The sequence below is a fragment of the Planktosalinus lacus genome, from assembly GCF_014640155.1.
Classification (GTDB): Bacteria; Bacteroidota; Bacteroidia; order Flavobacteriales; family Flavobacteriaceae; genus Planktosalinus; species Planktosalinus lacus.
The window spans coordinates 115,343-173,013 of record NZ_BMGK01000007.1 but is presented as its reverse complement, the minus strand read 5'-3'; the positions used below and the strand labels follow the sequence as shown (position 1 = coordinate 173,013).

The following is a 57,671-nucleotide window of genomic DNA, read 5'->3' as shown; positions in this document are numbered from 1 at the left end:
AAAATTGTTATGACAAACAGCGATTGTCATATCACCCTGGCGGCCCCACAAAATAAAACACAAGATTATTTTTATAAAAATACAGATGCAGACGAGCTGTTTTTTGTGCATAAAGGCTCAGGAAAACTTCGAACCTTTTTAGGAAACCTGGACTTCAAATACGGCGATTATCTTTTAATTCCGCGTGGAATAATCTACAAAATAGATTTTGACACAGACGATAACCGTTTGTTTATAGTGGAGTCCAGAAGACCCATTTACACACCCAAAAGATACAGAAACTGGTTTGGTCAATTACTGGAACATTCTCCTTTCTGTGAAAGAGACCTCAGGAAGCCGGAAGAGCTTGAAAATTATGACGAAAAAGGAGCATTTTTAATTAAGGTTAAAAAAAGAGACGAGCTATTTGAGATGGTCTATGCTACACACCCTTTTGATGTGGTGGGTTATGATGGTTATAATTTTCCATATGCCTTTTCCATTCACGATTTTGAACCGATAACAGGGCGTATCCATCAACCACCACCGGTGCATCAAACATTTGAAACCGACGCTTTTGTGGTTTGCTCTTTTGTTCCAAGACTCTATGATTACCACCCTCAATCAATTCCGGCCCCATACAATCACAGCAATATAGACAGCGATGAGGTCTTGTATTATGTTGATGGTGATTTTATGAGCAGAACAGGAGTAAAACCGGGTAATATTTCATTGCACCCTGCAGGAATACCACACGGCCCACATCCGGGAACTTATGAAGGAAGTATCGGTAAAAAAGAAACTAAAGAACTCGCTGTAATGGTTGACACCTTTAAACCTTTGATGCTTACCGATGAAGCCATGAAAATTGCAGACGAAACCTATTACCAATCCTGGTTGGAAAAATAAAAAACTTAAAATAAAACAATACAAACCATGAGTAAAGAAATAAAATCAGTAGACTACGGTCTCGAAAAGATATTTGAAGGAGCACAAGATTTTTTACCCTTACTGGGAACAGATTATGTGGAATTTTATGTGGGCAATGCGAAACAATCAGCACATTACTATAAAACAGCTTTCGGATTTCAATCCTTTGCCTATTCAGGTCTGGAAACCGGAAACAGAGAGCGTGCTTCCTATGTGTTAAAACAAGATAAAATCAGATTGGTTCTTTCAACTCCATTATCCAGCGATTCTCCCATCAATAACCATTTAGCAAAACATGGAGATGGCGTTAAAGTAATCGCCCTCTGGGTAGAAGATGCAACTTCAGCCTTTGAAGAAACCACCAAGCGAGGTGCAAAACCATTTATGCAACCCACAATAGAAAAAGATGAGCACGGTGAAGTGGTGCGCTCAGGTATTTATACTTATGGAGAAACAGTTCACATCTTTGTGGAGCGAAAAAACTACAACGGTGTCTTTTTACCAGGTTATGTTGAATGGAAATCTGATTACAATCCTGAACCTGTTGGCTTAAAGTTCATTGACCATATGGTAGGAAATGTTGGTTGGGGCGAAATGAACCAATGGGTAAAATGGTATGAAGATGTAATGGGATTTGTGAATTTTCTGTCATTTGACGACAAACAAATACATACCGAATACTCAGCATTGATGAGCAAGGTAATGAGCAACGGAAACGGAAGAATTAAATTCCCAATAAACGAACCCGCAAAAGCTGCCAAAAAATCTCAAATCGAAGAGTATATTGACTTCTATGAAGGTGCAGGTGTACAGCATATAGCAGTAGCCACAGACGATATTATCAAAACAGTGGCGCAATTGAGAGCGCGGGGTGTTGAGTTTTTACCACCACCACCGCAAGCTTATTATGATGACATACCAAGAAGATTGGGCTCACACATGGAATTTATGAAAGAAGACATTAGTGAGTTGCAAAAGCTTTCCATTTTAGTAGATGCTGATGAGGAAGGCTATCTTCTGCAAATTTTTACAAAACCGGTCGAAGACAGACCGACCTTATTTTTTGAAATCATTCAGCGAATGGGTGCAAAAGGGTTTGGAGCCGGAAATTTCAAAGCACTTTTTGAATCTATCGAAAGAGAGCAAGCACTAAGAGGCACTTTATAAATAAATCACAAAAGGAACAATGTTATTTTAGTTTGGAATAACAATTGCATTGGACATTTAAACACTAAAAACTGCCCTATGAAATTACTGTTTAAAATAACATTGTTTCTTATTTCTATTAACCTAAGTGCTCAAAATAAAGCTTTTCAAGATGGCGAATGGTTTAAATTCAAAGTTTCCTATTCTGGTTTTTTAAGTGCCGGCTATGCAACCCTCAAAGTTGACAATGCCATTTTAAACGGCCAGGAAGTTTACCATGTAAAAGGATATGGTAAAAATACCGGTTTGTCAAGAATCTTTTTTAAAGTTGAAGATTTTTATGAAACTTATATGGATAAGAAAAAAGACATTCCATACAGGTTTGTAAGAGATATTAATGAAGGGGGACATACTCGGGACATCGTGGTCGACTTTGATCATAAAAACAACCTGGCGCTGGTGCACGACAGAAAAAAGAACACCAAAAACACTTTCTCATTTCCTGATGGAGTTCAGGATATGCTTTCAACATTTTATTATTTAAGAAACAATGTGAACACCCAAAATATTAAACCGGGTGAATATACCGATGTGAATATGTTTTATGGGGATGAAAGTTTCAAGTTTAGGTTAAAATTTTTGCGAAGAGAAGTAATAAAAACTAAATTTGGCAAAATTCAAACTTTGGTCTTTAGACCCTACGTTGAATCAGGTCGTGTTTTTAAAGAAAAAGAGAGTTTAACCGTTTGGATTTCAGATGACAACAATAAAATTCCTTTAAAAATTGTTGCTGACCTTGCCGTAGGTTCAATAGTAGCAGAACTAGACGAATATAAAGGCTTAAAACATTGGTTTAAAATTTTAGCAAATTAATAGATGAATCAGTCTCCCAAAACAAATGAACTAATTGAACAATTAGAAGATAAATTTTCCCGGATAGGTCAAGATTTAAATGTTCATTTGGAAGGTCTACTTCACGGAAAACCAATAACCTATTGGGATTACATTCAAACAGACGCCCTTTTAAATCTTCAAATACAACGCACTACACTTCCCGATGAAATGGTGTTCATTATGTACCACCAGATAAACGAGTTACTATTTAAAATGATCTTATGGGAAATTGAGCAAGTAGCTTATAATGAACGTCTGTCTGCCGATTTTTTCTCCTCAAAGTTAATGCGAATCAGTCGGTATTTTGACATGCTTACCTCATCATTCAATATAATGAGAGAAGGCATGGAGGCTGAACAGTATATGAAGTTTAGAACGACGCTTACTCCTGCCAGCGGATTTCAGAGTGCACAATACAGAAAAATTGAATTTGCATCTACAGAATTGATTAATTTAATAGACAATCGTTTCAGAAAAACCATTGACCGAAACACACCTTATATCCATGCTTTAGATCATTTATACTGGCAAGCTGCCGGAAAAGATTACAAAACCGGAAAAAAGTCTCAATTACTCAAAGCATTTGAAGAAAAATATAAAGTAGAATTTGTAGCCTTTACTGAAGAGTATAACAAAATAAACCTATACTCCAAATTTAAATCCCTCCCCGAAGAAGTTCAAAAAGACTCTAAGCTCATTAAAGCGATGCGTCATTATGATTATACCGTAAATATCACTTGGGTTATGGCTCATTATGATGCTGCAAACTATTACTTATCTGGCGGGGACCCAGAAAAGAAAGTTGAAGCAACCGGAGGAAGTGACTGGACAAAATACATGCATCCCAAATACCAAAAGAGAATTTTTTTCCCAAGTTTGTGGAGCAGTGAAGAAATTGAAACCTGGGGAACAAACCTTTAAATTTAACCAAATTGAAAAAAATTGCCTACCTGTTTTTAGTCTCACTTTTATTTATAAACTGTAAAAACGACACTATTGATGATGTTGAAATCAAAGAAATTGAAGAACCAAAAATTTACGAAGAATTTGGTTTTATATTAAATGATTACAATGTTGTGAAAGACACCATCAAAAAAGGGGAAACATTCGGATTTATTATGGATCGCCACGGAGTTTCACCCGCTCAGGTGTATGCAATTGTAAATACTGTTAAAGATACTATTGATGTAGCACTTTTAAGAGCTGGCAGGCCTTATACAATACTTAAATCAAAAGATTCACTTAGCAAAGCCGAAGTGTTTATTTATCAACCCACACGCATTGATTATACCGTAATCAAACTCAGTGACAGTATCATTACATATAATGAAAAATTACCAATTACTACCAAAAGAAAAACGGCTTCAGGAGTAATAACTTCATCTTTATCTCAAGCAATGTCTGACGAAGGATTGAGTCAGGCCCTGGTTCACGAACTCTCAAGTGTTTACCAATGGACAGTTGATTTCTTTAAACTCCAAAAAGGTGATAATTTTAAAATAATTTACAACGAAAATTATATTAATGACACTGTTTATGCCGGAATAGAAAGTGTTGAAGCCACTTTACTCAATCACAATGAACGCCCCTACTATGGATTCAAATACCTCACAGACAGCATTAGTGGATTGGCAGACTATTATGACGAAAAAGCAAATACGCTTAGAAGTTTCTTTTTAAGAGCCCCGTTAAACTATTCCAGAATCTCTTCCAGATTTACTAAACGACGCTTTCACCCTGTCCAAAAAAGATGGAAAGCACACTTAGGAACAGATTATGCTGCGCCTCACGGAACCCCTATTATGGCAACCGCAAACGGTGTAGTTGAACGCTCTGCTTACACTTCTGCAAATGGTAACTACGTGAAAGTTAAACACAACAATACCTACTCAACTCAGTATCTACACATGTCCAAAAGAGCAGTAAAAGCAGGGCAACGTGTAAAACAAGGAGAGATCATTGGTTATGTTGGAAGTACCGGGCTAGCTACCGGACCACACGTTTGCTATAGATTTTGGTACCATGGAAAACAAGTAGACCCCTATGCAATTAAACTCCCGGCAGCTGAACCAATCAAAGAAGAGCATAAGGATGCTTACTTCAAATTCATCAAAGACCTTAAAATTGAAATAGATTCCATTCCCAAAAAATCAATTTAGTTTTAATTTAAATTCTGCATTTATCTTATCATTTATGTTAAAAAACAACTTATTTATGTTCATAAATCTGTTGAAAACCTTTATACCTCTTTATATCAGCACATTATATTTAACCATATCTTTAACAAGCGTAATGGAAAAGCATGAAGTATTCTTAACATTTCGGTAAGGTACATTTTCACCATTATGCTTTTATTTGCAATAATTTTTAACTAACAAATTTCATTATGAAAAAACAACTACTATTTTTATTTCTAATCGTGAGCTCATTGGGATTTTCTCAAGGAGTCGTGACCGGTACAGTAATGGCCGGAGACATTGATGAGCCTTTAGCAGGTGCAAACATTGTTGAAAAAGGCACCACTAATGGTGCAATTGCTGATTTTGATGGAAATTTCACATTGAATGTGAGTTCAAATTCAGGAGTGATTGAAATTTCTTATTTAGGTTTTTTAAAAACCACAAAACTATTTAGCTTAAGTAATGGTACAGCAAATCTAGGTACTATCACTCTAGCATCTGATGCTGATGCACTAGATGAAGTTGTTATTGTTGGTAGAGGTATTATTGACCTCGCGGCTGACAGAGCAACTCCCATTGCAGTATCTTCAATTACAGCAGCTGAAATTCAGTCAAAAGCCGTGGGTAATGTTGAGTTTCCCGAAGTAATGAAAAACACCCCCAGTGTATATGTTTCTAACCAAGCAGGTGGTTTTGGTGACTCACAAATGTTTTTACGTGGTTTTGACCAAACAAACACCGCCTTCCTTTTAAATGGTCAACCTATTAACGGAATGGAAGATGGTAGAATGTACTGGTCAAACTGGTCTGGAATGTCAGACGTTGCAAATGCAGTTCAAGTACAAAGAGGTTTAGGTTCTTCAAAGCTTGCCATATCATCTGTTGGTGGAACTGTAAACATCATTTCAAAAGCTGCAGGTAGAACTCAAGGTGGTTTTGTTAGACTTATGACAGGTAATGACAGTTATATGAAAGGTTCTTTCAGTTATGACACGGGCCTTCAGGGTAAATGGGCCTTTTCTTTCTTACTTGATCACTGGCAAGGGCACAAAAAATGGGCCAATGGTACTGCAGGACAAGGACAAAACTATTTTATAGGGATTGGATTTGTGCCAAATGATGAACACTCCTTAAACTTTTTAATCACAGGTGCCCCGCAATGGCACGACCAAAACTTTTCTGTAGGTCTTGATGATTATGAGCAGTATGGTTTAAGACACAACAACAATTCAGGTTTCTTAGACGGTGAACGTTATACTTTTAGAAGAAACTACTACCACAAACCAATTGCAAACCTAAACTGGGACTGGAATATCAGTGAAAACACTAACCTGTCTTCAGTGCTTTACGCATCTTGGGGACGTGGTGGAGGAACAGGTCCTATTGGAAGTTCTGGAAACATCAATCCGTTTAGAAATGAAAGCAACAACGAAATTGACTTTGATGCTCTTGTTGCCAATAACATTGCCAACAACCCTGATGGCATTGGAACCTTTGGAAGTGCAGCTATGAGAAGAATGTCTGTTAACAACCACAACTGGTATGGCTTTTTAACAAATTTAGAGTTTAACCCCACAGACAACTGGTCAATGAATGTTGGAGCTGACACACGACTTTACAAAGGGACCCACTTCCGACAAATGAATGACTTTTTAGGTTTGAATGCCTATGCAGATAATTTTGGTTATGGCGATCAAAGACCTAGTGACTACCAGCTAACTGAAACTTTTGAAGCTAACCCATGGGCTTCTTTATTCAGTTTTGCTGATGAAGACCAGCGTTTTGCCTATGACTATTCTGAAAACATCAATTATATTGGAGGTTTCGGACAAGTAGAATACAAAACAGATAATTTTTCTGCTTTTGTTCAAGGAGCTGTATCTACTCAAAGCTACCAAAGAGAAGGGCGTGCTGAAGGAACTGAAATTGAAGGTGTAAACGGTCTAGGTAAATCTGAAAAAGTTAACAAATTTGGGTACAATGTAAAAGGTGGTTTAGGCTATTCATTTACTGAAAGCAGCACCATTTTTGCAAATGCTGGTCAATATTCAAGACAACCCTATCTTGATAATATTTTTGATGATGTTAGAAACTCTAACTACATCCTTGAAGGTGATAATGAAGTTGATAATGAAGAAATCACAGGAGTTGAAGCAGGGTATAGATATAAAGGAGGTAATTTAAGTATCGATGTAAACCTTTACCACACAACTTGGGGTAACCGTTTTGTATCCGGTGGATTTATTCCCGGAGATCCAGACTCAACAAACCCAGTTGAACAAGTAGACAGATACCAGCGTTTTACTGATGTTACTCAAGTACACATTGGTGGTGAATTTGAAGCAAAATACCGACTTTCAAACAAGTTTATGTTCAGAACCATTGGTAGTATTGGAAACTGGAAATATGACGGTAGAACCCCTTATCAAACAAGAGACTCTGAAACCAATGAATTGCTTGAAGAAGGATCTGTAGATTTAAAAGGAACCAAAGTAGGTAACGCTCCTCAATCATCTTTTGGTTTTGGATTTAAATATGAAATATTGAACGGTCTATCTGTAGATGCAGATTACAACATCTATTCGAACCTATATGGTTTTGTTAATGCAAGAGACGTGATTGAAGCTTCTCAAATGGGAGAAACATTCCAGTCAGAGCGTTTATCTCCATACACCCTTCTTGATGCAGGGATAACCTATAAATTTGACTTTGGCGGAAACAACTTCACTATTCGTGGAAATGTTTATAACCTGGCAAACGATATTTATTTGAATCAAAAAGATTCTTTTGGTTACTATTATGGAAATGGAAGAACTTGGAATGCCAGTGTTCGTTACGACTTCTAATATAAACACTTAATAAGGCTATAATTTAAAAAACCACTTCTTGTTATCAAGAGGTGGTTTTTTCTTTAAATTAATTAGTAACTTTGTAATCATTCTAAATAAAAATAAAAATGGCTTTAGACAGAATTCTCGACGTTGTTCATGGATATTGGGCATACCTTGTTTTATTGATTTTATTATTGGCATCTTTAAATGCTATTGTAAAATATTTTTCCAATCAGCCTTTTGGCGCCAAAGATTTTAGAGTTTCACTCTTTGGCCTTATTGTGACACACATACAGGTTTTAGTGGGTCTGTTGCTCTATTTTGTACACCCCACACTTGGCTTTGCTTCATTTACTAGAGATGATATGAACATGGCTGATATTATGGGAAATAGCGAAATGAGACTTTTTGCTGTTGAGCATCCATTAATTATGATTATTGCTGTTGTTTTAATAACAATTGGATATTCTAAACACAAAAAACAATTAACCTCCAAAGGGAAGTTTAAAATGTTGGCTATATTCTATACCATAGCCTTTATATTAATTTTAAGTAGAATACCTTGGGACCATTGGTTGAATTCTTAATACAAATAAAAAAGCTCTTGTAAATTACAAGAGCTTTTTTATTTGTAAATTTCTGTACTGTATTTATTTTGCTTCTTTAATCAAAAGAGCATACACCGGAAAGTGGTCACTAAAACCTCCTGTAAATCCTCCATCAGAAAAAGCTCTATAAGGGTAGCCTTTATAGCGTCCACGAGGGTTTGCCAGATAAGGTGGGTTATAAATTCCTGCTTTATAAAACTGGTAAGTGCTGTAATCTTTACCTAATAAACCGGCTGATATGATTGTTTGATCAAACAAATTCCACCCATCTCTCCAAGCCAGAGTACCTAATCCTCTTTTATACATATCTTCCATTGGGTTATAAAGCTCCATAATCTCTACATCGTCTCTGTTTTCTTTTGCTTTTAATACCTTACTTATACTTTCATTAGTAGGATCATCATTAAAATCCCCCATATTTATAATTTTTGCGTAAGGGTCAATGCTATGAAGTGAGTCTATTATTTTCTTACTCAGTTCAGCAGCTTTGATACGATTTGGTCTGCTTCTTGCTTCACCTCCACTTCGAGAGGGCCAGTGATTGACCATAAAATGCACTTGATCTCCATCTAAAATACCACTCACTACAAGTTGGTCTCTCGAATAAATTCTTTGATTAGGGTCATTGTCTCGATAAAGCAAAAGTTCACGGCTTTGAGTGTTTGTGGGATTAAAAAGTGCTTTTTTGTAAATAAGAGCTACATCAATTCCTCTCCTATCGGGAGAATGAAAATGCACAATGCCATAATCGCTAGAAAGTAAAGGTTCCTGATTAACAAGGTCTTCAAGAACTTGTCTGTTTTCAATTTCACAAAACCCAACAATTGCAGGTGTAGTTCCTGTAACATCTCTTCCAATTTCAGAAATTACTTTCGCAAGGTTTTTTAATTTTGCTTGATAAATTTCCTTTGAATAATAGCCTTCACCTCTGGGTGTTCGGTCATGATATACTGTAAATTCATCGTCTTCTGTTGAAAATAAGTTTTCAACATTATAAAAAGCAACAGTATTTACTTTGTATGTTTTCTTGTTTTGACTGAAAACGTTGACGTTTAAGACAATAAAGCCTAATAAGAATAAAAATTTAATTTGTTTCATTTTGTAGAATATATTAACGTTTTGTAAACCCGTGGGCAAAACTTGCGCCAAAGGTAAATAATTCATTTAAATAATGTAATTTTGCCTCAAATTATAATAATTTCTTAATCAATACAAAAAACAACTTCGAATGAAAAAACACATTTTAACTTTGTTGTTTTGCTTTTCACTTATTAGCTATTCACAAGCTCAGGAAGCAACAATAAAGGGTAGAGTGATTGACACGAATTCTGGTGAGCCCGTTCCGGCAGCTCAAATTAGCATTGAAGAAAGTAATTTTAATACAACCACTAATGCTGATGGAAACTTTTCAATCACAAACGCAGACCTTCCTCTAGGAGAACAAGTTTTACTTGTTGAAAAAGAAGGTTATAACACATTGCGATTCCCCATTACGATTCAATCAGGCCAAACTTTAAATTTTGACCCCATGCTAATGGAAGTTGATTTTAGCAGTGTTCAAGATCAAATTGGTATCATCACATTAGCTGATGATGAATTAGACGAAGATGAAGGCGGTGCAGATAACATTTCAGGCCTTTTACAGGCCTCCAGGGATGTTTTCTTGAATGCTGCTGCATTTGACTTTAGTGCTACTTTCTTCAGACCTCGTGGTTTAGACTCTGAACATGGGAAAGTGCTGATCAACGGATTGGAAATGAACAAAATGTACAATGGGCGCCCACAGTGGTCAAACTGGGGTGGTCTTAACGACATTCAGAGAAATCAAGAGTTTTCAATGGGATTATCTCCCTCTGAATATACTTTTGGAGGTCTTGCCGGCAGCACAAATATCAACATGCGTGCTTCTAAATACAGAAAAGGTGGTAGAGTGTCCTATGCAATATCAAACAGAACCTATACAGGAAGAGTGATGGGCTCATACAGCTCAGGGATGACAGCCAGCGGTTGGTCCTATACTGTATTGGTTTCACGTCGCTTTGGAAACGAAGGATTTATTGACGGAACACTTTATGATTCAAACTCAATTGCAGCTTCTGTTGAAAAAAAGCTTTCAGACAAACACAGTTTAAATTTTACAGCTTTTTACACTCCCAACAGAAGAGGAAAATCTGCTGCAAATACTCAAGAGGTTCTTGACATTAAAGGAACAACTTACAACCCATACTGGGGAAAACAGGATGGAGATATTAGAAACTCTAGAATAAGAGAAATTGAAGAGCCGGTATTTATGTTAAACCACTACTGGGATATTTCTGATAAAACCAGACTTAACACTAATATAGGATATCAATTTGGAAAATTGTCAAACAGCCGAATTGGGTATGACAATGCTCCTAACCCTGATCCTAGTTACTATCAATACCTTCCAAGTTATGACTTGGCAAACCCTGCCGGACCTAACTATGAAAGCGCATATAGAAAACTGGTTGCATTTCAAAATGATGGTCAAATGGACTGGCAGGAAATGTATGAAAGAAATATATTTTATGGAGGAACTTCCAGGTACTATCTTTATGACGATAGAAGTGACGACACTCAGTTAATGGCAAACTTGCTTTTAACTTCAGATGTGAATGAAAACATCACCATCAATGGAGGCGTAAATTTTAAAAGCTTAAACTCTGAAAACTTTGCTTATATGCTAGATGTTTTAGGCGGAAATGGTTACCTTGATGTGGACTCATTCAGTAGCGGAGACGCAGCTCAAAGTGACCTTTTAAACCCAAATCGTGTAGTAAATGAAGGTGACAAATTTAAATATCATTTTGACATTGATGCTGTAAACTATGAAGGTTTTGCGCAGGCACAGTTTAAATACAAAAAAGTAGATTTTTATCTTGCTGCCAATGTTTCTCAAACCTCATACCAAAGAACAGGTTTATATCAAAATGGTAACTTTCCTGACAACTCCCTTGGAGAAAGTGATGAAGCAGATTTCACAAACTATGGAGCTAAAGCAGGACTTACATACAAGCTGTCAGGACGTCATTTATTTGACTTAAATGCGGCTTACTTAACCAAAGCTCCAAACATTAGAAACAGCTTTTCAAATTCAAGACAAAACAACAACCTGGTTATCGGTCTTGAAAGTGAGTCAATTCAAAACCTTGACCTTAGTTATATATACAGATCTCCAATTATTAAAGCCAGATTAACAGGTTTTTATACACAAATACAAGATGCTACTGAAATTAGTTTTTATTATGCTGATGGTATTTATGGTATTTCAAGAAATACTGACAACGCCTTTGTTCAGGAAGTGCTTAGCGGTATAGATAAAAGCCATATGGGAATTGAATTTGGAATGGAAGCACAGGTTACTTCAACAATCAAACTAAAAGCAGCCGCTTCGGTTGGTGATTATATTTACAACAACAATCCAAACCTGTATTTAACTTCAGATGATTTTACAGAATCACTTGATTTTGGAGAATCTTATCTTGAAAATTACCGTATAGCAGGAGGTCCTCAAAGAGCTTATCAATTAGGATTTGAATACAGAGACCCTGACTTCTGGTGGGTTGGTGCAACAACAAACTACTTTTCAAATGCATATATTGACGTAAGTCCGTTGACAAGAACCAGCAATTTCTACACAGATGTAGATGGTATTCCGTTCAATGACTATGATGAAAGTATAGCACGAGATCTTTTAAAACAAGAAGGTTTTGACGATTATTTCTTAGTAAATGTTGTTGGTGGAAAATCCTGGAAAATCGATGATTATTTTGTTGGTTTCTTTGCAGTAATCAATAATGTATTAGATCAGGAATACAAAACCGGTGGTTATGAACAAGCCAGAAACGCTAACTACAGAACTCTGAGAGATGATCAAGCCAATTCAACACCAGTATTTGGCTCTAAATATTGGTACGGATATGGTGCCTCATATTACCTTAATCTATACGTAAGATTTTAATTAAAGAAAGAATAATAAAAAAGCAATCATGAAAACAATTAAAAATATCAAATTACTAAGTGTCTTGTTTTTTGCAGGCCTAGTTACAATGTCGTGTGTTAAAGACGACGATTTTGACACACCTGAAATCAATACCGAAGAACCGAATGTTACCGTAAACACCAATATTGAAAGCGTAAAAAGTTTTTACAATGGCTTTGAGCCCGTTTTAATCACAAACGGTGATAATGCAATGTATATGGAAGCCTATGTTGTTTCAAGTGACGAAACCGGTAACTTTTATAAAACCCTTGTCATTCAAGACAGCCCTGAAAACCCACAACACGGTATTTCAATTTCAACCGAATCTACAGATATGTACACTTTGTTTGAGCCGGGAAGAAAAATTTATGTAAGAGTTGATGGGCTTTATTCAGGTGAATTTGCAGGTTTACCAACACTAGGTGTACTTGACGGAGAGGAAGTGGGTAGAATGAGCATAATTGAGTTTGAAGAGCGTGTAATGCGTTCAAATGAGGTTGAAGAACTTGTTCCAAACATCAGAACATTAAACGGTGTATCAGATTCAGACTTAAATACCTTGGTTGCTTTTGAAAACGTTCAGATTTCTGACAGCGATCTTGGTGAGCCCTATGCCAATTTAACAAACACTTTTTCAGTTAACAGAACAATCACAAACTGTGAAAGAACTGCTGAAATTATTATGAGAAATAGTGGTTTCGCTGATTTCAAAAATGAATTGATACCGGAAGGAAATGGACAATTAACCGCTGTAATGAGTAAGTTTAATAATGATTTCCAAGTGTTTATCAGAAGCACAAATGATGTAAACTTTGATCAGGACAGATGTCTTGAAGATACTGGTGAGCCGGGTGGTGCGTTATTATTTGAAGATTTTGAAGGAATTGGAACTACAGGAAACGGTGCAAACATCAATCTTCCTGAATGGACAAATGTAAACATCACAGGAGGTTCTGAACGTTATGAAGCTCGTGAGTTTGACGATAACCAATATGCTCAGATAACAGCATTTAGCTCAGGTGAAGCTGTACTAGAAGCTTGGTTGGTAACCCCAACTGTTGATTTAACAGGTACTGCAAACCCTAAACTTTCTTTTACAACCAAAGATGGTTTTAACAATGGCGAAGCATTAAAAGTATTTATTTCAACTAACTTTAGTGGGAATGTTGAAAATGCTACCTGGACAGAACTTTCGGCAACAATTGCTTCAGGTACTTCAAGTGGATATGCTCCCAATTTTACAGCCTCTGGTGATATTGATTTATCAGCTTACGCCGGTCAGTCAATTGCTGTTGGTTTCCAATACATTGGTTCTGATGGTGGTGTTACAACTACTTACCAAATCGATGATGTCGCTGTTTTTGACGAATAATCGAAACCAATACAAATAATTATAAACCCCCGGAAAATTCCGGGGGTTTTTTTATACTCTTTCCCTTTCTCCTTTCTGAGGATTCAAAGTCAAAAACTTAACTTAGTATGGAGCTTATATCGTTATTGAATTTAATAAGAAGCGCGTTGATTAGATTGGTATTCTATAGCCTACTAATTCAACTATAATAAGTTCAACTAGTTTTTTGCAAGCAGTTTTTTAAGAATACACCTTCCTTCTAAAAAATTTAATACTCAGTAACTCAACCCGAAACTTTATCTATTCTGAAAACATATCAGAAAGCCTAAATTTGTCCATTTTCATTTCAAACTGTATAACTATATTGTTTAAGGTAAAAAAGTCAATTTATATAGCTTTAAAACTGGATTTTGAAGCAAAAAAAAGCCCTGACTGAAATAGTCAAGGCCTTTTGGTTGGTTAGTTAGTTTAATACTAACGTTTCACTATAATAAACTCAGAACGTCTGTTTTTTTGATGTTCTTCATCAGTACAGTTTGCACCGCATTCTATTGCAGGCTTACTTTCACCAAAACCTTCACCGCTAATCCTAGCAGCGTCGATTCCTTTTGAAATTACGTATTGCACTGTCGCTTGAGCTCTTCTGTTAGATAGTTCCATGTTATATTCTGGCCTTCCTTGAATATCAGTGTGACTTTCAACCTTAATAACCATTTCAGGAAACTTTTTCATTAATTGAACTAAATTATCTAATTCAAGAGCCGCTTGTGGCTTGATATTATGCTTGTCAAAGTCAAATAAAATTGGTTCTAACACCACAGTGTCATCAACAATGATATCATCAATGGAACGCAATAAAATTTCTGCAGAAACTGTCTCTTCAGAAGTAGATACTTTGGTTGCATTTGACTCAAAACCGTTAGCAGATGCTTGAACAGTTATGTTTTGATCGCATTCAACTTCAAATGAAGTTCTGCCATCAGTGCCCGTCATTTTTGATGTAAGTCTATTTTGGTTGGCATCATACAAGGCTACTGTAGCTCCACTTATTGGATTATTTGTTTCAGCATCCTTAACGATGGCATTAATAGTAGAAACACAAATCTCAGAAACCATATATATATTATCACTTCCACCTTCACTGCTTCCATCCCTGTTAGAAGAAACAAAGCCTTCTTGTGTTGCATCGTCTATGCTAAAGGCAAAATCGTCTGAAGTACTGTTGATGGGTGTTCCAAGGTTTTTTACTTCACCTGAACCACCGTTTGCAGAAGAAAAAACGTCAAGACCTCCAATTCCAAGGTGACCGTCACTTGAGAAATAAAGTGTGCCATCCTCAGCAATGAAAGGGAATACTTCTTTTCCTTCAGTATTGATTTTTGAACCTAAGTTTTCAGGTTGTCCAAACGCTCCTTCAGCATTGATACTAACTTTGTAAATATCTGAATCCCCTTGACCGCCCGGCATATCTGAGACAAAATACAATGTGTTTCCATTTGGGCTTAATACAGGGTGACCAACAGAATACTCAGTATTGTTAAATGGGACTGGTTGAACATCTCTCCACTGACCGTCAATTAGTTCAGCATAATAAATATTCAACTGGCTTATTCCTTCATCGTTTTTTCTGTACTTTCCGTTATAGTAATCATTTCTGTCAAAATACATTCTCTTTCCATCTGGAGTAATAGCGGCAATTCCCTCGTGATATTTAGTATTAACATCACCTTTTACGGCTTGAATATTAGAAGCGGTTCCGTTTGCAATGGTTGCCTCATAGATATCTAAAAAGGGTTCTTGAGTTCTTCCGTAAGTTTTTCTCTCAGTATTTCTGGCAGAAGAGAAATAAATTTTATCTCCGGCCTTATGAACGCCAAAATCAGAATTTGAACTATTTAAACCAACAACACTTTTGGTTTGATACCTTGGTTTACCTTCTAAAATTTGAGGAATATAGTTTGGGTTTTTCTTATACTCAATTGCTCTGGAGTCATTTGGACTCATTTGTGCAAACTTATCCATCATAGCATTTGATTCTGAAAACTTTCCATTTGCTTTTAGGGTTTGCGCATAGTTGTAGATAGTTTCTGAACTTACATTTTTTCTGGTTGAAACGCGCTTATAAAATGGTTCAGCTTTTTTAGTGTCGTTAATCAAAAAATAGGAATCAGCCAATCTGGTGTATACATAATCATCAGCTTTACCTTTTTTTATTAATTTTTGATATTCTTCTGCTGCTTTAACATATTCAAATCTATCAAAATGTTTATCAGCAGTTTTGGTGTCTTTATTTTGAGCAAATGTCAATGTTGTGCTCGCTACTAAAAGAAATACTATTGTGTATAATTTTTTCATGTCGTTTTACTTAGTTGTTTAGAAGAATCTTGGTGAACGCAATACACGCTTATTAAAAAATAGGTCAAATGTAAGTATCACTTCATGTGATGCTGATGCTACTACATCCAGATCTGAAACTATATGATCATATGCATATCCAATTCTGATGTTATCAGTAACCTGAAAGCCCACAAGGCCACTAAAGGAATCATCCAACCTGTATGAGGCTCCAATTTCAAAACGGTCATAAAACAATGCGTTCAGGTTTGCATCAAATGAAAGTGGTGATTCAAAAGCTGATTTCACCATTACAGAAGGTTTTAATTTGAAAGTGTCACTTATTTCAAAAACATAACCGGTTGTTGCAAAAAAGTGTTGTGTTTCAGAACCATACTTAATCCCGTTTTCATCAAGGTGAACAGAGTTTAAAAAGTTTGGAACAGAAACTCCTAAATAGAAATTATCTGTATAGAAAAATGCTCCGGCACCTACGTTGGGATATGTATTGCTAATGTCTTCTGAAAAGAAAGGGTCATTAGGGTCTTGCAATTCCAGACTTGTTAAGCCTACATCGTGAAAGGTTGCTCCTGCTTTAATACCTAAAGCAAGATTGGATTGAGCACCCAATTGTAGTGTATAAGAAAAATCTACATACACATTGGTTTCTTTAATTGGCCCCAATTCATCTTTAATTGCAGACAATCCCAAACCTACTTTTTCACCTATTGGTGAATGTGCTGAAAAAGTTATTGTTTCGGGAGCTCCTTCAAGGCCAGACCACTGCTTTCTGTAAAGCCCGGTTAATGACAAGCTTTCTTTTGAACCGGCATAGGCAGGGTTAACGACGTTCATATTGTACATATATTGTGTGTACTGAGGGTCTTGTTGCGCACTCAAATCCTGAAAGCCTAGGACTAATATTAAGATGAGTAAAAGTGAGAATTTTTTCATTATTTATTATTTGATAGTTATGTTAGTGATTCAATAATTATTTGTTTAGATAAATATAACCGGTTGATGCTTCTGCAGCCGATGACTTTATGACATAAAAGTAATTTCCGATAGGGAGTTCATCACCATCATCGGTTTGTCCACACCATTGGTTTGTATAATTGGTTAGTTCAAAAACAACTCTTCCATGTCTGTTTAAAATGACCACATCTAAAGGCCCTTCCTTGTCACTCAAAAATTGCAAATCAAAACAGTCATTAAGTCCGTCTCCATTCGGTGATATACCTTGAGAGATAACACAATTTTCATTTTCATAAAATGAAACCTCAACATCATCAGTTCCAATACAACCACCATCATTTACCTCTACAGCATAGATTCCTTCTTCAGTTACATTTAAAGTGGCTTCGGTTTGCCCTGTTAGGATTCCACCATCTAAGAACCAGGTATAATTAACATTTCCGGATGTTTCTCCTGCAGGTGTTGCATCCAAAGTAAGTACTTCTTCTGCACACTTTAATAGGGTGTTTCCAAGTTCAACTTCTGGAAGACCTGTAAACGTTACAGTAACTTCATCTGTTTCAGTACAGCCAAAGTAAGTGACTTCAACACTATAACTACCCGTCTCTGAAACAACTATACTAAATGTGGTTTCACCTGTACTCCATAGGTAAGTCGCTTCAGTTGGATCAATCCCGTCAACTTGTGGAATAAGTTCATAGCTTTCTCCATCACAAACAGATACATCTTCACCTAAGTCTACAGTAAAATCTGAGATAATTACAGAAACTGTATCTGTTGCAGTACAATCTAGGTTTGTTGTTACTTCAACAGTGTAGTCTCCAATTTCAGTTACATCAAGTGTAGCTTCAGTTGCTCCAGCTATTATATCCCCATTGAAATACCATTGGTAAAACAATTCATCAATTGCAGAAGCATTTTCAGGAGTAGCATCGAGTGTTGCAAAAACTTCGTCACAAACTAAAACATCAGACCCTAAATCAACAATTGGTGCGGTTTTAAATTCTACTATTATTTCATCTGTAATCACACAATCAGGTGCATCAGGGTTTTGAATCTCAACACCATAAGTTCCTGACTCTGTTACCACAAGAGAACTTCCAGTTTCACCCGGAATCACATCACCATTAAAAAACCATGTTATCACAGAACCATCTGTAGTATCTACTGTTAAAATGAGCTCTTCATCATCACAAATTGCAGTACCATCTGCAATGGTAATATCATCTCCCAAATCAGCATTCCCTATAAAGAAACTTCCGCCTTCTATAAATACTGCCGAATCCCAGGAAGAGTCATTTCTATCTGCGATAACTAATTTCATTTTATAAGGGTTACTGGGCGTTACATACTGCCATGCTTGCATAAGCACTGTTAAACCATTAAGGTTTACAGGTGCTGTTGACGATGGTTGCCCTGTAGTGCCGTAGTAAACATCAAAATATTCGGGGTTTTCTGAACTACAGGTTGTATTATGAGTATTGTCTCTTATAGTAGTTACAGATATAGGAGTTTCAGTTGGAGTGTTTGGTACCAAAGCCATATTTACAATTTCCCCGGTGATTTGATCTTCCAGGAAAAATGCAAAAGCATCTGAATAAGAACATTGAAAAGTTCCGTATTCATTTGAACCAAAAACAAAATTAAAACTAATTGAATCTGTTAAAGGAGTGAAATCAAACTCCATAATCGTGGCATCGTTGTAAGATGAAAGTCCCGGGTCAATTCCTAATGACTGAATGTAATCAAACAACTGTTGATCTCCATCCCATCCTGATCCCGGCCAGGTGTTTGAAGTGTTTGGTCCCGGTGCATCACTAATGTCTCCGGTTGCTAAAATCACTCCATTTTCCATAGGAAAATCGGGATTCGTATTTTCAAAATAGCCAATACCATTTCCGGCACCAAAATTAGTTCCGGTTATTGTTTCAATGTTACTTACCAATGCACAAGGCGTGTTGATAAGAACCTCCGTTACCAGCTGCTCGTGGGTATACTGATCAGGTGAAACAGTAACAACCTGAGCTTGAATACCGGTAACAATAAGCAAGGGGATAATTAATAAAAGTTTTTTCATTTTGTTAGTTTTCAAAATTCTTTTAATTAGAATCTCTGTTTATATAAATCCAACCAGTCTTTTGATTGCCATACTGGGTGTCCTCTGATGAAAAGTTGATTACATAAAAATAGGTTCCGGTAGGTAATTCATCACCTTCGTCAGTTTGTCCAAACCATTCATTTACATAGTTGTCAAGCTCATAAACAATTCTTCCGTGACGGTTAAAAACTTGAAAGCTTTCAATACCCGATCTGCTGGCTAAAAACTCAAGGTCTAAATTGTCATTCATTCCACCAGAACCTCCAGGAGACAAACCTTCAGAAATAATGCAATTTAAAGCGCTAACTTCAACTTCGGCTGTTCCTGTACAGTCACCTTTTGTAATAGTTACACTATATAACTCTGCCATATTTGAAACAGTAGCCGGTAAATTAATTGTGATTGAACTGGAAGTTTGACCTTCCAACAATTCGCCGTTTAAAAACCATTGATAAGTAACTCCTTCTTCAGAGGTTGAAGCAGTAATGGTTACTTCTTCTAAAGTACAACCGTTAATTTCTTCTCCTAAAGTAACTTCAAGATCTCCACGAGGTACAACCACCACTGTGGTTTCAGTTGAACAATCCCCTGATGTTATAACTACTGTATAGGTTCCGTAATCAACAGCTTCAATTACAGGTTCTGTTTCAGCAAGAACCTCCCCTTCAAAAGCCCAAATAAATGTGACGTCTTCAACAGGTATATTTGAGGGTGTTGCATCTAGCAATACTTGCGTTTCAAAACAAGTTTCCAATTCACCTCCAAGCTCAGTTGCAGGAGATTCATTAAACTCAAGTGCAATAGAATCAGTTACAGTACAGTTTTCAAAAGTCACTTCCAATGAATAAGTTCCAGATTCACTAACCGTAATGGTTGGAGAGGTTTCTCCTGTACTCCACAAATATGTTACATCTGTAGGGTCTGCCCCTGTAATGGATGGAATTATTTCAAAAGACGAAACATCGCAAAAAGATTGATCTAGACCAAGGTCAAGAGATATTGCACCATCAACTGTTACAGTCACGGTGTCTGACTCAATAATAACATTTCCATTACACAATGTATAAGTTGCCTGTGCTGTATAATCAGATGTTTGAGACGGACAAACTTCTATTGTTGGTGTTGTACCAATTTCAACGCCATCGGAATCAAGCCATACAAAATCAACATTTGATTCTCCGCTTGGAGTAAACCTCCACGCTTCCTGACTAGCAGACCAATCTCCTGTATTTCTTCCGGGAGCAGCCAAACCTTGTGTTCCTCCAACATTTTGCATACCAATAATAGCGTTACCACTATTCCAGCTACACCCTGCTGTTCTTTCATCCATATATACTTCAACCACATTTGTGGTTTCATAAATAACAATTTGAGAGGTCATTGTTTGATTATTACAGCTAAAATATGGGATACTTGGAAAATTAACAACCAGTGTTCTACAAGGAGCTTCTCCAAAAAAGGCATAGTTAATTGTTCCAGAACCTCCCACTGAAGGGTCTATATCCATGTATGCTCCAAAAATGGCGCCTGAAATCAAATCAGGATTTGGAACTGACTCACTAAAAGACCAATCACAAAACCCCCCCGGAGAATTATCGTTGGTATCAAAGGTTATGACTCCGTTTGACCCTATAAGGAATTCCGTGTAATTTTCTCCATAAAAACAAAACTCAAATGGAAGCGGAATTGAACTTGACCAAACATCATCAGTATTCACCGATACGGGAGTTCCGCCGGTAAAAGGAAATGGTGGATCATAAGTAATTGAACTAGCTTCATAATCACTAGTCTCACCTGTATTCAAAAAAGACGCCGTTAATTCTGTACAAGAATCATCACAGTCTAATGTTACATCCGGCCCGGCATCTACATTAGGGCAACCCGGACCCTGTGCCTGAACCATAACTCCTGAGAGTATCACAAACAAAATAAGAAAGTTTTTGTTTGTTTTTGATTTTAAAGAAGTTAAGTTTTTTAAATTTTCAGCAAACTTAAAAAAGTCGCGTAATTGTTTTTTCATAATGTTAAGTCGTTTTGAAGTAGAAGCGACTAAATTAATAAAATAAAATCTATTAAGAAACTATTAACTTTTAAATTAATATATTAATCGTTGTTGAACCTGACTCTAATGATAAATTTTAGCTCAATGAATACTTCATAATCAATGCTTTTAAACATTTTATTTCTTTATTTAAATATGTAATTTTACAACTTAAATAATAATATGCTCGAAAAACTCGAAATACAATATGAAAAGGCCATTCTTATTGGCCTGGTCACTCAACAACAAAATGAGGACAAAGCAAAAGAATATTTGGATGAACTGGAATTCCTTGCATTTACTGCAGGTGCTGAAGTAACTAAAAGGTTTCTTCAAAAAATGGAAAAACCCAACCCAAAAACTTTTATTGGTTCAGGTAAAATGGAAGAAGTGCGACAATTTGTCGAAGAACATGAAATTGGCACTGCCATTTTTGATGATGAACTTTCGCCCGCACAACAAAAAAACATTGAGAAAATACTTAAGTGTAAAATTATTGACCGCACCAACCTTATCCTTGATATTTTCGCACAACGTGCACAAACAAGTTATGCACGCACTCAGGTCGAACTTGCGCAATATGAGTACCTCCTTCCAAGACTTGCAGGTATGTGGACCCACCTTGAAAGACAACGAGGGGGAATTGGGATGCGTGGTCCCGGGGAAACTGAGATTGAAACAGACAGACGAATCGTAAGAGACCGCATTGCCCTACTCAAAGAAAAACTTAAAACCATCGACAAGCAAATGGCTGTGCAAAGAAGCAATCGCGGTGCATTAGTTCGGGTTGCTTTGGTAGGCTACACCAATGTTGGAAAATCAACCTTGATGAATACCATCAGTAAATCTAAAGTCTTTGCTGAAAACAAATTGTTTGCAACCCTGGACACCACAGTGAGAAAAGTGGTGATTGGCAATCTTCCTTTTTTACTTACAGACACTGTTGGTTTTATCAGAAAATTACCAACGCAACTGGTAGAATCCTTTAAAAGCACACTTGACGAAGTGCGTGAGGCTGACCTGCTATTGCACGTAGTAGACATCTCACATCCACAATTTGAAGATCATATCAATTCTGTACACCAAACACTCGATGAAATTGAGGGCAGAGACAAACCCATCCTTATGGTTTTTAATAAAATTGACAATTACACCCCTGAAACTATTGATGAAGATGATCTGGTTACAGAAAAAACAAAGTCACATTATACCCTGGATGAGTTAAAAAATACATGGATGAGTAAAGTGAATGGTGATGTGGTCTTTATTTCGGCTACCGAAAAACTCAATATGGAAGAATTCCGGAAAAAAGTGTACGAAATGGTTCGTGAAATTCACGTGCAACGCTTTCCTTATAACAACTTCCTGTATCCTGATTTTAGTGAAGAAATGTAATTGCTCAAAATCTAAAGAAGCTTAGAATTTCAATGATGTTTTTACTCCGACTTCAAGTGTTATATTTCTACCCAAAATCAACGCACGGTTATCGCTGTGATGCCCTGAAGGAAAATCATAACACACCGGAAAATCATATTCTGAAACGGTTTCTGCAATGATTTCTTTGGCAGTTTTTCCGAATGGGTTATCAGTTTTAAAGCCAAAGGCCTTGGTATTGTCACGCATAGCATCTATCCCTCCAACGACCAATCCGGCTATGTTTTCCAACATATTGTTGCGCTTTAAATTTTGCATCATTCTATCGATGTGATACAAATATTCATCCAGGTCTTCCAAAAATAAAATTTTTCCTCGGGTGTCTAGTGCAGAAGCACTTCCACAAAGCGAGTATAGCATCGACAAGTTTCCCCCCACCAGCTGGCCTTCAGCTACTCCTTGCCTTGTTCGGGGGTCTTTTGTATTATAACAAATCTTATATTTTTCACCAAAAAGCGCTTTCCTCAAACAAGAAACCGCTTCTTCACTTTGTTTGGCAATATCAACCGGCATGGGAGCATGCAAAGTCTCAAAACCCATTTTATGAAGATAAGAATGAAACCCTGTCACGTCGCTATACCCCACAATCCATTTGGGGTGTTTTTTAAAAGTTGTAAAATTGAGTTGGTCAATAATTCTTACTGTACCATAACCTCCACGTGCACACCAAATGGCTTTGATATCAGGATTATCAAGCATCATTTGAACATCTGAAATACGCAAAGCATCACTTCCTGCAAACTGGTTCTCAACGGCCCCTATCGTTTTTCCCAAAACCGGAATTAATCCCCAGGATTTCAACAAATCATGTGCAGGTTGGATTTCTTCACGTGATATTTTTCGAGCGGTAGCAACAATGGCAACCTGATCTCCTTTTTGCAATTTTGGAATCGAATTCATCTCATTAATATTCTTACACCGCAAAATAAAGAAATTCTCCTTGTGAATCCCTATTTTTGTCAAATCAAAATTAAACCGGAATGAACACACCAAAACGCTACACCATCACCGCAGCCTTGCCATATACTAACGGGCCCATTCACATTGGCCATCTGGCCGGGGTTTATGTTCCTTCAGACATCTATGCACGCTACCTGCGCATGCAAGGGAAAGATGTGGCTTTTATCTGCGGAAGCGATGAGCACGGTGTGGCAATTTCTATGAAAGCAAGAAAAGAAGGCGTCACACCCCTTGAAATCACAGATAAATTTCACACCATTGTGAAAAAATCTTTTGAAGATTTTGGGATTACCTTTGACAACTATTCCCGCACTTCGGCAAAAATCCATCACGAAACCGCTTCTGAATTCTTTAAAAAACTCCACAGCGACGGAAAGTTCATTGAAGAAGTCACTGAACAATTATACGACCCTGAAGCAGACCAGTTTCTCGCAGATCGTTTCGTTACCGGAACCTGCCCCAAATGTGGTCACGATGAGGCTTATGGCGACCAATGTGAAAAATGCGGAACTTCGCTAAATGCTACAGACCTCATCAATCCAAAGTCCACCATCACAGGAGCCGTGCCGGTATTGAAAAAAACCAAACACTGGTTCTTACCACTGGAAAACTATGAAGATTTCCTGAAACAATGGATACTCGTTGACCATAAAAAAGACTGGAAACCCAATGTGTATGGTCAGGTAAAATCCTGGATTGATGATGGGTTGCGCCCCCGTGCCGTCACCCGTGACCTGGACTGGGGCATCCCCGTTCCTGTGGAAGGTGCAGAAGGAAAAGTACTATATGTTTGGTTTGATGCACCCATTGGGTATATATCGTCCACCAAAGAATGGGCTGCCCGAGAAGGTAAAGACTGGGAACCTTACTGGAAAAGTGACGACACCAAACTTGTGCATTTTATCGGCAAAGACAACATTGTTTTTCACTGTATTATTTTCCCGGCGATGCTTAAGGCCGAAGGAAGCTATATCCTGCCTGATAATGTACCAGCCAACGAGTTCCTGAACCTGGAAGGCAACAAACTCTCTACCTCTAAAAACTGGGCGGTTTGGCTACATGAGTATCTGGAAGATTTTCCCGGACAACAGGATGTACTGCGTTACACCCTTACGGCTACAGCCCCGGAGACCAAAGACAACGATTTTACCTGGAAAGACTTTCAGGCGCGGAATAATAACGAACTGGTCGCCATTTTTGGGAACTTCATCAACCGGGTGGCAGTACTGACCCATAAATATTATGAGTGCTACGTACCCCAACCTTCCGAATTAAAGGAAATTGACACACGAACGTTGAATGAAATGAAAGCCTATCCTGATGTGATTGGCAGCTCCATTGAGCGTTACCGCTTTCGTGAAGCACAAGGCGAATTGATGAATTTGGCCCGACTTGGAAACAAATACCTCGCCGATGAGGAACCCTGGAAAACCATTAAAACCGATGAAGAACGTACTAAAACCGTAATGTATGTCGCCCTGCAAATCGCAGCTGCACTGGCTGTTTTAAGCGAGCCGTTCTTGCCATTTACATCAAAGAAATTAAAGACCATTTTAAACTATGATGCTGAAAACTGGGGTGCTTTGGAATCTCTGGAAACCGGTCATCAAATCGGTCAGGCCGAATTGCTTTTCTCCAAAATAGAAGACGACCAAATCCAGCAGCAACTGGACAAACTCGAAGCTACCAAAGCCTCCAATAAAAGCGAAAAACAAACAGAAGAAAAACCGAAACTCATGCCACAAAAAGAAACCATAAACTTTGACGATTTCACCAAACTCGATATGCGTGTAGGCACCATCATAGAAGCTGAAAAAATGCCTAAAGCTGATAAACTTTTGATTTTAAAAGTAGATACCGGTCTTGATGTGCGCACTGTAGTTTCAGGAATTGCAGAAAGTTTCACTCCTGAAGAAATCATTGGAAAACAAGTCACCATTCTCATCAACCTCGCCCCCAGAAAACTACGTGGCGTAGAAAGCCAGGGAATGATCTTAATGACTGAAAATGCAGATGGGAAGTTGGCATTCGTAAATCCCGACGGAGACGTTGTGGGGAATGGGATGACGATAAATTAGTAGTCAGTTGGCAGTAGCAGTGTTCAGTAAATAAAAGTCTAAATCATATTCATGGAGCAACTCCTCCACTACATTTCCCAAAATACCCAACTGCCCGCAGGCAGTATAAAAAACACCGTTCAGTTATTAAATGAAGACTGTACCATTCCCTTTATTGCCCGTTACCGCAAGGATCGCACGGGCAATCTGGATGAAGTACAAATTGGTGACATCGTTCAATATAAAGAACAGTTTGAAGCCCTTGAAAAACGCAAAACCACTATACTCAAAGCGCTGGAAGAACAGGAAGTTTTAACGCCGGAATTGCACAAGAGTATTGAAAATACCACCGACCTCACCACACTCGAAGACCTCTACCTCCCCTTCAAAAAAAGCCGGAAAACCAAAGCCGAAACCGCCCGCAAAAACGGACTGGAACCCCTCGCCAAAATTATTATGGCACAAAATGCCTCTGACCTGGAATCCATTGCTCAGAAATATACCAAGGGTGAAGTCACTTCTACAGAAGAAGCACTCGAAGGAGCCAGACACATCATCGCAGAATGGATCAATGAACGCACAGACATAAGGAATACGTTGCGGAAGCAGTTAGAAAACGTTGCACGCATCACCACCAAAGTAGCAAAAGACAAAGCTGAAGATGAAAGAGCCCAAAAATTCCGCGATTACTTTCAATGGGAAGAAGCTTTAAAAAGTTGTCCGTCACACAGATTACTCGCTATTTTGCGTGCTGAAAACGAAGGATTTATCAAAGTAAAAATTGAAATTGACGAAGAAAAAGCACTTTCTGCCATCGAAAGAAGAATCATCAAATCGCAAAACGAATGCGCAGAACAAATTGAACTGGCCATCAAGGGCAGTTACAAACGCCTGCTCTTTCCGGCCTTGTCAAATGAACGACTGAATGCCGCCAAAGAAGCTGCAGACGATACTGCGATTTCAGTATTTGCCAAAAACGTTCAGCAGTTGTTGCTTGGCGCGCCTTTGGGTGAAAAACGCATTATGGCGATTGACCCGGGTTTCAGGACAGGTTGTAAAGTGGTGTGTCTGGACGCACAAGGCAACCTCAAGCACAACGAAACCATTTTTCCACACGCGCCTCAAAATGATGAAAAGGGAGCAATCAAAAAAATTAGTTCGCTGGCCGATGCCCATAAAATAGAAGCCATCGCTATCGGCAACGGCACCGCTTCACGCGAAACGGAGCGGCTCATCAGAAAAATTCAATTTAAGAATACTATTCAGGTTTTTGTTGTTAGTGAGGCAGGAGCTTCCATTTATTCGGCTTCCAAAATTGCCCGGGAGGAATTTCCCAATTATGATGTAACCGTTCGGGGTGCCGTTTCCATTGGGAGAAGGCTTGCTGATCCCCTGGCCGAATTGGTTAAAATTGAAGCCAAGTCCATTGGCGTGGGTCAATACCAGCACGATGTGGATCAAATTAAATTGAAAACCGCGCTTGACCGGGTGGTGGAAAGTTGTGTCAATTCGGTGGGGGTGAATATTAATACGGCTAGCCGTTCTTTGCTTGCTTACGTTTCAGGGGTTGGACCCAAGTTAGCTGAAAATATTTTTGCATACCGTGAGGAAAACGGTGCTTTTACTTCCCGTGAGGAAATCAAAAAAGTACCGCGTCTGGGCGGAAAAGCTTTTGAGCAAAGCGCGGGGTTTTTACGCATCAAAAACGGAAAGAACCCATTGGACAACTCAGCTGTGCATCCTGAGAGTTATGGTTTGGTCAAACAGATGGCCAAAGATTTAAAGAGGGAAGTTTCAGATTTGATTGGTAACACGGAGGTTCTAAAAAGCATTCCGAAGGAAAAATATGTAAGTGAGACTGTGGGTCTCCTCACTTTGGAAGACATCATTAACGAACTGGAAAAACCCGGGCTCGACACGCGGGAGCAGGCCAAGGTGTTTACTTTTAACCAAAATATAAAAACTATCAATGACCTGAAGGAAGGACAATTACTTCCCGGAATAGTCAATAATGTCACCAATTTTGGATGTTTCGTTGATATCGGCATCAAAGAAAGCGGACTCATCCATATCTCCAACCTCGCTGATGGTTTTGTAAGCGATGTGAATGCCCACGTGAGTTTGCATCAGCAAATCGTGGTAAAAGTACTGGATGTGGACATAGACCGAAAACGCATACAGTTAAAGTTGCATAAGTTATAGTGGAATTTAAAAATCAATCGCATTTATAATCCTATTCTTTTTTTTTAACATTAAGGAATTAAGAATAGTTAAGGGTATGACTCTTAATGTCCCTTAATTTCTTAATGTTTTTATTTAAAGTGTTCTGAGAAATACCGGTTTGGCTTTAAAAAATATTTTACCTTAGTTTGTTACCATAAATATAAAAATGCTCAAAATAGCCTACCATCATATTTACAAACACCAGCTTCCTGAAGGACATCGCTTCCCTATGGACAAATATGAATTGATTCCGCAACAGTTATTGCACGAGGGGACGTGTACTGCTGAAAATTTTTTTGAACCGGATGTTGCTGATGAAGCCCATATTTTGGCAGTGCATACCCAAGACTATATAAACGACTTAAAAAACCAGACATTAAGCAAAAGTGCTGCCCGAAAAATAGGTTTTCCTTTAAGTGAAACTTTGATTAAACGAGAAAGCATCATCACACAAGGAACCATTCAGGCCAGTGAGTATTGCTTGAAATATGGTATCGCCATGAATATTGCAGGCGGTACACACCACGCTTATACCAATCGCGGAGAAGGGTTTTGCTTGTTTAACGATCAGGCGGTCGGTGCTCGTTATTTATTAAATAAAGGGTTGGCAAAAAAAATACTCATCGTCGACCTCGACGTGCATCAAGGCAATGGTACCGCTGAAATTTTTCAGAATGATCCTTCAGTATTTACATTCTCTATGCACGGTGCAGGCAACTATCCGTTTCAGAAGGAAAAATCAGATCTGGATATTGCTTTGCCTGATGGAACGAGTGATACTGTCTATCTAAAAACCCTGAAAGAAACCCTTCCGAAGTTGATTGAAGAACAACAACCCGATTTTATCTACTATCTCTGTGGTGTGGACATATTAGAAAGTGACAAACTGGGAAGGCTAAGCTGCACTATTGATGGTTGCAAAGAACGCGACCGTTATGTATTACAAACTTGCAAGGACAATAAAATTCCCGTAATGTGCAGTATGGGTGGGGGCTATTCACCGAATCTTAAAATTATTGTTGAGGCACACGCCAATACCTACAGACTGGCACAGGAGATTTATTTTTGGTAAAAAAATCCCCGCAAATTGCGGGGATACACTCTAAAGAAGACTGTTCAACCGGTTGAGGAACCAGTTTTCATCCTTCTTTTTCGCTTCAGCTTCCACTTGCTCTTTTTCAATTTTTTCTTTTTCAAATTGATGTTGGTTTCTGCGCTTTTTTGCCACACGGGCTATTTCAGCATCAACAAATTCAATAAAGTCATTGTTCAAAGCTAAGTGAGCTGATTCCTTCAGGGTTTGTTCAGCTTTTTTAAAGTCTGAAATTGCTTCAAACAAGCAGGCTTGCAGCAACTTTATGGTTGCTTTGTCAATACCTTTCAGGTTTTTAGCAAAGTCAATGACTTTTTGAGCTTCCTCAAAATCCTCGTTGGACAAAAGTACCCTGATGTAGTCAGGGTATATATCAGACATTTCAAGGTTTGAAACCAAAGCCTTTTCAAAGTATTCTTTGGCAGTTTCATAATCCCCTAATTGTTCTGCATAGACTTTCCCCATCAGGCTAAGTGCTTTTGCATTTTCCGGTTCGTAAGACAAGGCGTAGTTCAAAGCTTCCACGGATTTTTCAAGTTCCCAGGGGTAAGCTTGTATCGCCTTAAATAAATACAGGTTCATTGTTCCCATTACGTTTGTTATTTGGTTGGTAAACAGAAAGCCATTTGACTTTCACTCCCGTAACGGAATGGATGAAGGAAATTCCAACAAAAATCCGAAAACGGTTAGGTTTTGCTTCGGATCTTTATCATTCTTTAGAAGAGATTTAAATTCCGAAGCGTGTCTATCAGCATATCAAAATGCTTCTGACGTTCAGAGGTGTTCAATCGATACCACATAGCTTCTGTTATTTAATGAATAATTTGTTTTTGGCAATCCTTAAAATTGCGATGCAAAGATGCGGGTATTTTTTTAATTTCCAAGTAAATTTTAAATTTTATTTATTTGATTTTCAGTTACTTGTGTTGATTTTAGACTATAGAAATCCTGCCCGGCTGTATGCCGAAATCTATACATCTTACATTCAAAAACTTAACTTTCAAGGGGCATATTTGCTGTCTATCTTTTCACTTTTAAAATTTTAAAAAAATGGATAAAAAAAAGCGCCCGAATTAACGGACGCTCTTATATAGTGGGTTTAAATTCTACTAATTGATCACTCAAAAGATTTAAAATCCAAAACAAAGCATCCGAACCGCGTTGGTAAATTTTCCATCCACGGATAGTTTCCATCTGCCACAGGCGATGTAAAACGGATATGTTGTTTTTGAATTTTCATCTTTGTTGATTGCTTTTTTGTTTGAAAGCACTGCAAATATATATGTTTCTGTGAATAAACAAAGATTATTTTAAATAGGTTTGGTTACACAACTATACTCTTAAAGTTTTGTTTACTTTTTTTATACGCCTTCCGTAAGCTTTATCTTTATCAAAATGGAAGAAAAAGTACCCAGCACAAATCCTTATTTTACAACCGCACTAAGGGGACTCTTTCTTCTTGCTGTATTTACTAACTTAGCTTTATCCGCGCCTATGAATGATACTGATTTTTTAGACAACAAGATAATCCCGGAATCCATTTTAAAGGAAGTTACCATTGCTTTATCCCACTACCCCGAATTGGCAGACACCCCGATTGAGTTTAAATTCAAAACCAATATCAAAAGATCCTTTATGCAGGCACAGCCACGGTTTTTTGATATTTTTAAAAACAAAAAAAAGAGGGCATACTATGTCATGATCAGTGATAGTGTTACTATAGAAGGTGAAGAGTTCACGGTTGCTGAAGTACCCACAGATGTACTTATAGGCTGGATTGGTCACGAACTGGGGCATATTATGGACTATAGGGAACGCAGCGGAATCAATATGGTAGGGTTTGGTATTCGCTACTCATTTTCAAAAGGATTTATCAAAGAGGCTGAAAGAGCTGCAGATACCTATGCAGTGAATCACGGAATGGGAAACTACATTCTCGCTACTAAAGATTTTATCCTGAACCACACCAGCCTTTCAGAAACATACAAAAACCGAATCAAACGCCTGTACATGTCCCCTGAAGAAATTATGGTGTTGGTGGATGAGCTACAAAAACTGGAAGAGCAATTAGATTAATGCTCCTTTTGCTGTTTATTGATAAATGCTTCCCATTCTGAAAACTTTTCCTCATTCATTACTTTCTCCATCTTGACCTGCCCGCCTTTTTTCTTGTTGGCGGCATTCCATTCATAAAAAATATTCGGGGAAATAGTTTTTACCTTGACACCTTTTAAGGCTTTTGACCGGGCTACCTTATAGTTTTTATTGGCTTTTTTTAAAGCATCGTCCAAGGCGTCTGCTACTTTTTTATCATTGAGTTTGTGTTCAGTTCCCAGATACCAGGAATGGTAATAGTCGCCATCAATCCTCATTGCAGCCACCGTAAATTCGGGGATTTTACAATCAAACTCTTTTTCCAGTTCCTGAACGGCATCATTCATTTTGTTGACAGACAACTGTGAACCCACCACATTGAGGAAAAACTTGGTGCGTCCGGTAATTCTTATTTCGTGCCGGCTTACATCTGTGAATTGAACGGTATCGCCTATAAGATATCTCCAGGCACCTGAAACCGTACTGATGATGAGAATATACTCTTCATTTTCTTTAACCTCAGCCAGTGTCAAAGCCGGAGCATCTTCGGTGATGGAACCATCGGGGTTGATGTAATCAGGATTAAAGGGGACGAACTCAAAATAAATCCCGTTATCGACCACCAGTTTCATCGCCTTGGTTTCAGGGCGCTGCTGAAAGGCCAGAAACCCTTCAGAAGCCAGGTAGGTATCTATAATGGTGATGGGATGTGCCAGCAACGAATTGAAACTTTTTTCATAAGGCTCAAAAGCCACCCCGCCCGAAGTAAAGACTTGCAGGTTGGGCCAAATCTCGTGGATATTTTTGGCTTTATGATAGGCAATTACTTCTTTAAGCATCAACTCCATCCAGGAGGGAATGCCTGACAAAGCTCCGATGTCCCATTCTTTGGCGTTTTCGGCTATTTTTTTTACGCGCTGGTCCCAGTCATCTATTTTGGAAATTTCTTCGCCGGGTTTGTAATACCCCCGAAACCAAAACGGTATGTTGCTGGCAGATATCCCACTGATTTCCCCTTCCTGATGATCCCCCTCCTCCTGAAGGTCTGTGGAACTTCCCAGCATCATGATTTCTTTTTCGAAAAAGTCAGATGGAAGGTCAAAATTGGTCAATGTGCTCACCTGTTGAATTCCGGTTTTCCTGATGGCGTCCAGCATTGTTTCAGTGACGGGAATGCGCTTGCTGCTTTTTCCGGTTGTACCGGAACTCAGGGCAAAATAAGGAGGCCTTCCCGGCCAGGTGACATCTTCTTCGCCTTCGTGCAGTTTGTGCCACCATTCCGCGTGTATTTTATTGTAATCAAAATAGGGAACTGTTGCTGCAAACACAGCTTCGGGCTTTGAAGTATCAAGGATTTTATCAAATTGATATTGCTTTCCAAAAGCGGTATCCTTTGCTGTTTTTAAAAGTTCTTTCAACACCTGTTGCTGGGCTTCAACAGCATCGGGTTCTGAAACAACTTTGTCGCGCAAATCTATAAGGCCTTTGATAATGGAACCGATAATCGCCATGTTATTTTTTATAAATGATGGTTATTTCTTAAAAATAAAGAAAACCATAAAACCAATCTGTCTTGTTTTAGAAATTATAACATATTTAACCTTTACTTAAAGCAATGTGCTATAAAAAAGGTGTTAAAGTTTATTTAGAATGATTACTAATAAGTATTTTTGCATACGATTTAAGCTACCAAATTGGGAAAGAAAAAAGACAAAAAACTCAAAAAAGAGAAGCTAAGTAAAGGACCAAAGTCCAAATGCTGCGAAAAGTTCAAAAAATGTGAAAGCAAACGATGTTGCCGTTGCCCGCATACCTGGCTTACCAGAATCGCAGCCGCCTGATTGCATATTTTTTAAACTAATTTAACTTCCTTCCAGATAAAGTCCCATTCTGATTTTCCAATAAGGAACCTCTTCTTTCAAGTGTTCAAAAATGGGTTTCAGACTTTCTTCATCTTGTTGCAGTTCTCCCTTCGCTTTTTTGACAAGGGCTATTTCTTGCTGATTGATAAAAGCACGTAAGTCTATCGGTTTTCCCGCCTGATGCATTTTTTGCAAATGACCATAAATAGTATCCTCTTTAAGGTTTCTTTGCAGAGCAATTTCAGCAACAGACATCCCTTTTTCAAACAATTCATAGCTTATTTGCTGTGTGGGTATTTTTGGTTTTTTTAGCGCCTCTTCTTCAAGCACACTTTTAATATGAGCCTTAATGGCTTCTAAAAACCGTTTCCTGTACTTTTCATTTTTGGCTTCACCCACGCCGCTTACTTGCAAAAACTCTTCTTCGGTTTCCGGTAGGAGTTTTTCCATATCTTTTAAAGAGGCGTCGCTGAACACGATGTATGCTGCCACATTTTCTTCAATGGATATTTCGCGTCGCAGTTGTCTTAGTTTTTCAAACAATCCAAACGTTTCGGGTTTTTCCACACGTTCTTTTAGGGCCGGTTTTTCTTTGGTTTGAAGCGAAGCCAGCTTGACTTTCCGTCCTTCAAAAAGGATCTTTTTAGCCAATGGAGTCAACAACAAACGACCCTTTTCGTGAAAACGAATCTCCAGTATCCCCTGATTCACCATTTGAATGATGTATTGCTGTAAATCCAGCCATGGGATGTCTTTCGCTGTACCATAGGTTTTGATATTCTGATAACCTTTCTCATACAACTGGGCATTTTTGGAACCACGCAAGACATCCACCAGCATACCCACGGGTTCATTTTCCGAAAGGCGATACACTGCCGAGCACACTTTTTGTGTAAGCACGGTACCGTCAAAAAACTGTGGTGGCGTTTTGCAATTGTCACAGTTGCCGCAATCTTCAGAAATATGTTCGCCAAAATAATTCAACAACGCTACACGCCGACAGCTCAGGGCTTCGGCAAATTGTTGCATGCGTTCCAGCTTGGCCAGTTGGAATTCGCGATTGGGCGACTCTTCAATAAACTGCCGCAGTTTCACCACATCGGCAAAACTGTAAAACAGCAGGGTTTGTGCCGGAAGGCTGTCACGCCCGCTGCGGCCGATTTCCTGATAATAGCCTTCAATGTTTTTGGGCATATTGTAGTGAATCACCCAGCGCACATTGCTCTTGTCGATTCCCATGCCAAAGGCAATCGTTGCCACGATAATGGGCGTACGGTCATTGACAAAATCTTCCTGAATGCGACTACGTTCCTCAGTATCCAAACCGGCATGATAAGCTTGTGCCTGAAATCCGTTTGCGACGAGTTTTTCTGCAAGGGTTTCAGTGCTTCTTCTGCTGAGGCAGTAAATGATGCCGCTTTCTTCTTTTCTGTTTCTTAAAAACCGAAGAATCTGTGGCAAGCGGTTGGTGCCGGGCCTCACTTCCAGATAGAGGTTTTTTCGGTCAAAAGAAGCCAGGTGTTTTTGCGCTTTTGGAATATGTAGTTGTTTGACAATATCATCCTGAGTGGCTACATCGGCCGTGGCGGTAAATGCGGCTACAGGGATATTTGGAAATTGCTTTTTGAGTTTCCCAAGTTGGGTGTATGCCGGACGAAAATCGTGACCCCAGGCCGAAATGCAATGCGCCTCATCAATGGCAAAAAGGCTGACATTATTCTCGTTGAGGTGAGGCAACAAAAAGTTCAAACTTTCCGGGGCCACGTAAAGGAGTTTTATGTTTTGTTCTCTGAGGTTTTGGAGTACCTCGTTTTGTGTGTCGATACTTTGCGAACTGTTGTAAAAAGCTGCCGGAATCCCATTGGCGTGCAGGGCATCCACCTGGTCTTTCATCAAAGCGATGAGTGGTGAAATGACAATGGCCGTGCCCGAAAGCATCAAAGCCGGTAGTTGAAAACAAAGCGATTTCCCACCACCGGTGGGCATAATGGCCAACAGGTCTTTTCCGGAAAGAAGATCGTTGATAATGGCTTCCTGATTGGGACGAAAACTGTCAAACCCAAAGTGTTTTTTTAGAAGGGTGGTTGTGGTGTCTGTTGTGATCATGATGCAAAACTAAAGAATTAAAAAGTACCAAATCCCAAGCACCAAATTCCAAACAAAGAAACTGCTTGGAACTTGGATTTTGGAATTTGTGAGTTCCCCTATTTGGAGAGCATTAGCATGTCGCTGCAAACCACCTCTGTGAAATAACGCTTGTTGCCTTCTTTGTCTTCCCAGGTGCGGGTGGTGAGTTTGCCTTCCACGGCAATTTCCTGTCCTTTGTTGACATAACTTTCCACGACTTTTGCCATTCCGCCTTTAATGACGACATTGTGCCAGTCTGTGCGTTCTACTTTTTTACCTTCTTTGTCTTTGTAGCTGTCATCTGTAGCCAGGGAGAATTTAGCCATTTTGTTGCCGTCGGCGAAGTTAATGATTTCAGGATCCTGTCCTAATCTTCCAATCAACTGTACTTTGTTTCTAAGTGCGTTCATAATAATAAAATTTAATGTTAAACAGTTAATACATTTTGTTGTTTCGACCTGTTGGTTTCATTCAACGGTACAAAGATGATACAGCCACCAAATTTTATTCGGTTATTACATGTTTACTTTCGTTTATTTTCGTTTACAAACGTTTGTAGTCGTTTGCAAATGTTTTTAGTATTGATTATTAATGTTTTAAAAATTACAATGAGGTTTATATAAAAGTTATATTTTGGTTAGAGGAAAAAACTAAAGCTAAATTTATACTATAATTGTTAACCTTTAAAAATAACTTTATGACATTCCACGACAAAGCAAATGACGTATAAAAATCAGATGAATACCGTTATCAAATTTTGACTGAATCATTATTTTTAGAAGGAATTAAAAGTATAGAACAAATGAATATCATTGCAAAAAAAATTAGCGAAACCCGAAAAATTAAAGGTCTTACTCAAGAAGAACTGGCTGAGCAATCAAAAATAAATTTAAGAACAATCCAAAGGATTGAAAACAGCGAGAGTGAACCCAGAGGTAAAACCCTGCATCTACTTTGTAATGTTTTGGAAATTGATATTAAAGAGTTAATTGCCGGTGACAATTCGCTAAGGGAAAATAACATTGGAACTAAAATAGTAAATGGACTTTTCCTGTTAGCACTCAATTTAGTTCTTATGGGTATTATTGGTTTTTTAACATTGGATTCCAGCGCAAATGCCAATAGCGTATTGGGTGGGTTTTTATTGAGTTTTTTTATTCCATTCTTTATCGTGACTTTGAACAAAAAAATGAATGGAATGGAACGTATGCTTAAATTTGGTTTTGGATATATTGCTTATTTCGTTTTAGTAATGATTATCCACGGATTTCCAACCGGCTTCGTTACCGGACTATTTCCCTGCCTCTTGATAAGTTTATCAGTCTTATATTTTGGAGCTGATTTGATAAAAAACAGCGAATAAATAGCTTGACGAGATAGCATGACCACATTTATGGCAGAACCCTAAAACCCTTTTCCCACCAATAAAAAAATTCCCTATATTTATACTGCTCCCCACCCGCTTAAAGTAAACCGTATAAAAAGTATGAATTTCGAAATAAGGGAATTTGTGACTAAAAAGCGGTATGCGTCTTAAAACTGAGTAAGAACCAAACATTAGATCGATTATGAAGACTTACCTCTTGTTTTTAATAGCCCTTCCACTATCTCTTTTTTCACAAGTAGAAGATGAAAAACAGCTGCCGGAACCCTTTGCAACAAAATCGGTTTCCAATTATTCCGATGTTGAAGGTTGGGAAGATGGAAAGACACCCAAAGCCCCGGAAGGATTTACGGTTACTAAATATGCCGATGGTTTTGATAATCCCCGTTGGATGTATGTTACGCCCAATGGGGACATTTTGGTAGCGGAAAGCAATAGCAATTATAGCATTCTTAAACAAATTGGCGCTACCCTTATAGGGGCCGGTAGTTCTAAAAACTTAGCCAAAAGTGCAGATATTATTACTTTACTGCGTGATACTGATAATGATGGCTTGCCTGAAATTCGGGAAACCTTGCTAACCAAAAAAGAAGGCCTCAATCAGCCTTTTGGAATGCTGGTTATCGATAATTGGCTTTATGTGGCTAATACTGATGCTATTCTGCGTTACCCTTACAAAGCCGGACAAACTAAAATTACAGAAATAGGCGAGAAAATCACAAGCCTTCCCGCCGGAAAAGTTAACCAACATTGGACTCGTAATATAATTGCCAATGCTGATAATTCCAAAATATATATTGCAGTGGGCAGTGGTGATAATATAGGTGAAAAGGGTATGGAACACGAAGTAATGAAAGCCAATATTCTTGTAATGAATCCCGATGGAAGTGATTTACAGGTTTTTGCCTCCGGGTTAAGAAATCCGGTGGGAATGGATTGGGAACCCACAACAAAAACCCTTTGGACTACTGTAAACGAACGGGACGAACTAGGCAATAATTTAGTGCCTGATTATTTAACTTCCGTGGAAGAAGGTGACTATTATGGCTGGCCTTATACCTATTGGGGCAATCATCATGATCCTCGCGTTCCTGTACCTCCAAATGTGAGATTGAAAGAAGCATTAGTGCCGGATGTAGATTTAGGCTCCCATACTGCTTCTCTGGGCTTGGTTTTTTATACCGCAGATGTTTTCCCACAAAAATATAGAAATGGCGCTTTTGTGGTACAACATGGCTCCTGGAATCGTGAGGTGTTATCTGGGTATCGTGTGGTCTTCGTCCCTTTTGAAGATGGAAAACCTGCGGGCAAACCCGAGGATTTTCTTACGGGTTTTATTATTGAACCGGATAAGGATGAAGTGCGCGGAAGACCCGTAGGCGCAGTGATATTACCGGACGGCTCCATGTTAATAACCGACGATACAGCCAACCATATCTGGAGGATTTCCTATAAAAAATAAACCTTACTTCTAAAACAGCCACAAGTCATATACGCTAAACGTTAAATTCCTTTCTTCCCCACCAATAAAAAAATTTCCTATATTTATACTACTCCCCATAATATGTAAATAAACACTTATGGAAAAACAGTGTATTGAATGTGGTGAAAGAGTCCGCGGCCGGGCCGACAAGAAATTTTGCAGTGATTCCTGCCGCAACACCTACAACAATAAATTCAATAAAGACAGTAAAAATCTGGTGCGCAACATCAATAACGCCCTGCGTAAAAACTACCGTATCCTGGAAACACTCAATCCCGATGATAAAACCAAAACCACCCGCGACAAACTGCTGGCACAGGGATTTGACTTTAATTTATTCACGAGCATCTATACCACCAAAGCCGGCACGGTCTATTATTTTGTCTATGACCAGGGCTACCTGCCGCTGGAAAATGATTATTTTGCACTCGTAAAACGTCAATAAATATTAGTAATTATGAAAAAAGAACTACTCGATAAATTATCCAATGAAGAACTGGAGAAAAAAATTAAATCAGCAACCTCTGTTTTGTCTGTTACAATTGTACTTCTTATACTTTATGGCGTGTATATGTTTTACAAAATGTTTGAAGGCACCTGGGAGATAGGTCCGCAAACTGCCATACCCTTTTTATTTCTTGCGGTCATGTTACCCAATTGGGTCAATATCAAAAACATGAAAGAGGAGCTTCAGAAAAGGAATGGGACCGATTCCTAATCCTTTTATTTCTTCCACTCCACAAGTCCGCCTTTGGCAGAATCTACCTTGATGCTGTAGTTTCCGCCTCCGCTGACAATCCAGCGCACTTTGACCGTGCCCATCCCGGGAATGTTTTCCACTTCCATTTTTTGGGGATTGTGTGTTTGTTCTTTTACGATATTGAAATCGGCATTTTCGACTACCATCCCGGCAACAACGTTTACTCCGCTTAAGGCCACATAATCAGGACGCTCAATATTGTATTTTAAATCTTGGCTGCTGTGGGTGGGCATTAGGCGCTCGTTATAGATGGTTGCGGTGATTTCGCGCAAGCCGTTTCCAATATTTTTTTCTTCCACATCCAGCACGCTCAGTTTTGGAGTGTGATACCCATGGTAAATGGTAAACGCCATATTCCTGTGGGCGTCCTGCTCCAGTAAAAACCCGGGGTGTGCCCGGCTGAAATTCTTTTTAAATCCACCCACTTCAATGGTTCCAAACTGCGGGTGGTTGTATTCTTCCCACTCGACAAAAGCATCGCCAAAGGTGAGGTATTTGTCCACTTTCAATTCTTCTTCCTGATTGCCACGGCCCTCATTTTTATGGAAATAGAGGTAGGATACCATGAGCTCATTGGTATAAGTATAAATGCCCCTTCCGGCGTAAAACCAGTCAAGCTCACCGCCAAAAACAGAATACAAATCTTTATACACCACCAGATAGCGATAGCCTGGGATCATCTCTTCGCCTTTTTTCGCGATAGCATCATAAATCCTGATGTCTTCGCGGTTGTATGTGTCAAGGTCTTCCTCTGCGCCCGGCCCTCTTAAAATCATTCCGCCATAGTTGTGGTAACTCTGTGCTCCGGCAATGTTGGGATGTTTCATGACAAAATCGGCAACGGCACGGGTTTCTGGCAAGCTAAACGGATATTTGTATGCCCCGCGCTGTACATAGTCGGGTTGCCATTTCCAGCCCCAGTCACGGTTGGGGTCATAATAGCCTATACCGTCTTCATTGACGCGCCCGTCACCGTCGCGGTCCACACCTTCAAAGCCCAGCATTTCATATTCGCCTTGCTGTTCGGGTTCTACTCTAATGAGACGTCTGGAGTCCTGAGGATCTTTGATAAAACGTCCCGTAGGTGACTTCCTGATCATCATCGTGATGTGGTTGTCGTTGTTTAAATCGTCAAAGCGATCTTCGCCGGCTTCACCGTCACCATCATTATCAAGCACCAACATCCCGGAACGCGGGGAGTGTGGCGTGTTGGGTTCTTTCATATAATTGTCGCGTGCATCAGGGTTGATGGTGGGGACAATGTAAAAGGTTTTGTCTTTAAGAAGTTCGTTGATGAAATCGAGATCATCAAACATTTCGGTGAGGTACCAGGCAGTATAGAGTGAAAATTCGGCGCCTTGTATTTCATTGGAATGAATGTTCCCGTCAATATACATCGCCGGTTTTTTATCCGGATTGCCTGTTTTAAAGTCGGATATGGCCAGCAACCAGATGTCTCTTCCTTCCACAGATTTTCCAATACTCTCAAGGCGTGTCAGGTTGGGATAGGCTTTGGCTATTTTTTGCATAATATCCACGACGCCGTCATAAGTGTTATATCGGTTCCAACTCACCTCAACTTTAGGCTCGTGCGGTGTCCCGATGGCACGGAAAAACTTCTCCTGAGCGGAGATTTCTGCAATTGAAACTATCGCTAATGCGAAACAAATAAAAGGGGTATATAGTCTATTTCTCATCGTCTTATAATTTTACATTTAACACGGCAAAACCGGCGTGGGCTGCTCCTGCTTTGATTTCGACATTCCCGGAACCTTTTACTATCCACGACATGGTTTTGCTTTCAAAAGCATCCATTTTATCAATCAGGTTGATGGTGTTTCCGGCAAGGACTTCTTCTTTGTCTTTGGTGATATCGATACGTATTTTCCGAAGCCAGCGTGATTTTTCCCCCATCTCAGAATGGGTAGGTAACGGGGAATTGTTATACAAATCGGCCGTGATGCGGCTGAGGCCGCCGCTGAGTTTTTCTACTTTTACATTGTGAAATTCCAGTTTGGGTTGCATTTTGGCAAACTCCAGAATAAAATTTGTGTGTTCCAGTGCAATGCTGTCAACCATCGCATACGGCGGATTGTGCATTACAAAAGGTTTGATACCGCCCGCTTCCACTTTTTGATTGGGAAAATCAGGATGGGTTACCGTTTGCCACGGCACAAAAACATTGGTCAGTCCTTCGCGGTCTGCCCAGGCCATAAAATTGGACTCTTTGGTAACTGTGGGTTTTTCCTTGGGTTTTTCAGGTTTTTCTTCGCCTTCGCCATTTTCGGGTTTATCAGCTTTAACTTCAGGCACCCACCAACCCGGAGTGCTGAAACTCAGCCTTCCAAAATGAAAATAAGCCCATTGAAAAAAATCCCCGTCTGTGCCTTGATTGTCCTGCTGAAATGCTTTTTGCGAAATGGTTTTGTTATAAAGTTCAGAGACCATTTTATTAAGGGCTACGTCTTTTTCAAGCATAGAGGCCACCACTCTCTTTTTGGCTTCCTGAGCGTTGTGTTTTAAAGGCTCTGAAAGGTTGTTTGCCGGACTGAACGTCACAAAAGCAAAAATATTCCACTGGTCAAACAGATAGTCAAGCAATGCACGGCTTTCCGGTTGTGACACGGGGTAATCACCGGCAAAAGGTTCAAAAACCGGGAATTTGTAGGTCAAACTTTTATTAAAGGCGATGCCTTCCGCAGGGTCTTCGTTGAATTTTTCGTCTTTGTCATTGTCCACCCCTTCGCTGTAAACCTGATAGCTTCCTCCTTCGCCTTTGTTTCGGTTAGCTTTTACAAGCACCCTTGCGTCTTCGGGATGTGTTTTGTGATCGCCCAAGGGACTTTCCACCCTTACCTGGGTAATCAAACCATCATTGTTAAGATCTTCATAGGGATCTTCGCTAACGCTCCCGTCACGGTCGTGATCCACTTTGGCAGCATTGCCGCGACGTTCATATTTCAAGCTTGCGTGGTATTGGGCATACGCATCGGGCGACATATTGGGGAAGATATAGAATGTAGTTGTTTCCAAAGCTTTTTTATGATTGCTGACCAGGCGTTCAGCAAATTGCAGTGCCAGTTCCACACTCAGCACGTGAAAACCTTCTGCGCCGCCCACAATGGCAATGGCCGGTTTGTTATCAAGGTCACCGGTTCCTATTTTCAGGACCCAAATGTCCTGACCTCCTTCGGTTTTAACCAGGGAAGTGAGCGTTGTTGTCCTGTCATTGTTGAGTGATTGTAGACGTTGGTTGATTTGTTGGTTGGTGGGGTAGTCGTTTTGTGCAGCAAGGAATAAAATTCCGGTAAAGAACAAAACACCACAGAGGATTCTTTGTTTCATATTGAAGGTTGGTTTTCTATAATCAAAAAGATGGTTGGATACCAAAAATAAAGAAAAGCTTTCAGCAATGGGAAAGTTTAACATTTAAATTCTGTATTTTTGAAGGAATCGAAATCTATGATGATGAAACCAATTTTTATACTTTTAAGCTTTTTGTTAGGAATTCAAGCATCCGCCCAAGATAATACACAAATCTCTGCACCGGTAATTGTAGCAAAAATCCCGCAGGGCGAAACCGTAATCTTTGAAGGAACTACTTTTACTTTTGAAAGTGTAATGGAAGATTCCCGATGCCCTAAAGATGTGACCTGCGTTTGGGAAGGCGAAGCAAAAGTACGCGTCGTTATTGAAACTGATTCAGATCGAATGGTTAAGCAAATAATTTTCCGAGGGGAAAGTTTTGGCTCAGCAGAAGAAAATTTGCTGGTAGAAACAAAAACCAAAAAACTTATCGGGTACCGGTTATCACCTTATCCAGAGACGAGCGTGTCCAAAGAAGAGCGGGTTTATCAACTTGAAGTACTAATGCTGAATAAATAGTCCGAAGTTTTATTGCTTTTCACTTGTCAAAATGGCCACATCTTCAAGCAATTCTTCCATTTCTTCCCAGTTGGTGCCGTCATAAAACCCACGTATGCGTTTTTTGGCATCTACTAATACAAAATTTTCGGTGTGGATCATATCATAATCCCCGCCAAAGGGTTCATCTTTAGCAACAAGGTAAGACTTTCGGGCAAGATCATAAATTTGTTTTTTGTCTCCGGTGACCAGATTCCATTTTGCGTCGTTGACTCCTTTTTTTTCGGCATAAGCCTTTAAAACGGGAACACTGTCAATTTCAGGCGTCACCGTGTGCGAAAGGAGTAGTACATCGTTTTGGTCTTTGAGTTGCTCCTGTAGCTTCATCATATTGTCTGTCATAATGGGACAAATGGTGGGACAGGTCGTAAAAAAGAAATCGGCGATGTAAATCTTGTTTTCGTAGTCTTTATCAGTAATGGTATCACCGTTTTGGTTTACCAGGGCAAAGTCGCCAATAGTGTGGTATTTTTTAACCCATTGCTTGGTGCTGTCTACCAATTCTGCATTCACCATATTGGGCTGATAAACCGGCAGGGAAGGGGCGGGTTTTAAAATCTGATAAATTGCTGTAATGATAATGGCTGAAAGTACGAGCATCACAACAGCAAAAAATTTGTATTTGGAAAAGAATTGAAGCATTTACAGTAAATTTTCAGTGTGCAAAAATACAGAAATCAACAGGTTTTTTAGGTCTCTAAATAGTTAAAAAACATTCCCTTAAATTTAGTTTTAAAAACTTGTTCTAAAACCTTACTTTTGCACGTTCAATCATAAATGAATTTATGGATCCGTTTTTTGTTAAAGCCATTCAGCTTATTTTAAGCTTGTCGATACTCATTGTCCTGCACGAATTGGGGCATTTTATTCCCGCTAAAATTTTTAAAACCCGTGTAGAAAAATTCTACTTGTTTTTTGACGTAAAGTATTCGCTTTTTAAAAAGAAAATTGGTGAAACCACCTATGGAATTGGCTGGCTTCCGTTGGGAGGTTATGTGAAAATTTCTGGGATGATTGACGAAAGCATGGACAAGGAGCAAATGGCAAAACCACCCGAACCTTGGGAATTTCGATCCAAACCCACCTGGCAGCGGCTCATCATTATGCTGGGCGGTGTGACAGTAAATATTATCGTTGGTTTTCTAATCTATTCGTTGATTTTGTTCCAATACGGCCGTGATTTTGTTACTCCTGAAACAATGCCCGATGGTTTTGCGGTTCACGAAAGCTTTAAAGAACTTGGTTTTCAAGATGGAGACCAAATTTTGAAAGTAAATGGAGAGCACTTTGAAAATGTACTTGATATCAATAAATACCTTTTCTTACGCGATGTGAAAACCATAGAGGTTTTGCGTCAAAACGGAAATACTGAAACCCTTTCAGTACCTGAGGATATTGGCCAGCAAATGTTCCAGGAAGGTGTAATGGAGCCTTTTGTCCCATTGGTAGACCCAATAATTGATTTAGTAACGTCTGAAAGCCCGGCAGAAAAAGCGGGCCTGCAAAAAGAAGACCGCATCGTATTTGTAAATGGTGAAGAGTTGGAATACTGGCACGAGTTTACTCAAAAAATTAAAAATAATGCCGAAACATCAATTGCCATAGTAGCAGAAAGAGATGACGAAATTATTAATCTCAATATTACTCCTGATGAAAATGGAATCATAGGTGTCTACCCACAATTAGGTTTTGATGCGGTTCACAGAGAGTATTCACTTTGGGAAAGTATCACGCACGGAAGCAGTTTTGGTTATGGAATTTTAAGGGATTATGTAGCCCAGTTTAAATATGTGTTTACAGCTAAAGGGGCTACTCAAGTGGGTGGTTTTGGAGCCATAGGAAACTTATTTCCGGATACCTGGAACTGGCTGGATTTTTGGCAAACTACCGCATTAATCTCCATCATTTTAGCTTTTATGAACATATTACCGATACCCGCACTTGACGGTGGCCACGTGGTGTTTTTGCTGTATGAAATGGTAAGCGGCAGAAAACCCAATGAAAAAGTAATGGAATATGCACAAATGGTAGGGTTTTTCATACTAATAGCACTCGTTCTTTTTGCCAACGGAAATGATGTATATCGCTGGTTATTTGGTTAAATCTGTTAAAAATAAACTTCAGGAATTGTCAAATTTGCAATAAAGTTGTAGTTTCGGAACTTTAAATTTAAACACTCAACAATGAAGAGATTCGTAAAATTAAGTAAGAACATTTTTTTAGCAATTTTGTTTGTAACTACTGGAGCAGTCGCCCAGGAAAAAGTTAATGATGCTGAGCTTAGCAACTTTGCTAATGCGGTTATGAGCATTCAAGCTATCAATCAGGAAGCACAAACTACCATGATGGAAGTGGTTGACAAATCTGGGTTTGAACTTGAGCGTTTCGAGCAAATGTATCAGGCTAAAATGCAGGAAGACACTCAAACTTTAGAAACCCTTACCGCCGAAGAAACCAAGAAGTTTGAATCAATTTTAGAACGTTTTGAAGCAATGCAGGCTGTTTTCCAAAAACAAATGGAGGACGCTGTTGAAAAACAAAACATCTCCCTCGAACGATTTGACGCCATTGCCCAATTGATGGAAAATGATGCCGAGTTACAGGCTCGTTTGCAGGAAAAAATGCAACAATAAATCAAATTCCCTATCACAACTTTTAAAAAACCGATGCCTACAAGCATTGGTTTTTTTGTTAAAGCAATGTTTAATCACCTCTAAAAGCCGTTAAAAAAATATTAAACCAATTCGCAAATTTTGTAACTATTGTTCGATTTGTAACTTGCGGCAAATTAAAAAACAAATCTAATTATGAAATTATTCAAGAAACCCTTTACCCTTATTCTAGCTTTACTTTTTGTGGCGACAGCTGCCTATAGTCAAGATAAAGTTTCAGACACGGAACTTACAAAATTTGCAAATGCCTATACTGATATCCAGTTGGTAAATGAAAAGGCTCAAAAGGAAATGACCACAGTAATTGAAAAGTCGGGTATGGAAATAGCTACTTTTAATGCTTTATACCAGGCAGCACAAAACCCCAATGCTCCAGCTCCGGCAGAAGTTTCAGAACAAGACACTAAAAAGTTTGAAGCTACGGTTGTTGAAATTGAAAAGTTGCAACCAAAATTTCAAAAAGAAATGGAAGATGCAGTTATTAAAAACGATATAACTATTGAACGCTACCAACAAGTAGTAGCACAATTGCAAACAGACCCTGAACTACAACAAAAATTACAGGAAAAGCTACAATAAGTTTTTAGTGAAAAGTAAATAAAAAAACCTCCCGTTGGAGGTTTTTTTATGCTCAAAATATAATACCTTGGTTACAGGAAAAATTCAATTATGGATCAAATCATTGTTTTTGTAACTTTATTCCTGGCGTTGGTTTTTTTTATTTGGGGAAAGGTGCGCTATGATATAGTCGCTTTTTTAGCCTTATTTATATTGGTTGTCACAAACATTATTCCCTCTGAAAAAGCATTTTTGGGCTTGAGCCACCCTGCTGTAATAACCGTTGCTGCTGTTTTAATAATTAGTAAGGCATTGCAACACTCGGGTTTGGTAGACCTTATAGTAGAATGGATTAGTAAGGTTTCAAATAAACTTTGGGTTCAGGTAATATTGCTCTCAACAATTGTGGCACTGGCCTCGGGATTTATAAACAATATTGGTGCCCTTGCGATTATTATGCCTGTCGCCTTACACCTTTCCAGAAAAAATGACTTTTCTCCTTCATTACTGTTAATGCCCCTGGCATTTGCTTCAATTCTGGGAGGAATGACCACACTCATTGGTACCCCGCCCAACATTATCATTTCTACCTTCAGGGAACAAGAACTTGGGGAACGTTTCAGTATGTTTGATTTTGCTCCTGTAGGATTCTCCCTTACAATTATTGGCTTGGTATTCATCACTCTTCTGGGTTGGCGGTTTTTACCCAAAAGACAATCGAAAGAAGCCATTGCAGATATGTTTGAAATAGACAATTATATCACCGAAATGGTTATTTCTGAAGATTCTGAATTGATTGGGGTTCCGGTGTCCAAATTCAATGAAGGGACTGATACTGAAGTTTCTATCCTGGGAATCATCAGAAAGGGAGTGCGCATCCATGCCCCTTCCAAATGGGAAGAGTTTCAAAAGGATGATATCATAATCGTGGAAGCAGATACAGAGGATCTAAAAAAATTCTCAGACGCAAACAAAGCAATGCTCGCTGAAGGTGAGCGTGTGAGGGATACTGCCAAGGGATCATCTGATATTCAAACCCAGGAAGCCATTGTTATGTCGGCATCTCCCACTGTGGGTAATAGTGCCATAGATGCAAAAATAAGAACACAATACAACGTGAATGTTCTCGCTATCGCGCGACAAAACAGAAAAATAAATAAAAGGCTTTCTAAAATTAAAATTAAAGAAGGGGATGTTTTACTTCTGCAAGGTGAGTCAGATAATATCAAGGAAGCAATCAAGTCTCTTCAGCTTTTGCCTCTAGCAAAAAGGGAAATTAATATTGGCAAGCCAAAGAGAGTAATTGGAGCACTGAGTATTTTTATGGCTGCAATTACGTGTGTAATCTTAGGCATATTACGTGTAGAAATTGCTTTTTCTTTGGCAGCTGTACTATTGGTACTTACTAAAATACTTCCCATCAAGGAGGTTTATTTAAGTGTTGACTGGCCGGTTATCATCTTACTTGCCGCTATGATTCCCGTGGGCGAAGCTTTTGAAACCAGTGGTGGTGCAGAAACGGTAACCAATCTTATATTGAGCCTCGATAATAAATACCCCATTTGGCTATTTATGGGAATTTTAATGGCTGTAACACTGCTCCTGTCAAACATCATAAACAATGCTGCTACTGTAGTATTAATGGCACCCATTGCTATTAAAGTAGCTGAAAACTTCAATGTGTCAACAGACCCTTTTCTAATGACAATAGCGATTGGTGCATCCTGCGCATTTTTAACACCCATTGGACACCAATCCAACACACTGGTAATGAGCCCGGGTGGATATAAATTTAAAGACTATCTCATTATGGGAATCCCGGTAACTTTATTAATTTTACTGCTGGGAGTTCCTTTAATTTTACATTTTTGGCCACTTTAACCATAAATCAACTGTTTATGAAATTCAAATTTATACCGAGTCCTAAAAAGTTTGAAAATAAAGAAAAGATTATTCTGCGAGATTTTCTGGCTATGGAGCGCACCTCCCTGGCCAACGAACGCACCTTGTTTTCATACATCAGGGCTTCCCTTTATATGGCAATTGGTGGGGTGGCAATTTTGGAATATGAAGGTTTTGCAACGTTTAGTTGGTTGAGTTATGCTGTATTTGTTTTGAGTTTAATCCTGATTTTTATTGGAGTTTTCAGATATAGAAGGCTCAAGAAAAAATTGGATACTTACTATCGTTCTATGAATATTGATTCAGAGAAATAAAATGAACATTAGATTGATTTATCTATGTCTTGATGGATAAGCTTAACATTAATTTTAACCTCTTTATATTTAATTTGTATAAAACAACTATACAATAACAATACATCGTTCAATTTGTATTTATTGAATTAAAATAAATTTTTACTTTGCTGAAAATTATATGATATGAATCGGACGACTTATCTTTTGTTAATTACAATTGTATCTGCCTTAGGTGGATTTCTATTTGGATATGACACCGGTGTAATTAATGGTTCTCAATTTTTTCTAAGTAAATATTTTGACCTTAGTGCCACAATGAAAGGTTGGGTGGTTGGAAGTGCACTTCTTGGATGTTTGGCGGGTGCTCTTTTAGCCGGTATCATCAACATTAAGATAGGTCGAAAAAATGCTTTGATACTTTCGGCAGTATTATTTTCTATTTCAGCCTGGGGTTCCGGCCTTCCTGCCTTTATGCCTGAGTCTGTCAGCTTATTGGTTGTCTTTAGGCTCATTGGTGGTCTAGGTATTGGAATTGCTTCTATGACCTCCCCTATGTATATTGCCGAAATTGCTCCTGCTCACAAGCGTGGCAAACTCGTTACTTTTTATCAACTTGCCATTGTGATAGGTTTTTTTGTGGTTTTTCTCGCAACCTATTTTATAGGTAAAAATCTTACTGAAAATGAAAATATCTTGTTTGGCTGGCGCTGGATGTTTTGGTCTGAATTGGTGCCCAGTATTTTGTTTCTTATTTTGTTATTTTTTGTTCCTAAAAGCCCCAGATGGCTTTATTTAAACAACAAACCAGAAAAAGGTTTGAAAATATTGACAATTATCAATGGCGAAAAACAAGCCCTTATTGAGCAAACTGCAATTCTTGATTCAATAAATTCAAACAAAACCTCTAAAAAGATTAATTATTTTTCAAAACCTATAATTACAATCATTCTAATTGGAGTTGTTTTTTCTGTTTTACAACAACTAACAGGAATCAATGCGGTCTTGTATTATGGTGCAGACATATTTGAAAAAGCACTAGGGTTTGGAAAAGATGATGTGTTACTCCAGCAAATACTATTGGCATTTGTAAATCTTGCTTTTACTTTTATAGCAATGTTCACAGTAGATAAGATTGGAAGAAAACCACTTGTTTATATAGGTTCTGTAGGTATGATGGCAGGGTTTTTAATGCTTGGCATTTCCCTTCAACAACAGCAAATTGGGGTTGTTTCATTGATTGGAATACTTTTGTTTATAGCTTCTTTTGCAATGTCTATGGGGCCCGTTGTATGGGTAGTGCTCTCAGAAATTTTTCCAAACAGAATTCGAAGTGTTGCCTTTTCAGTTGCAGTAGCTGCTCAATGGGCGGCTAATTATCTGGTATCACAAACCTTCCCGATGATAACAGAAAGTGAAGTTAATATGAATTCATTTTGGAATGGGTCGTTGCCCTATTTTATATTCACTTTATTCATAGGGTTTACACTATTCTTTGTTTACAAGTTTATTCCTGAAACAAAGAATAAAACTTTGGAAGAAATGGAAAATATTTGGAAAAAATAATTGATTATATTTAGCCACAAAATCAAAATTGTTTTGAGGCTTTTTTCAATCTATCTAATTTATTTTTTGCTTGTTAATAATAGTGGTGTTTTTTCTCAAGAACTACCTCCTGTTATTAATTTTTCTCCACAAGACTACCAAGCAGAAAATCAAAACTGGTCCATATCTCAAGGATTGAACAGCCATATTTATGTTGCCAACAGCAAAGGTTTATTAGAGTTTAATGGTGACTCCTGGAACCTACATCCTTCACCAAATGAAAGCATCATCAGGTCTGTATTTGCTTTTGAAGATAAAATTTTTACCGGTAGTTACAGAGATTTTGGCTTTTGGAAACAAAAAGATACAGGAGAATTAATCTATACCTCCTTGAGTTCCAGCCTTAATCTGGATTTAGGTGAAGACGAACAGTTCTGGAACATTTTAAATTATTCAAATTGGCTTTTATTTCAGTCATTAAATTCAATATATATTTATAATACTTCAGACAATACAATTGAAAAAATTGAGGCCGATGAGGGTATAACAAAAATATTTAAAATTAAAAATGATGTTTACTTAAGTAAACCACAAACGGGTATTTTTAAGCTTTTTAATGGCAAGCCTCATTTAGTTTCTGATCACCCCGTTTTTAAGGAAAATTTAATTGTAAACCTGTATGAAACAGATGAAAAAATACTTGTTCAAACCAATTCAGATGGCATATATAGTCTTGAAGAAAACCCACAACCCTTTGGAGGAAGTCAAGAAGGCTTCATCAAATCACTAAATGTTTACAGCAGCATTCAGTCGAAAAATGGCGATTTAGTATTAGGAACAATCTCACAAGGTGTAGTTTTTATTGATTTAAATGGAAAAGTTAAAATTCAAATCACAAAAGAACAAACACTTTCCAACAATACTGTATTATCAATTTTTGAAGATAACTCCGGTAATATTTGGCTTGGTCTTGATAACGGTATAAACTGTATCAATATTAATTCCCCTGTTAGAATCTTTACTGATGAAAGTGGTGAATTGGGCACAGTTTACACCTCTGCAATATTTGAAGAAAAACTTTATCTAGGAACCAATCAAGGTCTTTTTTATAAATCGCTCCAAGACAAGGAAAGTTCAACATTTAAACTTGTTGAAGGGTCTATTGGCCAGGTTTGGTCATTATTTGTTTATGATAATAAATTGTTTTGCGGACATAATGACGGCAGTTTTATTGTTGAAAATTTTAATTGGAAACAAATCTCTACAGTTTCGGGAACCTGGTGTTTTAAAAATATCGAAAATAATCCTGATTTACTTTTACAGGGAAATTATGAAGGAATTAGCATATTGGAAAAAACCAATGGTAATTGGCAGTTAAGAAATACTCTTCCCGGATTCAATTTGTCATCAAAATACATTGAGTTTTTAAATTCAAAAAACATTCTCATTGATCATGAATACAAAGGGGTTTTTAAATTAACTTTCGATGATAATTATGAAAAAGTTGCGAAGGTAGAACAGGACACAACAATTGAAAAAGGGTTGCATTCAAGCATTGTTAAAAGCAATGAGGACATTTTTTATTCATACGAAAAAGGAATCTGGAAATACAATTTTGAAAATAAAATATTTAAACGCGATAGTACTTTAAGTCAACTTTTTGAATCTTCAGGCTATTCATCGGGAAAACTAATTACAACAAATAATGGAATGGGATTATGGAGTTTTACTGAACGATCTATAAACTACATGTCACCCGCTAAGTTAAATTCATCCTTAGAAGTTATTTCAATTCCAATTTCAAACAGCACCAGAAACGCAATGGTGGGTTATGAAAATATTTTAGAAGTTGACAACGATATCTTTTTATTTGGAAATGCGCAAGGATATATGCTATTGGACTTAAAGAAATTTAAAGCTCGTCATAAAGAGCCCCTACTAAGCATAAACGAAATTACAGCACAATCAATTAACAATTCCCCACAACACTTATCATTGACTTCACCTGCTTCACTGGAGAATCAATCAAATAATATTTACTTCAATTTTAGTATCTCTGAATTTGAAAAGCTGTTTACATCAGAATATCAATACAAACTTAATGGCTTGATTGATGAATGGAGTCCCTGGCAACAAAGCAACGAAGTTTACTTTAATAATCTACCCTTTGGTGATTATGAATTTTTGGTTAGAGGAAGAATAGGAGATGATAATTTAACCAATACTGCTTCTTTTTCATTTACCATAAAAAGGCCCTTTTTATTATCCAATGCAATGCTATTATTCTATTGCATTTTATTGATTATGACAATCATTTTAGTACATAACATTTACAAAGCTTATTTTAAAAAGCAAAAAAGAAAACTTGAATTAAAAAATCAAAGGGAAATGGCGCTAAAGGAATCTGAAAATAAAAGTATTCTAATGCGTCTCAAAAATGAACAATTAAAACAAGACATTGATAGTAAAAACAGAGAACTTGCCGTCTCCACTATGAGCTTGATAAAAAAGAATGAGTTTTTAAACAGCATCAAATCTGAACTTCTAGTTCATAGCAATGACAATAAGGATATTAAAAAAGTTATAAAAATTATTGATAAAAACTTAGATAGTAATGATGATTGGAAGTTTTTTGAAGAAGCCTTTAACAATGCCGACAAAGACTTCTTTAGGAAAATAAAAGCTAAGCACCTAACTCTAACCCCTGATGACCTCCGTTTATGTGCTTATCTTAGGTTAAATTTATCTTCAAAAGAAATTGCACCTCTATTTAATATTTCATCGAAAAGTGTTGAGGTTAAACGCTATCGTTTGCGAAAAAAAATGGATTTGCCTGGCGACACAAACTTAACAAATTACATCTTGGAAATATAGCAACAATACAAGTTAACATTTAAGCTATACATTACCTATACATTGACATTGTTTTTTTTCTAAAAACAGAAGCATTACTAAAATTTAACATCTACTTAACACTACTGTTTACAATATAAGTAGCGCTTACAAGTAATTTTTTAACCATATACTAAAACGTTGTAGTTCAATTGTAATGTTCAAATATATGGCATATACAATACTTGAACCTATATTTGGAATAAATCATAACAATTATGTCTAAATTTTATTTAATCCTTATCTTTTGCTTCTTTGGCCTGTTTGTTTCTGCTCAGAAATCCATAACAGGAACAGTAACTGATGCTGTCTCTCAAGAGCCATTATTGGGAGCAACAATTGTTGTTGAAAATACAACAAATGGAACAACAACAGATTTTGACGGTAAGTTTACTCTTAATAATGTGCCGGATACTGCTGCTATCGTTGTTTCATATGTTGGCTATAAATCGACGACCATACCTATTGGGTTGGCAACAAACTACCCCATAGCTTTAGAACCAGATGTTGAAAGTTTAGAAGATATTGTAGTAATTGGATATGGTAGAGAAAGTAGAAGAAATATTACCGGGGCTATTTCTAAGGTGGACTCAGAAAGTATTGAAAGATTAGAGCCACAAAATGCTGCGCAGGCTCTTCAAGGCACTGCCTCCGGTATAAATGTTACACAACAAGGTGGGTCACCCGGTTCAGAATCAAATATCAGAATTCGAGGGATTGCAACAAATCTTGATGCTTCTCCTTTAATAATACTGGACGGATTTGAGTACAGAGGTGGTTTAAACTCTATAAATCCACAGGACATTGAAAGCATTACTGTTTTAAAAGACGCTCAAGCTGCCATTTATGGTTCAACAGGTTCTAATGGAGTAATTTTAATTACAACAAAGTCTGGCAAAAGAAATCAAGAAACTGAATTCAACTATCAAACCTATGTGGGTGTTCAACAAACTTCCAGGAAAATCCCCTTATTAAATGCAACAGAATATGCACTGCTTCTAAACGAAAGTTATACAAATGCAGGTCAGGTTTCTCCAATTGACAACTTTTCTGGTTTAGGGAAAGGTACTGACTGGCAGAATGAAGTATTTGATACAGCACCCATAATGAATCATAATTTATCCATAAGAGGTGGTTCAGAAAATATTAGTTACAGCATTAGCGGTTCGCTACTTGACCAAGAAGGGATAGTCGGTTCAGAGAAGTCAGAGTTTTCCAGAAAAACTGCTTCGTTATCACTGGATGCCAGCATTACAGAAATATTCTCAATAAACACCAAGTTGTTTTATGCAGCATCTAAAAACAAATCACTCAATGATTTTGGACTGGGTTCAGTATTATTCAATGCACTTAATATGGCGCCAACAATTGGCCCAGAAGTCGATAACTTAACAAATGAAATTGACTTGGGCAATGAGGTCGTCAATCCTTTAACACAAATTAGAAATACTTTCAATGATTCTAAAACCAATAGGTTAAGCGGTACATTTCAAAGCAAGCTAGAATATGCAAAAAACCTTGATTTACAAGGCAGAATAGGCTTCAATACAGCACTTACACAAAACAGAGATTTCTTTCCGGTTTTTGATTATGGAACAGGCAAAGTGTTCAATCGTCTCGAAGACAATCTGGTTTCTTTAGGTAAAATTAATGACAACGATTACACTTTTGATTTATTTAATACCTATCAAAATAATTTCAATGACCGCCATAACCTCACCTTAATGTTGGGTATGACTGTTTTTCAAACAAAAGGAGAAGGACTCTTTGGATCTGCAACAGGAGTTCCTTCAAATTTATACACATTTGCAGATCTTAGCTTGGCAACTGGCTCTGGTGATAATAGAAATGCTAATTCTTACGCTTATGACGTTAGAAGACTGTCCTATTTTGGAAGAGTTCAATACAGTTTAGATAACAGATATTTGTTTTCTGCTATGTTGAGAAGAGATGCCTCTACCCGTTTTGGGCCTAATAACAGAGTGGGGTATTTCCCTTCTGTAACAGCAGGGTGGATTGTATCTGACGAAAATTTCTTTCCGGAAAATAATTTCATCGACTTTATAAAAATCAGAGCAAGTTATGGTATCATAGGAAATGATAGAATTGGCGATTTCAGATACCTCTCTTTATTAACCGGTGAAGCGACTTATCCTTCTGGAGTGGACGGAAGCCTCATAAACGGAGTCGCAATCGGCCCCTTGTCAAACCCAAATATTAAATGGGAAGAGGCAAAAAAACTTGATGTAGGAGTTGACTTCAGGTTGTTTAAAAATAAACTAAACTTTGTTTTTGATTATTATTTGAATGACACCAAAGATTTATTAGTTTCAAATATTCCTATTTCCGGAATTTTCGGAACATATGCTCCTGGAGGTTCTGGACCCACTATCAATGCAGGTAGCGTTAGAAATCAAGGAATTGAAATTGAATTTTCATACAATGATAATTTATCAGAAAATTTAAAAATAAATGCCGGTTTCAATCTTTCTACCATACAAAATACCGTAACCGAAATCAATGGTACAGATTTTATAGAAGGAGGTCAATTTGGTGTTGGCCAACCCGCCCCCTCAAGAATGGAAGTGGGAAAACCCATTGGTTATTTTTATGGTTATCAAACCAATGGAATTTTTCAGAATATAGCAGAAGTTAACGCTCATCCTTCTCAAATTTTACTGGGAGCAGAAGCACAACCGGGTGATATTAGATATGTAGATGCAAATGGTGATGGCGTGATTGACTCAAATGATCGTGTAAATATTGGTGATCCCATACCTGATTTTACTTTTGGTATTAATTTGGGCTTCAGTTATAAAAACTTTGACTTTAATACCTATGCATTTGCCAGTGTTGGAAATGACATTGTAAGAAACTACGAAAGAGCACAAGATAATGTTAACAAACTCAACTATCGTTTAGATAGATGGACAGGTGAAGGAACAAGTAATTCTGTTCCAAGAGTTACAACCGCTCCATCAGCAAACAATATATTTTCAGATTTTTTTGTAGAAGACGGTTCGTTTTTACGTATCCAGACAGTAAGTCTTGGTTATAATTTTCAAGAAAATATCATTAGTAAAATAAAATTAAAAAAGCTAAGGGTTTATGCAAAAGTAGATAACCTATACACATTTACTGAATACTCTGGCTTTGACCCCACTGCTTCAACAGGCGCACCCATTGGGGCAGGCATAGATTTTGGCTTCTACCCTATTCCAAGAATCTATAGCTTTGGAGTTAACGCACAATTTTAAAAACATTGAAACACATTTAGCAATGAAAAAAATAGCTGTATTTTTAATCTGTACCACTTTAAGCATTTCATGCTCTGACGATTTCGTTGATGTAACACCCCCTTACTCAATTAATTCAGAAACCTTTTTTAATTCTGAAGAGGACTTTCAAAATGCCTTAATTGGGTCTTATGACGTATTACAAGCAACATATGTAAACGTTATTATGGGAGAAATTGCATCAGACAATGTAAATGCAGGCGGCGAAAGCCCCACAGACGTTATTGGGTGGCAACAGGTGGACAGAATGATACATACCCCTGTGAACTCAAATATTAGAGATTTGTGGAACTTTAACTTTGCAGGACTTCAAAGAGCGGCTTTCATCATAGAAAACAAAGACAATATTGAGTTTGAAGGCAAGGACCAAATCATTGGTGAAGTGCTTTTTTTAAGAGCCTATTTTAATTTTGAATTAGTAAAATGGTTTGGTCCTATACCAATTAAACCCGATGGTAAGTTTGAACTGGGTGAAGAAGTAACCACACCAAGATCACCGGTTGAAGAAGTTTATGCATACATAGAATCAGATTTAATTCAAGCCATTGAAAACCTGGCTATAAATTCTGTTGAAATTGGACGTGTTAATCAAATGGCTGCCAGAGCACTTTTAGGAAAGGTATATCTTTATCAAGAAAAATTTGATTTAGCTGCTGATCAACTTAATACCGTTATCAACTCTGGAAATTATCATCTCTACGGCACACAAGGTGATGAAAATTATGCTGATCTGTTTGAATTTATTGCAGAAAATGGCCCGGAATCTGTTTTTGAAATTCAATACACAGGTGTTGAGGGTGCCGGATTTGGATGTCTACAATGTAGTGAAGGAAATGTAATGGTAGGATTTAGCGGAGTAAGAGGTTATACCGGTCCGGTATACGAATCAGGCTTTGGCTTTTGTTTGCCTCGCCAAGAAGCCTATGATGCCTATACTTCAAATGATTTGCGTCGTGATGTCTCCATTCTGGATATTGAAGACTGGGCAGCAGAAACCAATGCTACCTACAATATAGGCAACCAAGATCCAGTAACCGGTCATACAGGTTATTACAATAGAAAATATATCCCAAGAAATAATGACAACCAACCAGATCCCAATTTAACCCAGCCCAATAATTACAGAGCAATCAGATATGCGGATGTTTTATTGATGGCTGCTGAATCATTAAACAGGGGAAACATTAATGACAACCTGGCAAGAACTTATGTAAACCAAGTAAGAAACAGAGCCGGCCTATCTGATGTTCAGGATTCAGGTAGCCAACTACTTGATATTATTTATAATGAAAGACGCCTCGAACTTATGGGAGAAGGACATCGGTTTTTTGATTTGGTTCGCACAGGGAGAGCACAACAATTTATCGATGGATTTACTGCACCCAAAAACAACCTCTTTCCCATTCCTGAAGAAGAAATTCAATTCTCTCAAGGAAATTGGACACAAAACCCGGGCTATTAAAATTAAAACCACAAGACTATGAATTCAATTTTTAAAATATTTTTAATTCTTTTTAGCGGTGTGCTCTTAACCGGTTGTAATAATGACGATGATTTTATAGACTTTAATCAAGATTTGCCAACAAATATAGATGCACAGTTTATCTTGACAACAGATAACTCTGGTGAAGTGACTATTATTCCTAAAGGAGAAGGAGCTAATTCATTCATTATCGAATTTGGTGATGGAAGTGATGCTTCTGAAGAAATAGCTGCAGGTCAAAAAGTTGTTCATATTTATG

Annotated in this window: 42 protein-coding genes (2 of these 42 running past the window's edge); 29 read left to right on the top strand and 13 right to left on the bottom strand. The window is 38.0% G+C overall.

Annotated features, from left to right (window positions below; translation table 11 throughout):
- The 7 genes from IEV69_RS09790 to IEV69_RS09760 form a co-directional block, all read left to right on the top strand.
- Positions 1–888 carry the 3' portion of a homogentisate 1,2-dioxygenase gene (locus IEV69_RS09790; protein WP_188441950.1) on the top strand. The gene continues 273 nt to the left of window position 1, outside the view, so only the last 888 of its 1,161 coding nucleotides appear in the window; its start codon lies beyond the left edge, outside the window; it ends in the stop codon at positions 886–888.
- A 27-nt stretch (positions 889–915) separates the two neighbouring features.
- Entirely contained in the window at positions 916–2,076 is a 1,161-nt protein-coding gene (gene hppD, locus IEV69_RS09785; RefSeq protein WP_188441948.1) for a 4-hydroxyphenylpyruvate dioxygenase, read from the top strand.
- A 78-nt stretch (positions 2,077–2,154) separates the two neighbouring features.
- Positions 2,155–2,928, top strand: a complete 774-nt coding sequence (locus IEV69_RS09780) for a DUF3108 domain-containing protein (protein WP_188441946.1) — start codon at positions 2,155–2,157, stop codon at positions 2,926–2,928.
- Positions 2,929–2,931: 3 nt separating this feature from the next.
- On the top strand, positions 2,932–3,870 hold the full coding sequence (locus tag IEV69_RS09775; protein WP_188441944.1) for a tryptophan 2,3-dioxygenase family protein: 939 nt from the start codon (positions 2,932–2,934) through the stop codon (positions 3,868–3,870).
- An 11-nt stretch (positions 3,871–3,881) separates the two neighbouring features.
- Positions 3,882–5,108, top strand: a complete 1,227-nt coding sequence (locus tag IEV69_RS09770) for a peptidoglycan DD-metalloendopeptidase family protein (protein ID WP_188441942.1) — start codon at positions 3,882–3,884, stop codon at positions 5,106–5,108.
- Between the two features lie 227 nt (positions 5,109–5,335).
- Positions 5,336–7,975, top strand: a complete 2,640-nt coding sequence (locus IEV69_RS09765) for a TonB-dependent receptor (protein WP_188441940.1) — start codon at positions 5,336–5,338, stop codon at positions 7,973–7,975.
- 110 nt (positions 7,976–8,085) lie between these two features.
- Entirely contained in the window at positions 8,086–8,547 is a 462-nt protein-coding gene (locus IEV69_RS09760) for a hypothetical protein (protein ID WP_188441938.1), read from the top strand.
- A 63-nt stretch (positions 8,548–8,610) separates the two neighbouring features.
- On the opposite strand, the gene IEV69_RS09755 is transcribed toward IEV69_RS09760, so the two are convergent.
- Positions 8,611–9,666, bottom strand: a complete 1,056-nt coding sequence (locus IEV69_RS09755; protein WP_188441936.1) for an endonuclease/exonuclease/phosphatase family protein — start codon at positions 9,664–9,666, stop codon at positions 8,611–8,613.
- Positions 9,667–9,796: 130 nt separating this feature from the next.
- Between IEV69_RS09755 and IEV69_RS09750 the strand changes: the two genes are divergently transcribed.
- Together IEV69_RS09750 and IEV69_RS09745 are read left to right on the top strand one after the other, a co-directional pair.
- Entirely contained in the window at positions 9,797–12,550 is a 2,754-nt protein-coding gene (locus IEV69_RS09750) for a TonB-dependent receptor (protein ID WP_188441934.1), read from the top strand.
- Positions 12,551–12,578: 28 nt separating this feature from the next.
- Entirely contained in the window at positions 12,579–13,943 is a 1,365-nt protein-coding gene (locus tag IEV69_RS09745; protein ID WP_188441932.1) for a DUF5689 domain-containing protein, read from the top strand.
- Positions 13,944–14,396: 453 nt separating this feature from the next.
- Here IEV69_RS09745 and IEV69_RS09740 read toward each other — a convergent pair whose 3' ends face one another.
- From IEV69_RS09740 to IEV69_RS09725, 4 genes are read right to left on the bottom strand one after another with little or no spacing between them, the layout of a single operon-like run.
- A complete protein-coding gene (locus IEV69_RS09740) occupies positions 14,397–16,277 on the bottom strand; it encodes an OmpA family protein (protein WP_188441930.1) in 1,881 nt (626 codons plus the stop codon).
- Positions 16,278–16,295: 18 nt separating this feature from the next.
- Positions 16,296–17,210: a PorP/SprF family type IX secretion system membrane protein gene (locus IEV69_RS09735; RefSeq protein ID WP_188441929.1), complete on the bottom strand. Its 915-nt coding sequence runs from the start codon at positions 17,208–17,210 to the stop codon at positions 16,296–16,298.
- A gap of 37 nt (positions 17,211–17,247) precedes the next feature.
- Positions 17,248–19,308, bottom strand: coding sequence for a choice-of-anchor L domain-containing protein (locus IEV69_RS09730; protein ID WP_188441927.1), 2,061 nt, complete (start codon positions 19,306–19,308; stop codon positions 17,248–17,250).
- Positions 19,309–19,330: 22 nt separating this feature from the next.
- On the bottom strand, positions 19,331–21,349 hold the full coding sequence (locus IEV69_RS09725; protein WP_188441924.1) for an NIDO-like domain-containing protein: 2,019 nt from the start codon (positions 21,347–21,349) through the stop codon (positions 19,331–19,333).
- A gap of 204 nt (positions 21,350–21,553) precedes the next feature.
- On the opposite strand from IEV69_RS09725, the gene hflX reads away from it, so the two are divergent.
- Entirely contained in the window at positions 21,554–22,765 is a 1,212-nt protein-coding gene (gene hflX / locus IEV69_RS09720; RefSeq protein ID WP_188441922.1) for a GTPase HflX, read from the top strand.
- Positions 22,766–22,786: 21 nt separating this feature from the next.
- On the opposite strand, the gene IEV69_RS09715 is transcribed toward hflX, so the two are convergent.
- A complete protein-coding gene (locus IEV69_RS09715) occupies positions 22,787–23,704 on the bottom strand; it encodes a S66 peptidase family protein (protein WP_188441920.1) in 918 nt (305 codons plus the stop codon).
- An 80-nt stretch (positions 23,705–23,784) separates the two neighbouring features.
- Between IEV69_RS09715 and metG the strand changes: the two genes are divergently transcribed.
- The 3 genes from metG to IEV69_RS09700 all read left to right on the top strand — a co-directional run bounded on the left by metG (position 23,785) and on the right by IEV69_RS09700 (position 29,116).
- Positions 23,785–25,842, top strand: coding sequence for a methionine--tRNA ligase (gene metG / locus IEV69_RS09710; protein ID WP_188441918.1), 2,058 nt, complete (start codon positions 23,785–23,787; stop codon positions 25,840–25,842).
- Positions 25,843–25,893: 51 nt separating this feature from the next.
- Entirely contained in the window at positions 25,894–28,023 is a 2,130-nt protein-coding gene (locus IEV69_RS09705; RefSeq protein WP_188441910.1) for a Tex family protein, read from the top strand.
- Between the two features lie 187 nt (positions 28,024–28,210).
- Entirely contained in the window at positions 28,211–29,116 is a 906-nt protein-coding gene (locus tag IEV69_RS09700; RefSeq protein ID WP_188441909.1) for a histone deacetylase family protein, read from the top strand.
- Between the two features lie 30 nt (positions 29,117–29,146).
- Here IEV69_RS09700 and IEV69_RS09695 read toward each other — a convergent pair whose 3' ends face one another.
- Complete coding sequence (locus tag IEV69_RS09695; protein WP_188441907.1) at positions 29,147–29,728, bottom strand: tetratricopeptide repeat protein; 582 nt, start codon at positions 29,726–29,728, stop codon at positions 29,147–29,149.
- Between the two features lie 804 nt (positions 29,729–30,532).
- On the opposite strand from IEV69_RS09695, the gene IEV69_RS09690 reads away from it, so the two are divergent.
- A complete protein-coding gene (locus IEV69_RS09690; RefSeq protein WP_373283665.1) occupies positions 30,533–31,213 on the top strand; it encodes a hypothetical protein in 681 nt (226 codons plus the stop codon).
- On the opposite strand, the gene IEV69_RS09685 is transcribed toward IEV69_RS09690, so the two are convergent.
- The 3 genes from IEV69_RS09685 to IEV69_RS09675 form a co-directional block, all read right to left on the bottom strand.
- Complete coding sequence (locus IEV69_RS09685; RefSeq protein ID WP_188441905.1) at positions 31,210–32,742, bottom strand: GH3 family acyl-acid amido synthetase; 1,533 nt, start codon at positions 32,740–32,742, stop codon at positions 31,210–31,212. The genes IEV69_RS09690 and IEV69_RS09685 overlap by 4 nt on opposite strands.
- 351 nt (positions 32,743–33,093) lie before the next feature.
- Positions 33,094–35,199, bottom strand: coding sequence for a DNA helicase RecQ (recQ, locus tag IEV69_RS09680; RefSeq protein ID WP_188441903.1), 2,106 nt, complete (start codon positions 35,197–35,199; stop codon positions 33,094–33,096).
- Between the two features lie 98 nt (positions 35,200–35,297).
- Positions 35,298–35,630 (bottom strand): single-stranded DNA-binding protein, encoded by a 333-nt coding sequence (locus tag IEV69_RS09675; RefSeq protein WP_188441901.1) that lies wholly within the window; start codon positions 35,628–35,630, stop codon positions 35,298–35,300.
- A gap of 347 nt (positions 35,631–35,977) precedes the next feature.
- Between IEV69_RS09675 and IEV69_RS09670 the strand changes: the two genes are divergently transcribed.
- From IEV69_RS09670 to IEV69_RS09655, 4 genes are all read left to right on the top strand, one after another.
- Positions 35,978–36,583, top strand: a complete 606-nt coding sequence (locus tag IEV69_RS09670; protein ID WP_229741419.1) for a helix-turn-helix domain-containing protein — start codon at positions 35,978–35,980, stop codon at positions 36,581–36,583.
- Between the two features lie 205 nt (positions 36,584–36,788).
- Positions 36,789–38,066, top strand: a complete 1,278-nt coding sequence (locus IEV69_RS09665) for a PQQ-dependent sugar dehydrogenase (protein ID WP_188441899.1) — start codon at positions 36,789–36,791, stop codon at positions 38,064–38,066.
- 118 nt (positions 38,067–38,184) lie between these two features.
- Positions 38,185–38,532 (top strand): hypothetical protein, encoded by a 348-nt coding sequence (locus IEV69_RS09660; protein ID WP_188441897.1) that lies wholly within the window; start codon positions 38,185–38,187, stop codon positions 38,530–38,532.
- A gap of 12 nt (positions 38,533–38,544) precedes the next feature.
- Positions 38,545–38,805 carry a hypothetical protein gene (locus IEV69_RS09655; protein ID WP_188441895.1) on the top strand — a complete coding sequence of 87 codons (261 nt, stop codon included), beginning with the start codon at positions 38,545–38,547 and terminating at the stop codon, positions 38,803–38,805.
- Positions 38,806–38,810: 5 nt separating this feature from the next.
- Here the strand turns inward: IEV69_RS09655 and IEV69_RS09650 are convergent, their stop codons facing one another.
- Together IEV69_RS09650 and IEV69_RS09645 are read right to left on the bottom strand one after the other, a co-directional pair.
- Complete coding sequence (locus tag IEV69_RS09650; protein WP_188441893.1) at positions 38,811–40,544, bottom strand: M14 family metallopeptidase; 1,734 nt, start codon at positions 40,542–40,544, stop codon at positions 38,811–38,813.
- A 4-nt stretch (positions 40,545–40,548) separates the two neighbouring features.
- A complete protein-coding gene (locus IEV69_RS09645) occupies positions 40,549–42,192 on the bottom strand; it encodes a M14 family metallopeptidase (RefSeq protein WP_188441891.1) in 1,644 nt (547 codons plus the stop codon).
- Positions 42,193–42,291: 99 nt separating this feature from the next.
- On the opposite strand from IEV69_RS09645, the gene IEV69_RS09640 reads away from it, so the two are divergent.
- Positions 42,292–42,732 (top strand): hypothetical protein, encoded by a 441-nt coding sequence (locus IEV69_RS09640; protein ID WP_188441889.1) that lies wholly within the window; start codon positions 42,292–42,294, stop codon positions 42,730–42,732.
- Positions 42,733–42,741: 9 nt separating this feature from the next.
- On the opposite strand, the gene IEV69_RS09635 is transcribed toward IEV69_RS09640, so the two are convergent.
- The gene (locus tag IEV69_RS09635) at positions 42,742–43,413 is read right to left on the bottom strand and encodes an SCO family protein (protein ID WP_188441888.1); all 672 of its coding nucleotides are present in this window, start codon (positions 43,411–43,413) and stop codon (positions 42,742–42,744) included.
- A 143-nt stretch (positions 43,414–43,556) separates the two neighbouring features.
- Here IEV69_RS09635 and rseP point away from each other — a divergent pair, with 143 nt between their 5' ends.
- The 10 genes from rseP to IEV69_RS09585 form a co-directional block, all read left to right on the top strand.
- Positions 43,557–44,873, top strand: a complete 1,317-nt coding sequence (gene rseP / locus IEV69_RS09630; protein ID WP_188441886.1) for an RIP metalloprotease RseP — start codon at positions 43,557–43,559, stop codon at positions 44,871–44,873.
- Positions 44,874–44,954: 81 nt separating this feature from the next.
- Entirely contained in the window at positions 44,955–45,404 is a 450-nt protein-coding gene (locus tag IEV69_RS09625) for a DUF4168 domain-containing protein (protein ID WP_188441884.1), read from the top strand.
- 174 nt (positions 45,405–45,578) lie between these two features.
- Entirely contained in the window at positions 45,579–46,022 is a 444-nt protein-coding gene (locus IEV69_RS09620) for a DUF4168 domain-containing protein (RefSeq protein ID WP_188441882.1), read from the top strand.
- Positions 46,023–46,112: 90 nt separating this feature from the next.
- Positions 46,113–47,882 carry an SLC13 family permease gene (locus IEV69_RS09615; RefSeq protein WP_188441880.1) on the top strand — a complete coding sequence of 590 codons (1,770 nt, stop codon included), beginning with the start codon at positions 46,113–46,115 and terminating at the stop codon, positions 47,880–47,882.
- A gap of 17 nt (positions 47,883–47,899) precedes the next feature.
- On the top strand, positions 47,900–48,217 hold the full coding sequence (locus IEV69_RS09610) for a DUF202 domain-containing protein (RefSeq protein WP_188441878.1): 318 nt from the start codon (positions 47,900–47,902) through the stop codon (positions 48,215–48,217).
- A gap of 165 nt (positions 48,218–48,382) precedes the next feature.
- Positions 48,383–49,762 carry a sugar porter family MFS transporter gene (locus IEV69_RS09605; protein WP_188441876.1) on the top strand — a complete coding sequence of 460 codons (1,380 nt, stop codon included), beginning with the start codon at positions 48,383–48,385 and terminating at the stop codon, positions 49,760–49,762.
- Positions 49,763–49,828: 66 nt separating this feature from the next.
- Positions 49,829–52,615: a helix-turn-helix and ligand-binding sensor domain-containing protein gene (locus IEV69_RS09600; RefSeq protein WP_229741418.1), complete on the top strand. Its 2,787-nt coding sequence runs from the start codon at positions 49,829–49,831 to the stop codon at positions 52,613–52,615.
- A 236-nt stretch (positions 52,616–52,851) separates the two neighbouring features.
- Positions 52,852–55,890 carry a SusC/RagA family TonB-linked outer membrane protein gene (locus tag IEV69_RS09595; RefSeq protein WP_188441874.1) on the top strand — a complete coding sequence of 1,013 codons (3,039 nt, stop codon included), beginning with the start codon at positions 52,852–52,854 and terminating at the stop codon, positions 55,888–55,890.
- Between the two features lie 22 nt (positions 55,891–55,912).
- Complete coding sequence (locus IEV69_RS09590) at positions 55,913–57,391, top strand: RagB/SusD family nutrient uptake outer membrane protein (protein WP_188441872.1); 1,479 nt, start codon at positions 55,913–55,915, stop codon at positions 57,389–57,391.
- A gap of 18 nt (positions 57,392–57,409) precedes the next feature.
- Positions 57,410–57,671, top strand: partial view of a carbohydrate binding domain-containing protein gene (locus IEV69_RS09585; RefSeq protein ID WP_188441870.1) — the start only. The gene runs 1,766 nt beyond the window's last position; only the first 262 of its 2,028 coding nucleotides appear in the window; it begins with the start codon at positions 57,410–57,412; its stop codon lies off the right edge, out of view.

Excerpts from the sequence above, each read along its gene's own strand:
- IEV69_RS09725 (WP_188441924.1), bottom strand. The coding sequence starts at position 21,349 with ATGAAAAAACAATTACGCGACTTTTTTAAGTTTGCTGAAAATTTAAAA.
- IEV69_RS09685 (WP_188441905.1), bottom strand. The coding sequence starts at position 32,742 with ATGGCGATTATCGGTTCCATTATCAAAGGCCTTATAGATTTGCGCGAC.
- IEV69_RS09740 (WP_188441930.1), bottom strand. The coding sequence starts at position 16,277 with ATGAAAAAATTATACACAATAGTATTTCTTTTAGTAGCGAGCACAACA.
- IEV69_RS09660 (WP_188441897.1), top strand. The coding sequence starts at position 38,185 with ATGGAAAAACAGTGTATTGAATGTGGTGAAAGAGTCCGCGGCCGGGCC.
- rseP (WP_188441886.1), top strand. The coding sequence starts at position 43,557 with ATGGATCCGTTTTTTGTTAAAGCCATTCAGCTTATTTTAAGCTTGTCG.
- IEV69_RS09645 (WP_188441891.1), bottom strand. The coding sequence starts at position 42,192 with ATGAAACAAAGAATCCTCTGTGGTGTTTTGTTCTTTACCGGAATTTTA.
- IEV69_RS09615 (WP_188441880.1), top strand. The coding sequence starts at position 46,113 with ATGGATCAAATCATTGTTTTTGTAACTTTATTCCTGGCGTTGGTTTTT.
- IEV69_RS09625 (WP_188441884.1), top strand. The coding sequence starts at position 44,955 with ATGAAGAGATTCGTAAAATTAAGTAAGAACATTTTTTTAGCAATTTTG.
- IEV69_RS09745 (WP_188441932.1), top strand. The coding sequence starts at position 12,579 with ATGAAAACAATTAAAAATATCAAATTACTAAGTGTCTTGTTTTTTGCA.
- IEV69_RS09655 (WP_188441895.1), top strand. The coding sequence starts at position 38,545 with ATGAAAAAAGAACTACTCGATAAATTATCCAATGAAGAACTGGAGAAA.
- hppD (WP_188441948.1), top strand. The coding sequence starts at position 916 with ATGAGTAAAGAAATAAAATCAGTAGACTACGGTCTCGAAAAGATATTT.
- IEV69_RS09755 (WP_188441936.1), bottom strand. The coding sequence starts at position 9,666 with ATGAAACAAATTAAATTTTTATTCTTATTAGGCTTTATTGTCTTAAAC.
- IEV69_RS09780 (WP_188441946.1), top strand. The coding sequence starts at position 2,155 with ATGAAATTACTGTTTAAAATAACATTGTTTCTTATTTCTATTAACCTA.
- IEV69_RS09590 (WP_188441872.1), top strand. The coding sequence starts at position 55,913 with ATGAAAAAAATAGCTGTATTTTTAATCTGTACCACTTTAAGCATTTCA.
- IEV69_RS09730 (WP_188441927.1), bottom strand. The coding sequence starts at position 19,308 with ATGAAAAAACTTTTATTAATTATCCCCTTGCTTATTGTTACCGGTATT.
- IEV69_RS09635 (WP_188441888.1), bottom strand. The coding sequence starts at position 43,413 with ATGCTTCAATTCTTTTCCAAATACAAATTTTTTGCTGTTGTGATGCTC.
- IEV69_RS09695 (WP_188441907.1), bottom strand. The coding sequence starts at position 29,728 with ATGGGAACAATGAACCTGTATTTATTTAAGGCGATACAAGCTTACCCC.
- metG (WP_188441918.1), top strand. The coding sequence starts at position 23,785 with ATGAACACACCAAAACGCTACACCATCACCGCAGCCTTGCCATATACT.
- IEV69_RS09665 (WP_188441899.1), top strand. The coding sequence starts at position 36,789 with ATGAAGACTTACCTCTTGTTTTTAATAGCCCTTCCACTATCTCTTTTT.
- IEV69_RS09620 (WP_188441882.1), top strand. The coding sequence starts at position 45,579 with ATGAAATTATTCAAGAAACCCTTTACCCTTATTCTAGCTTTACTTTTT.
- IEV69_RS09700 (WP_188441909.1), top strand. The coding sequence starts at position 28,211 with ATGCTCAAAATAGCCTACCATCATATTTACAAACACCAGCTTCCTGAA.
- hflX (WP_188441922.1), top strand. The coding sequence starts at position 21,554 with ATGCTCGAAAAACTCGAAATACAATATGAAAAGGCCATTCTTATTGGC.
- IEV69_RS09705 (WP_188441910.1), top strand. The coding sequence starts at position 25,894 with ATGGAGCAACTCCTCCACTACATTTCCCAAAATACCCAACTGCCCGCA.
- IEV69_RS09650 (WP_188441893.1), bottom strand. The coding sequence starts at position 40,544 with ATGAGAAATAGACTATATACCCCTTTTATTTGTTTCGCATTAGCGATA.
- IEV69_RS09760 (WP_188441938.1), top strand. The coding sequence starts at position 8,086 with ATGGCTTTAGACAGAATTCTCGACGTTGTTCATGGATATTGGGCATAC.
- IEV69_RS09595 (WP_188441874.1), top strand. The coding sequence starts at position 52,852 with ATGTCTAAATTTTATTTAATCCTTATCTTTTGCTTCTTTGGCCTGTTT.
- recQ (WP_188441903.1), bottom strand. The coding sequence starts at position 35,199 with ATGATCACAACAGACACCACAACCACCCTTCTAAAAAAACACTTTGGG.
- IEV69_RS09750 (WP_188441934.1), top strand. The coding sequence starts at position 9,797 with ATGAAAAAACACATTTTAACTTTGTTGTTTTGCTTTTCACTTATTAGC.
- IEV69_RS09735 (WP_188441929.1), bottom strand. The coding sequence starts at position 17,210 with ATGAAAAAATTCTCACTTTTACTCATCTTAATATTAGTCCTAGGCTTT.
- IEV69_RS09610 (WP_188441878.1), top strand. The coding sequence starts at position 47,900 with ATGAAATTCAAATTTATACCGAGTCCTAAAAAGTTTGAAAATAAAGAA.
- IEV69_RS09690 (WP_373283665.1), top strand. The coding sequence starts at position 30,533 with ATGGAAGAAAAAGTACCCAGCACAAATCCTTATTTTACAACCGCACTA.
- IEV69_RS09775 (WP_188441944.1), top strand. The coding sequence starts at position 2,932 with ATGAATCAGTCTCCCAAAACAAATGAACTAATTGAACAATTAGAAGAT.
- IEV69_RS09605 (WP_188441876.1), top strand. The coding sequence starts at position 48,383 with ATGAATCGGACGACTTATCTTTTGTTAATTACAATTGTATCTGCCTTA.
- IEV69_RS09765 (WP_188441940.1), top strand. The coding sequence starts at position 5,336 with ATGAAAAAACAACTACTATTTTTATTTCTAATCGTGAGCTCATTGGGA.
- IEV69_RS09715 (WP_188441920.1), bottom strand. The coding sequence starts at position 23,704 with ATGAATTCGATTCCAAAATTGCAAAAAGGAGATCAGGTTGCCATTGTT.
- IEV69_RS09675 (WP_188441901.1), bottom strand. The coding sequence starts at position 35,630 with ATGAACGCACTTAGAAACAAAGTACAGTTGATTGGAAGATTAGGACAG.